Raw genomic sequence first — 57,671 nt, 5'->3', positions numbered from 1 at the left:
CTCAAAACCCGGCTCGGGAATTTGGTGTAAATCTCTTCGTATTTGGACAAAAGAACGATAGTCGACCGTACTCATTACCGCTACTCCTCCTCTTTATAGCTCATCAGCTCTTATCTGGCAAAAGAACAAAAGGACAAAAGCCCGGCGCAGCCGCCGAGCCTTGTCCGTTGTGCTTCGTCCCTAAGTTAGGCTGTCAGTGCATCATGCTTCTGACAAGGAATCGTTCACCTTTGGTACATAAAAAACTTTTGCCTTCTTACAGAACGCGCAGTTCTTTCAAAATCTCAGTTTTAGATTTGGTCTTATCGTCGACCTGTTTGATCACACGTGCAGGTGTACCCGCCACTACGGAGTATTCAGGCACATCTTCAGTTACGACAGCTCCAGCTGCAACAACTGCACCTTTACCAATTCGCACGCCTTCCAATACGACCGAATTCGCACCGATCAATACATCGTCTTCTACTACAACTGGCTGTGCAGATGGTGGTTCAATGACACCCGCCAGGACAACGCCTGCACCGATGTGACACATGTTACCTACTTTAACACGACCGCCCAGCACAGCATTCATATCAATCATCGTGCCTTCACCAATGGTGACACCGATGTTAATCACTGCACCCATCATGATGACTGCGTTGTTACCGATGCCAACCATATCACGAATATATGCGCCTGGCTCAATGCGGGCATTGATGCCTTTCAGATCGAGCATAGGAACAGCAGAGTTACGGCGGTCATTTTCCACCACATAGTCTTCTTCTTTCGCGTTTGCGCTATCCAGTACAGGCTTGATATCAGCCCAATCCCCAAATACAACACCACTGTCTCCAGAAATAAAAGCTTGAACATTCTCTCCAAAAGATGCGGAAGCCAAAGCTCCTTTTACATATACTTTAACAGGCGTCTTTTTCTTGCTGTTTTTAATCACGTTGATGACTTCTTGTGTATTCATTTCGATGGACATAGTAAATCTAACAACTCCTTCATCGCTTCATACGACTTCGCAAGCCGGAATGATCTTATTCTCTCATCCTTTATAGCATAAAAGTGCAGGTCTCGCAATTATAGATTAGACCCTTATAGCTCTAACCTAGCCCTTAAAATAACTATTTTCAGCGGCATGACTGCCTTAAATTCATAATTGTAAGCCGCCGACCACCCCACACCAAAGTAGGGTTATTTATTAGCTTGCAGGCTCTCCAGCGATGTATAAATGAAGGATTCGAATCCTTCAGCAGGTTCACCTTGTGGAATGTTCACTTTCACGATGAAACCGCCTGTTTTATTTTCTACAACAATATATTGTTGTGTGATCTTCGAACCGCTCACTTGCAAGAACAGACGGCTGCTGGTCAGCTCTTGAGGGACGGACGCTTTGTCCAGCTTTTGCACCTTGCCGATGGAAGCTAGATCCTTTTCGCCTTCTTTTTGAAGCTCATCCAGATTAAAATCGGAAGGCAGCTTCGTAATTTCAGCATAATAGTTATCATCTACAGCCAAGGCAACACGGTTTTGATCGGGAAACAGGGACATCGGATCAAACACATACAGTGAATATCCCTCTCCTTTTGCCAATGTTGCTGTCTGCTTTTCCTTTTTTCCTTCAAGGGTAAGCTCAAAAGCTTGAGTTTTCGAGCGTTCCCCGCCTACTGCTTGACTGGAACTTCCGTTTTGACTGCTATCTGTTGCAGTCTCTGTTTTTTGTATTTTCGTTAAAGTCAGTTGCTTCGCCGTCGCGTCGCCCTCTACTGCTTTTTCGTTGTATTCAAACGCTACTGTATCGCCTTCTTTAAGTCCAGCTATTACCGTGTCCAGTCCCTCCCCCAATTGGAAGGATTGGGCTTCGCCATTGGTTTCAATTTCAACCGTATGGGGGTCAGCAGCTCCATTGTATACACCTGTGCCTTTTTTAACCTCCGGCTCAGCGATTGGCTCCGGTTTAACTTGCGGCTGCTGTTGCGTTTGCGGTTGGTCTGACCCTTGAGGTGCGGTGTTATTGGTTTGCGGTTTCGTTCCACAGGCTGACAGAGCCAGCACTGCCACTACAGTCAGTAGTATGATTGAAAATGTGTTTTGTTTTTTCATAAAATCCACCTCCACTATGATAGACGAGCTTGTGCAGCAAAAGTTCTACGCAGCATCTCACTTAAAATCCTACCTCCTGCTCCCGTTTATAATATTCTCAGGATTTTGCAAAATCCTAATACCACGGGAATGTCAGGTACGGTATAATGGGCTGTATTAAACCTATTTTTCGAGATACCGCTTGGAAGGAACATAGACGTATTTACTTTCTTCCATACGGATGGAGCTGCCACATGAATCAAGCACACAAACCGTCGTTTTCCTTTGAATTATTGTACATCGTAGGTATTATCGCTATTTCGTTCTCCTCGATCTTCGTAAGATGGTCTGAAGCCGAGGTGTCCGTCATCGCTATGTACCGTTTGTACCTAACCAATCTGATCATGCTGCCTTTGGTCTGGAAATACCGCACTGAGGTGTTTAGCCTGACCCGCAAGCAGTGGATGCTGATCCTCTGGTCCGGCATTGCGCTAGGGCTGCATTTCTTGCTCTGGATGGGCTCACTGCGACTAACCACCGTTGCAAGCTCTACCGTTATTATGACATTGGAGCCGATCCTTGTCATGCTCGGTTCTTTTTTGTTTTTCCGGACGGGCACGAATCGTGCTATGCTCATCGGAATGGGTATGGCTTTTATCGGCTCACTGGCCATCGGAGCTGGAGACTTCCATGTCTCGGGACAAGCCCTGCTCGGGGACGCACTGTCCTTCTTGGGTATGGTAGCCGTGTCCATCCATATGCTGATGGGCAAGCATCTGCGCGAGCATTTGAGCGCGTTTGTGTATAATTTTTGGGTTTTCGCCATCGCAGCCACCTCACTTGCGCTGTATAATGTGGTCAATGCCATTCCTTTTACCGGATACGCTCCACGGGAATGGGGACTGTTCCTGCTGCTTGCCATTGTGCCTACGCTGTTCGGACATTACCTGTTTAACTGGCTGCTCAAATACATTAATGCCACTGCGGTGTCGATGGCGGTACTCGGCGAGCCCGTTATTTCTTCCTTGCTAGCTTGGGTGCTGCTCGGGGAAAGGCTGTCTACTTTACAATTTGGTGCAGGCTTTTTCATCCTGTTCGGGGTATGGATTTTTATCCGATACGGAGCGGATTTTAAAAAGAAAGTCATCCACCAAAGTGAGTTGCCCGACACTGAGCATCCCCTGAAGGTCAGCTCATAACTTATTTACCCCATTTTTATAAGCTATACTCAATGGATTAAATTTACTGTTAAATAAAGGAAGGCGGAATCCTCTATGAAATCCATCGTATCCAAACGCTGGCTGCTGGCCCGATTGTATGAGCCGGACATGATCATTGCTGACTGCCGTTCCCTGCTCGGACAAGCTGGGGCTGGACGGACTCAATTTAATGAAGACCATATTCCAGGGGCGGTTCACTTCGATTTGGAAGAAGACCTTACTGCTCCTCTTGGTGAGCATGGTGGTCGCCATCCATTACCTGATGCGGATACACTTGCCGCACGTCTGAGTCGTGCCGGAATCAACGCATCTTCACGCATCGTCGCTTATGATGACCAAGGGGGTATGATGGCCTCCCGCTTCTGGTGGCTTCTGCGCTATCTCGGGCATGAGCAGGTATATGTGCTGGAAGAGGGCTACAGCGCTTGGAAAGAAGCGAAGTTCCCCGTTACGTCAGACCAGCCAATTCGCATTCCAAGTACATTCACACCGAATGTACAGCCGCAAATGCTCACAAGTATGAAAGAAGTACAACATATATCCGAAGATTCTGCTCCTGTTGGCTCCTATATCGGTTTTTCACCTATACTGATCGACTCCAGAGAGCGGCCGCGCTACCTGGGACTGGAAGAGCCCATAGATCAAGCTGCGGGGCATATCCCCGGTGCGGTGAATTACTTTTGGAAAGAAGTATTGGACGAAAAAGGCAGCTTTAAAAATGCGGAACAATTGCAGCAGCACTTTGCCGACCTTGATCCAAACGCAGAAATTATCGTGTATTGCGGTTCCGGCGTATCCGCCTGTCCCAATGTACTCGCCTTGAATGAAGCTGGATTTAGTAAGGTCCGTTTATATCCGGGAAGCTGGAGCGACTGGATCAGTTATGAGGAGAATCCGGTGGCGACCGGAGAGGAATAAAAAGTTTTCAACGGATATACAGGTTCTAAAGACAAATACACTGTCCTAAGCGATTAGGCTTACGGCAGTGTATTTGTCTTTGTTTAAAAAAACAACTTGAGCTGAGTGAAGCAATAAAACGATATACTTGAAGCTACTTGCTTTTTTGAATAGCTATCCAATCTTTTGAACAAATATATATCTTAATTCATATTTTTTCTGTTTTTTTTCTGCATATATCAGAGTTTCTCTTATGGAACCCGTTTCTAGTATAATCAAATCATTAAAATGTTCTATTAAATCTTCTTCAGTAAAGAAGTGAGCATATTTACCTTTCTTGTATTCATATGTTCCTTCCTCAATTTCCCTACCCACACCATTATTAAAATCACAATCAGAAAAACATGTGAAATACATTACTCCCAATTCCTTCAAATGCTTTACGCAATTCTGTATCAGTTTTTTTCGGTCCTCTAACAAAAATAAATGCAATAAATCATAACAATATATTCCATCATACCTTTGGCTTGTACTAAACTCTAATACCGATTCTTGAATAAAATTCGTTTTTAAGTCCCATTCTTTTGCTAGATTTATAGCTGAACTAGATATCTCAATTCCATCAACCTGAAAATAAGAAGAGAACGCCTTTGTATTTCTTCCATATCCAGCACCAGGAACCAAAATATCATGTACATTATTCTTTTTGAACAAATCTATAGCTTGGGTTACAGTTTGACTTGGTTCACATCCCCAAATCATCCCTTCTTCAGTAAATCTTTTGTTCCAATAATCCCCCATATGATTCCCCCGCCTATATACTCACATAGCTCTTCTTTTAAGTTCATCAATCTGTCTTATGTGATGTTGATCATGCCAGATAAAATCTCTTAAATATGATATTACAGTAAACTTCCCGTCAGCATATTCTTTAGTAAACTTGTCGTCTTCAAAACTTTCTATACTCTCCAATATCATGTTACGGTACTGAATAGTCAATTTAATTAATTCTTCTTTCGTTTTTGTTTTTCCATATTCAATAGCATCCTGATTAAATTTATCAAAATCAATACGTGTTAATGTCAGAGGTTTATTGTTTAATATGGGACTTATTGCTGCTTCAAAAAAGTATTTATCCCACAGCAGTATATGACTTACGACATCCTGAACTGACCATTTACCTTCAGCAATCGTTATTTGCCAATCCATTTCACGAATCTCAGAAACAAAACGGATCCATTCTTTGAACTCCTCTAGTAACCGTGACTTCTCATTCATGGTATCACGCTCCTTTTTTCAAATTATTCATTGTTCCTTTGCCATTCATCTGCTAAAATCGCATATTGATATGCATTATGCCAAATGGGTTGTCCTTCTTCCGTTTTATTAAAAAATGCTTTCTTCATATGGTGACCTTCTTTTCGCATCAACAAGCGCTCCAATAATCTCCATGATGAAGCGTTTTCTGGATTACACATCGCAATAATCCGATGAGCCTTTAACTCTTCAAATCCATATTGCAATACTCTTCTACTTGCCTCAGTAGCATATCCATTTCCATAGTATCTTGGGTTGAATATGTATCCTATTTCCCATGTTAAAAACTCAAACGGTACGGTTTGATTAAAATAAATGTGTCCTATCATTTTATTGTTTTCTCTTAATACAACTGCCATAAAAATATTGCTTTGCGATCGTTCCAATGTCATCTGCTTACAATCTTCCTCATTACAAACTTCCCCAGGTTCATACTTCAATACTTCTTCTATTGATAAGTAATCATGTAGGTCATTCCAATCATCAGATCGAAAATTTCTTATAAGTAATCTTTCTGACTCTAAATCTATCATAATTATCGCCTCTGATACGTTTATTTAGCCTTTGCCTGAATTACTTTTAACGATCATTTAATCCCTCTCCATTGAGAATTTTTCTACATACATTTTTCAACCCTTGACTCCCGAGTTTTAGATTGTTTGGGTGCACTCAGAATCCGTAAGGAGCCGCTGCTTGAATATGATGTTAGGCGATACCCTTGATCTCTTTTGAGTTCCTTAAAATAATCCCTATTACTACTGTATTTTAACTTCTCAAATCGACAACCATCGTGATTGATGAATCAACTTTCCCAACTTCTTTAAATCCGAATCTCTCGTAGAGTTTCATTGCCGCTGCATTGCTCGGATCAACACTGAGGGATAATTTTTTTATATTCCTCTTCCTAGCTTCTTTAAATAATTCATCCATTAAGGCCATTCCGATTTTTCTTCCCCTGTATTCTTTTAACAAAGCCATTCCTAGTTCGGGTACATCATTATCAATAAATCCAAATCCCTTATTATCCTCGTTAAAATATCGAACTGTTATTGATCCGACGGGTTCACCCTCATGGTTCATTGCTATAAATCCAAAATCCCCATCTCTTCCCCAACCTTCAATATACTTTGATATATAAGGGTCTTTTATTATCGCTTTATCGAATGGCTCTTGACCTTCTGGGACAAATAATGATTCATATAACATCTCCCATAAAAAAAACACATCATCTTCTATTATTGGTCGGATTCTGTATTGCATCATTGAAGTTACCTCATTTCTAGATTCTCAAAGGTTTCACCTAACGTTTCTGTATTCATGACCCCCAAAGGGGTTGTCTGCTGAAATCCCTCTTCGAAATTCAACTCCCAGACCTAGGCTCCATTGTGGACGCAGCTTGAATATTATGTTGTCAGATGTCACTTCCTTCATTGATTTACTCAACGTTAATTTTTGTTCAACTCCTTTGTCAGTATTATTTCCAGAGGTTCGTTCTCAAGCATTAAACATCCAGCATCTCTATAACCAAGCTTTCTATAAAAATGTTGAGCTCCTTCATTCGACTGTGTTGAGGTCATGACCATTTCAAATCCTTTTTGTTTCATTAACTCTTCCCAATACTGGACAACTTTTTTACCAATACCTGTTCCTCTATACTCCTCATCTATCCATATCATATTCATAAATGGTGTGTTGTCCCAAAAAAATCCGTATCTCATCCAACCTATTTCTTGATTGGATTCTCTAATTATTAGAATTTCATTTTCTTTTATTTTTGGTCTTATCAGTGTCTTATGTATGTGCTTGTCTCTTAACGAGATATACTCATAATCTGATTCAATTGCAAAATCAATCTTCATTGTAAATCCTCCCTTTCACTCTTTTCATTAAATATCTTCTTGGTAACACTTAGCACTGATGTCTCATAACGTTTGTACATTACATAAGTTTATAAAGTCTTTTTAAAAATGTATAAGTCACCTTCTTCTCTAACTTTAGTAAACCCACACTTTGAATAGAAGTGATGATTCTTCACACTCCAGCTAGGAGTATCCAGCCATCATTCAGTGCTGTCTGGAAATTTACTTTCAATTTCCTCCATCACCTTCGTTCCGATTCCTTGATTTTTAAAATTTGGATCAATAACGATTTTTCCTAGATATGCACTTGATTACATTCTACAAATATCATAGCTCCCCCGATTATTTCTCCATTAAAGAGTACCTTGAAATATTCGCAATTTTGCATCTTCTCTTCTTGCCAACTTATGGAGTCATATCCTATGGGCCCAACGGTTTCGTTATTCTTAAAATGCTTTGATTCATCCTCAAAACTGGCCTTTTGTATTTCAGCAAGTTTTTGTGCATCATTTTTTCTAGCTTTTTCTAATGTCAGCACCAAACATACCTCCATTGTCTTTTTATTTTTTCCGGGGTTGTCTGCTGAAATGCCTCTCCGAAATCCATCTCGTAGACCAAGGCTCCGAAGGAGCCGTGCTTGATTATTATGTTATAGGATGTCAGTGCCTTCCCGAATTAGCTCACCATATTTCAAAAATCTATCTTATGAATTTTATAATGGTTATATACTTCATCATCTATTTCTATCTCTCCGACAAACTTAAAATTACTTTTTTGAATAACTCTATTCGATGCACCATTCTCTAGTAATGCAATTGCATTTAATTCTTTGATCTCCGTGTTATCAAATAAATACTGAATTATTCCCTGAACTGCTTGAGTCGTATATCCTTTACTTCTATGGTCTTTTGAAATACCATACATGATTTCTCTGTTTGATGCTGGAAGATCGTCTTTTATTCCTGAACAACACCAGCCAATAAATTTTCCCGTTTCTTTAAGTACGATCCCTAGCCTCAGTCTAAGATCACCAACTTTCAGTCCTTCTTCTACACGTTTAAGAAATTGATTGTTTTCTGGTATTTCATAATTCTTCAACCAGTCTAGTCTGACTTCTTTTTCAACATTCCAACCTGGTAAGAACTCATAAATCTCCGGTTGCCATGTAAGTTCATGTAATTCATTTAAATCTTCTAATTGATATTCGCGAAGGATAATGTCTTTACATTCTAGTGTCAGGCTGTACGGGTTCTTTTCAGAGTGCATATAAATCCTCCTTTGTTTGTATTGATATTACGATGATTCGCACTGATTTCCGATAACGTTTCTGTATTCATGAACCCCATAGGGGTTGTCTGCTGAAATTCATCTTCGAAATCCATCCCGCAGACCCAGGCTCCAAAGGAGCCGCTGCTTGAATATTATGTTATACGATGGAATCACTTCTTCGGTTAACCAACATTCATTCTTGATTCTAATCTGTCATTGTTCTGCTATATGTTCCAATAAATCTCCTGGCTGACAACCTAAAGCCGCACATAATTTATCAATCACTTCTAATGATACATATTCGTTCGTATTGAGTTTCGCCATTGTAGCAGACGAGATACCTGTCATTTTCAATAAATCTTGCTTCTTAATCTCCCTGTCGATCAATAATTTTTGAAATGGTTTATAACTAATCATCTGATATTCCTTTCACACATCAAGTGAATTTTTCTTTAATTATATGAAAGTATATTTTCTTTATCAAAAACATCTTCAACATGTATTGACTTAATTATTTGATATGATAAAATTATGTTTAATAAGTTGAACTTTTATTCATAAAATCAAATACATTGGATGGTGTTCAAAATGCATAATTCTTTAGAACTCTTACTTGATTCACTGATTCATACTCGAATTGAATCTTTATATTGCGAGCTTATCAAAAACAACTCCAGCTACAACCAGTTCTCATCCGAACGGAATCTCTACTTCAAGCAGTTACATGAAGGAGTACCGGAGAATATACAGAAGACCCTATTCCTTTACGACGATGCTGAGCTTTCTGTCCAAGCTATTTTAGAACGTGAAATTTATTTGCAAGGTTTTAAGGACGCTCTTCACTTGCATAACGAATTACATATATCTTTAGACTGAGAGCCTTCTGGCTCTTTTTCATTTTGATTCTGTCGTATAACGTTGTCGTATTCACGACGTCCAACACAGTTGGATGTGTCTGGCGACTGCCGGACCCAGGGCGTATGCCCGCAGCGTGAATATTATGTTAGGCGAAGTTCGTTCTACACTAAGTAATTTCACAGTATATATTCAAAATTTCAATTTTTTCATTTATTTCCCCTTAATATATAACCGTCTTTCAACTGATTTTATAAATAAAACCCCTATAAGTTTTCTTGAATCGGATATATTCTTTCATACCCTTTTTTCCCTTCTGAAACAGCAGTAATGCAGTCGAAATCATCAGATGCACAGCGTGCTACTATATATTCTATCCATACTTCATCTATATTTTTGCTTTTAACGTTATCACGTATCTCACAAATCAACTCGTTATAACCATCGTCAATTTCCGAACCCAATAGTCTATAAAAATCGTTATTAAAAAAAAGAATCTTCTTATCAACGCCATCACATTTTTGAAATTTTTCTTCTGCTTCCTCAATCATTCGTTTAAGATGTACGGTAGGAGTGGAGAATGTAGAGTTTAATACACTAGAGGCAATTTCAATCTCATCACTGGAATCTATAAGCTGGATAGCAATAGTTATTTTTTTCTCACTTGTTTGAATATATTCTTCCGTTTTGTAAGAGTGTTTTAAGAATTCATTTTCACTCAAATAAGTATCTTCCCAATTATCCAGGCTAGGCCTATTATAGAGAGTTCTTTTCACTTTCTTCTGATCTTTGTATCTTAATCTCTTATATTTAGAAATATCTAAGATTATACTTCCATACTCCTCATTTCTTTTTCTCATATTTTTAGTTTTGTTGTAAGCAACAGTTAAAATTCTATGAGTCAGATCTTCTTGCTCAGCTTTATTATTTTTATCACATAAAAGGGGTGCTAAGCTTAGTATTGTCTCGTCTAGAGTCAATCTAACCCCCTTTATCTCAGACTTTTTTTTACTTATCGATTTATTTGTCGTCCTATTTTTACCTCTATTTTTTTCTATTAACTCAGCTATCTTTTCAGTAAATGATACTACTGTATTTATCTCTGAATTAACTAAGGTCTTAGCTTCTATTACAGTTTTTTTCCCTTCAAGAATGAAAGATATCTCAGGTTTTGCTCCTTCTTCTCCCGAAATATCCAAGCATTCAAAACCAATATCTTGTAAACCAGTCTTATAAACTTTATTAATAAAATCATTTAAAAATAAGTTCACTTCACATTTTCTCTTTTGGCACATTCCATTTGTGAAATTTTCGCATATTTGATTCATAGATTGTTCTCCTCTTTACATTTAACATATAAATTTTGATTTTGTTTCAAGGAATTCCGCCTAACGTTCCCGTACTCACGACCCAGCGTATGCTGGGTGTCCGGCGAACGCCGGACCGAAGACGAATGACCGACGCGTGAATATTATGTTATCTGATGGCCCTAGATTCTTAAATTTCTTACTGAATAATTTTTGTATCACTCTTATTGAATTTCAAATAAAAATACTGTTCTTTATAATCAGAAGAATCATCGAAAGTGGGGCTCATTTTAAAAATTACATCATAATATTCCGTATGTTCTTGGCCATGAATGTCAGTATATGAAATTTTTAATATTGAAATTTCTCGTTCGCTAACTAAAGCATTATTATTTGCATTTTTTTCTTTATGATTTTTAAGAGACTTTTTATACAAATACTTAATAAATAATATAACTTCATTCGGAACAAAAACTTTGACCCTATTATCAGTATTTGTATTCAGCATTATATCTGCCTCAGCTATAGCTATATGATCTAGTGAAAAGTTATTTAACATTTGTTTGTACTCATCTTCACTAAAACCTAATTCGTTACATAATTTTTTGTGGTGATTTCTGGTGAAATCCCATGCAATTCGAATATCAATAGCATTTCCTGCACCAACATTGTAAAGCCAAAAAAATACAAATGATCGACGTTTTGCTTCGTTCATAGCTTCATAAACAATCTTACGACGGAAGTTTTCATGAATTTTGTTCGCGAGTTTTTCTCCAACTCCATCATTATATTTTTCTGGTAACTTATTCAAAATATCGGAGAAAGCCTTTTCATAAGTTTTTGATTTACAAATTCTTTTTACTTCTTCAAATAAATTATCAGCATCCACTTGCGCAAAAACGTCTCCCCATTCTCTATCTTGATATTCTTCTACTAACTCATTGATTATAATCATAAAATCAAACTTATCCATTTCAGAGAAATAAACTTTTTCCTTCTCTGCGAATTCTTTAACAAGAACTGACCTTGATTTTTCAGTGACAAAAATCCCTTGATTATCGTATAAGAAAAAGTCTGTTCTAACAGGCCTAATTACAGGTTTGACGTTTAACAACGTATTTTTTATCGTATATTCGATACCCCAAAGTGTGACTATACCAGCTATTCCTGCCCCAATAATACTTCCAAAGAAACCTAACCATGCATTCACATTTGCAAGACTTGGAACAGGAATGTATAAAAAAACATTCGCTAGAAAACCTATTACTACAGTAGCGCCAACAAGGATTCCATACCTTGCCCAAATATTTATAGTGGAATTCTTTCTTTTTTTCATTATCCTCACATCCATAATTTTATTTTAAAAATTTTCCTTCATTCATTTATGATTTTGGGGCTTTCAGATAACGTTCTCGTATTCACGAACCCCTAAGGGGTTGTCTGCTGATATGCCTCTCCGAGATCCATCTTGCAGACCCTGGCTCCGTAGGAGCCGTAGCTTGAATGTTATGTTATACGACGGTGCCTTCAATCACCCACAAGTCTTTTATTACTTCTTTAACATTGACTCAATTATTTTTCTTGTATCCCCGTCATCAGATATAGCATTATCCCACCCGTGACCGTACCATCGATCTGTATTCCTTATCAAAAAATCAAGTTCAATCCATCGCTCTTCAATAATTAATTTAAAAATGTACGCTATTCTATTCACCATGAATTTATTTAAAGTCTCCATATCAGTTTCAGAGAGTTGATTATTTGGATTTGCATGCATATCTTCAACAGGACCATTTCTAAAAGCAAAATGTGTAAGTGCTTTGGCAATCATTGTTAAGTTTTCTTCAACTAAAAGTTCAGCTTTTACTCTATCATTCATTTCTTTTGCATGTTCGGTTTTAACAAGTAAATAATCATCAAGTATCGAGTTCCTAATAGTAATTCCATATTTTCTTCGTCTATATGTAATTTTCGATTCTTTTACATCAAATAGCTGAGATATCATATAATCTGGTATCTGCTCATCTATAAACATCGTTTTGAGATCTTCTTGCGTAAGATCGTCTAAAGATAATTCTTCTCCTGCAGCCTTCTTCGCCTCAAATTCTTTAAAGATTCCCATCATTATGACCTCCTGTTTTATTAATTTCTCCGTACTGTCGTATAACGTTTCTGTATTCATGAACCCTGGAGGGGTTGTCTGCTGAAATGCCTCTTCGAAATCCACCTTGCAGACCAAGGCTCCAGCGGAGCCGCTGCTTGAATATTATGTTAGCAGAAGTTTATAACTTCATTGAATGTTCGTACAAATCACTATAATTATTCCAATACTTATCTATCAATTCAAGTATTTTATATCTATCAATAAAAAAAATTGATCCTTTTAATTCTTTTGGAATTTTATATATTATCTTTTCTTTTGCATTTTCTGTAAACAAACCACTTATAATCACATAAAAATTACTAATGTACTTATTACCTTCGGATCCTAATTCTCTATACGGTAAAGAAAATGCATCTTCTAATTGACCAATTATTTCATCAATCTGAGATTTTACTCCACCATTAATATTTCCAGCTTTAACTTGTATAGCATTATTAATAACAACATTAAATTTTGTGATCTCAGAAAATACAAAGTCTTTTCCATATTCTTTACTCCCGTGATTATATCTTACGGAAAGGAACCCCATTCTTCTTAACAGTGGAAAAACGACCTCAATACTAAAGAGCTTTTCATTAATTTCATATTCTTTCTTCCACACTAGATTGCCTAGTGCAATCTCAGACTGACTCGCAGCTGAGTTAACTTCTTTTAATGCTAATAGCAATTGATCCTCAATCGTTTCTGAAGCCTTTAGATTTCTATTGTAAATGATATATGGGTCTTCATTATATTTTGGTTGTGCATCATAATCTTCTAATAATAAATTCGTGTACACTGCCTGCTCAGCCATATTTCCAACTAATAATGAACCATTCCACTTACTGCTCCAATTTACATTGGGATACATACACAACAACCGGGTATACTTTTCATTTTTTTCTCGCCTAACATACAATATGCTACAAATTGTATTCAACTCTGTTAAATCCATTGAAATACTTATTTCAATATTAGATGGAAAATCCGAGTTGGCTTGGTTAATAAACTCGGGCCAATCGTTACAATTAACTTCTATTACATCATCACTGACAGGAACGTAATTAACTTTCAAACCATTGAATGTTACATCTATTGGATAATTCAAATTCTTATCTATTATTATATTCCACATATATTATCTCCCAATCTCATCATCAATTTCAGCTAACGTATTATTTACGAACTTCCGAAAGATTGCTCTCTTCGTCATATTCACGAACTTCGTGAATCCTGCACTTTTCTCCTTATTCCGGCACTTTCTGCGTTTCAATCCTCCAGCCCGCTCATCCGATCCAACGGACTTTGAATCCGCCCAATGTCCCGTCTGCTCACATGTGTATACCGCTCCGTCGTTCGCACACTCTGATGCCCTAGCAGTTCCTGAATATAGCGAAGATCAATCCCATTCTCCAGTAAGTGGGTCGCAAAGGAATGCCTTAGCGAATGGATACTCACCTGTGTGCGAATGCCCGCTTCAGCCAGCGCTTTTTCAAACACTTTCTGCGCTGAACGTTCCGTCAGGTGGCGGCCTTCCCTCTGCCCTGGAAACAGCCAGTCTGCTGGCTGCTCCCCCCCTATATACTGCTCGACCACCGCAAAAGCCGCTTCGGATAGCAGCGTTTGCCGATCCTTCCTGCCCTTTCCCTGACGAACTTTCAGTACTTTCCGTTCACGGTCGCAGTCTTCAAGACGCAACCTCACCACTTCGCTTACCCGCAGCCCGGATGTATACGTCAGGTACAGAATAGCCTTATGCTTTGGATTTTTCACTGCTTTCAACAGACGCATAACCTCATTCAGGGACAGCACATCTGGCAGTTTACTCTCCTTTTTCGGACGAACATAGGCGGCGGATTTGGGCTGCTTTAGCACATGGCGAAAGTAAAATTTCAGCGCGCTGATCGCTTGGTTAACATAAGCGTGCGAAAGGCCTTTTTCGAGCAGCGCCAACGCATATTTTTGCACCGTCGCATCATTTATGCTTGCTTCGGTCCCTTGCAATCTTGCAAAAAAGCGTTCCGTTTGCGATATGTATGCTTTAATCGTCTTGCTGCTGTAGCCCCTTGCCACCAATGCATCGCGCATTTCTTGCCGCTGATCCGGGTTCCATTCACCTCGTTCCGAAGAAGAGGGAACCGCATTAGCCTGCGTGTCCCGCCGATCCAGCCATTCCCGGATGAACGGCAGCTCGTTATTCAAGCGCTCGTCGCACTCGAACTTGCAGCTCCGATACGCTTCCAACATGCTTTCTACAGCTGAGATACTGTAAGGAATGGTCCATATTTTTTCGTCTGGAACCCATTTCCTGCTCGGTATGGATCGAATCCCTTCTCGCTCCTTGACTCCGTATCGCTCCAACCGTACGCCGATCGTTTTTTCATCCCGATAAAGTAGGTTTATCTTCATCTCACTTGCCTCCTTAGTATATCAGCCGTTCAAAAAATTGGAAATCTATTTTTGCACAAAAAAAGGGACTTAAGATGTAAATTCACCTTAATTCCCTGATTCTTTCGGATCAAATTATTGGTCCTTTAAGTTCAATTTTCATTATCATAATTACTTAAAATGAGACTACGAAAACAGTGGAATAGTGTAACGTTAATCTCTTGCATAAGGATACGCGGCTAAAAAGCGCATTTTATCGCCATTTTTTTCAGATAAACCGCTTGTATTACAATCATATATAAAGAACAACGAATTATATTTACCATCTATTTTACTCAAATCATGTAATAGTGGAGATAAAAAAGAATCAACATAGGAAACATCTTTTATACCATCATCTGCCCCATCCATCAGAAAGACTCCTTCAGCAAAATCTTCGTCAAAATCATCTACTGCATGGTCATTCAAAAAACCGCTAAAAACATCCTCATTCTCATCTTCCGGTTATTTGATCTCAACATATTCAAACAACTCATCTTCAGAGGCAAAGTGACCGTACCAGACGGACACCATATTTTTCTCAAAGCAATTCATATCTTCACCCCGCTAATATTTCATTTTATACGTATGGTCTATCTCTATCCCGCACTAACTACCATGCCCTCTACCCCTCAACAGCTGTTGAAGCTAAAAAGCCCGCGCTGATCGCGGGCTTTGCTGTATATTTAGTCAAAATCATGCCTAGGTTTGTTACTCAACCTTAAACTGTTTTAATTCGTCTTGAAGCTTATTGGACAATTGATTTAATTGTTTGGATAGTTCAGCAACCTGTTCGAAGTTCTCCAATTGTTCCTGCGTACTGGCGCTAACCTCTTCGGTTGAAGCGGAATTCTCTTCGGTGGTAGAAGAGATGATCTCCAGCGCCTGCAAAATCTCATCTTTGTGCTTGTGGACTTTGGAGGTGTTCGTGCTGATCTGGATCATTCGCAATTTCAAATCTTCCAAATCCTTGTTAATGCTAAAGAATACTTGCTTCGTATCCTCCACCGATCTCGCATTTTCTTCTGCAATTTTCAGACCGTGAACCGTATGCTCAACTGATACGCTGGTTTTTTCTTCAATCACACGTACCTTCTTGTAGATTTCCTGTGTCGCCAGCGCCGTCTGCTCAGCCAGCTTGCGAACCTCCCCGGCAACCACAGCAAACCCTTTGCCCTGTTCTCCTGCACGTGCAGCTTCAATGGAAGCATTGAGCGCCAGCAGGTTGGTCTGCGTTGCAATTTGGTTGACCGTATCGACGATGCTGGAAATCTCATGACGGCTCAGATCAATATCCTGAATAATAGACGACATCGCTTGTGTGGAATTGTGATTTTCTTCCGCCCATCTGGATAACTGATCTACTACAGCAAGCCCCTGTCCGCTTTGTTCAGCAGAGATTTGCACCATTGTTTCGATGGCTTTGGCATCATTGGCAATTTCGTCAATTTGGCCGGATAATGCTCCGGTTTTTTGTAAAATGTTATCCGTTTCGATGGATTGGTAGTTCGTTGCATTGGCAATTTCATTAATCGCTGTCGCAGTATCGTTCATCGTGATCGCGGTTCTGGAAGAAATGGATTGCAAATCATGAGAAGACTGATTCAAGACTTGAGCTGAGCCACCCACCATTTGGAGCATGCCTTGAATTTTTTGAACCATATTGTAAATCCCTTGAGAAATTTGCCCGATTTCATTGTTGGATTGCGTATCAAACTGAACGGTCAAATCTCCATTTTCAATCAGCTTGATTTTTGCAAGCAATTTCGGGATTGATCTCAACAGATAACGGAGCGTTATATAACAAATCACAACGAGCAGGATGGTGGCTGCCGCAAAACCGCCAATGGTAATCCAGGTAAACGCTTTTAATTCTGAGAGCACCTCATCTTCAGAAATGGTTAAGCCTACAGACCACCCCGTATCTTTACTGGTTGCATACCCAATATAACGAGGTTCCCCATTATCATTAATTAGCTGTACTCCGGACTCACCAGCAATCATTTTCTTTCCAATCTCCCCAAGATCACCTGTGCTTTCGTTAATCTTTTCTTTCAGCACTTTATTTTGATCGGGGTGATACAAAATATCACCTGTTTTGGACGCAAGAATCGAATAACCTGTGCTTCCAAGCGAATAGCTTTGCATAACGGCAGGGATGTCTTTGAAAGCAATATCAACTGCAGCAAATCCGATTAATTGATTACTGCTATCTTTAATCGGATAGAAAATGCCCATGAGCACATTACCCGAATTGACGTCCTTATAGGGTTCTGAGTAGTATAAACCGTCTGCTTCAACAGCTGGCTTGAAGTATGGGCGTGTATGGATATCAAAATCCGGTTTAGAAGCAACACCATCATTCTGAAGAAAGAAGCCTTTACCAGATATTCCTGCAATCCAGGCGTCGGCAAAAGATGGCTCTGCCTTTACAATGGCTGCCAGAGTCGCTACTGTTTCCGCAGCATAAGGAGAAGTTTTCACCATTTCTGCCGATGGGGTGGTTTCTAAATATTGCTTAAAAAGATTGTTCGTTGACATTTGTTTGACAAGCGATCCCTTTTCCTTAAACAACGCATCGAATTGAGTGACAACGGCCTGCGTCTTGGTCTGGAGCATGGCCTCTTGCTGCTTGACAAGTATGCTTTGCGTGCTTGCAAACATGAACGTCCCCAAGGTTGCAAAGACGACAACGATAATGACTAACAAGACCATGGCCAATGTGTTGGCGATGCTGGATGATCTAACTACGCGCTTCTTAATATTTTGTGACATGCTGCCATCTCCCCGAGGAATATTGAGCGAAAAGCTCTTAGATAATATGTCGGAAGTTTGCAGTTGTTTTAATAGGTTTTTAGTATACACAATTTAAAGTTTCGCTATCTGATTCCTCATAGATTCCCTCCCAACCTGTTCGGTAACTCCAGCAAAAGATTAGGACAGCACAAAGAGCCTCCGTCAGACGTAGGCTCTTTACTAAAAGCTGTATATGAGAACGCAGAGTTTTGCGGATTTAGAGCGTTTCAGCGATCCGTAAGCTCAACCCTCATCCTCCGTCGTTAACCCAACTGCATCGTTGTGATACACGTATCGTTTTTCTCATATGTAGAGAATTCAGTTTCAGCCGTTTTACCTTCATGATTCACGCTAATGCGGTATGTTTTATCCCTCGGTAGCCATAGATCAATAAAACCATTGGATTGTGATTTCATGGCGGCATTCTCCATGATGACTTTCCCTTCGGAGTCGTGAACGGTCACATTGAACGCTCCGTTTTTTATTTCGCCTTGGCAGCCCGTTAGACTATGAGTTGCACAAGGGTGGGTCTGTTCCACATATGGTGCAATCGAAACAAAAAACTCGTTGTCAGGCAAATCATAATTCATGGTCTGAGTATCGTCCCCTGTGACAATCAACTGACTGGAATTAATGGAAGCAGACTGGGCTGCTGCCTTGCCTGCACTTATATCATGCACCAATTTCTTGATATCTGTCGTCTCATGGTTTTCCGCCCCTTCTCTCTGAATATTCCCTGCAATTAGGTACGTCCCCAATGCGGCAACAACCAACCCTGAAGCGACCAAGATTCCTTTTTTCATCTGGAGTTCATCTCCTCGTCTATTTTGTATTATTATAAGGGAGAATGCACCATAATGGGCAAAATGGGGTGCTGAAGTCACCAGATATTCACATTCAACGTAAAAATACCCCATCACTCTTGTGGAGCAATGGGTTACACTCGTTTTTTAACGGTCCCTGTTCACGACATAATGTATTAAGTGCTTCAGAAAAGCAATATTGCGTGGGATCTCTTCCAATGCTTCCATCGCGAGGCAATAGTGTTCCCACATCTCTTTACTGGCACCTTCAAGACCAAGGATGGACACGAAATTCGAATTGTTATTATCAGAATCTTGGCCAACAGGTTTTCCGAGTAAGAGCATATCTCCTTCCACATCAAGCAAATCATCTTTAATCTGAAAAGCAATCCCCATATGATAGGCAAATTTCTTCAAAGCAGCAATTTCCGACTCCTTGACCTGTGCAAGCATGGCTGGCATAACCAGACAAGCCTCAAACGCCACTCCTGTTTTGTAAAAGCACACCATATTCAGCTGCTCCAAGGTCAGTGCCTTTCCTTTGGAATCCAGATCCATCGCCTGCCCCATACACATATCTTCTGCTTTCTGGGCCGAGTATTGTATCAAAGCAAGCACCGTTTCAGCATTGAACTGGTCAAGTGACGATTGTTCCCCAATCGCCTTCTGGATCAGATACAGACCGGTTAGTTCCGCGGTGGCGCTATTGTGCACCTGATGCAAGGTCTGACGCCCTCTACGGGTAGACGCATTATCCTGGGAAGGAAGATCATCAAAGATCAGGGATGCGGTATGCATATACTCCAGTGATCTCAGAAGAGGCACGATTGCCGATGCATCTAATCCATATTCGTTCACACCCATGACCCAAGTCAATATAGGCCGTATCCGCTTCCCGTCCCCTTCGAGACTGTAATTTGCAGCCTCAATAAGCTGTTCTTTCATGGCCGGAATCCCTTGAGGCTTGGTAATTTTCAATTGGTTGTTAATCTGCTCACGGACCATTTTGACCGTATTGAAAAAGTCTTCCTTTTCCCTCGCATCGTTTTTCAGATGGGTAATCATCTGATCCCGAAGCAGCTTATCTAAGAAATCTACATCATCCGCTTTTTGTACCATCTTCTGAATGAGATTATTAAATTCCGGATTTCCGGATGCAAAGATCTCCATCGTTTCATCATACTTTTCAATACCTACACGTTCTTTATAACGTTTGAGTCCATTCATTGCACGATCCAGTATCACCTCACGAGCCATGGTATCGGAGTCATATACGTTATGGATCAAATAGGAAATAACCGCCCAGTATAATTCAAAGGGATTGATAAGATCCGATCTCTGATGATGATATTTTAAATAGTAGGTATAGGGTGTTACCGCACCGTCTCTCATATCGTCAACCATATCCGCAAAATCATCAGCAAGCTGGTTATAGATGCCATAAAAGAATGTTCGTTGCTCAAAACCCTCATCCGCAGGAGCACTAATCACGGAACGGACAATCAATCGGGACGAAGAGGACTTCAAAATAACGGGTATATAAAGCTCTTCATTGGTATAAGTAACTCGCGTTAGGTCCTTAACACGGTCAATATCTTGAGCATGAAAAAAGACATAGGACTGCTCGAAAAATGTTTGCTGTGTGTCTGGCCGCTGATGTTCCTTAATATACTCAAATGCATCCGAGAGCTCCGAATGTATGTATTGAATCAACTCCATATGATTTCCGGTCCAATCGCCCAACTCAGGCACAGATCCACTAAGAAGCGCGGCACGTATCATACGGGAATATTGTTCTTTTTCTTCAACCGTCAAAACCTGGGAATCGAGAAGATCATCAATGAAAGGATAGGTCAGACCATAGGAGTACCCAAGCCTGATGGCTTCATCAAGTCTGCGAGCACGTTCCACAGGCAACACTGTATCGTCCATTTCTTCCATCACATGCAGAATAACCCCGATAATGATCTTAATCAGTTTGCGCTGGGCTTGCTCGGCATCCATCTCTTTGGGAATATGGGAGGATACGGACCTAAGTTTGTTGATCACCCAAATTATCGCGGTTTCTATACCTTCCCTCTGGGCCCACCGATACACCCCGGCCAAATTCATAAATTCCGGTTGGTCTCCCCCGTTTGCACTGGTGGATTGGATCAAGTGTTTTTTTACGTCTGCAATGACACGCTGAATCCGGGTATGTGTGTCAGGAGAATTCAGAGCTTTGCCTAGGTCCCTCATATAAATATAGGAGACACTTCGGTCCAGATAATCATCCAATTTGCCTGTATAATTCAGCCATTGAATGTATCTATTATAGTCCCGAGTATCAGGTTTTCTCTTTCTCCGTGAAAAAAAGGATAACCATGAGGAATGATGAATATGATTTTTTTTCCACTTTTGAATGTCTTCTGTCAGGGTGGTCACATAAGATTTGTCTAAGACCTGATCATACAGTAATGCAAAATACTGAATCGCCTTCCGCTCAGCCAGCTGATATCCTGTATTGGCTTGTAATTTTTCATTCATATAATGCATTACCTCAACTTCTCATTTTGTTAAACATGGTTGCATTTCTCCCTGAGGGAACGAACTTGGATCATGTTTTTATCTTTATACGGAAAAAAAACTGTAAGGTTACGAAATTATCATGCTGCTTATCGATACCCCCTCTTTGGCAATATCCATGAATTTAAACCAAAAATATAGGCTCAAAATTACTTTCAATCAACAAAAAAAACCACGTCTGCCGTGGTTTTTTATGCTAACTCTTCAACAGCCACCTGATATAGCAGAGAACCTTCACGGAGCAGCAGGCGGTTTTTTCTGAAATCCTGTTCGTGCGGCTGAAGAAACTCTTGATCGTCATTTAAAAAACGGATGTTTTGCCCTTTGCTCAAACTACCTGGCTTCACATTCTTTTTCAGGACATATTGTCCACTCTTTCCATACCCGCCATCGAATAAAAAGTGATATCCATCTGTAGCCACCCCAGAGCAGCCAGAAATCCTCGGATTCATAAACGTAATATTCGTGTGGTCACTACCGGAAATACGTCCTAATGAAAAGTCTGAATAGTAATAAAACCAGATTTCCTGTTCGCTGACTACGTTTAATGCATAGCAATCATCAATGGCTGCTGCTTGGTTCTCATATATTTTATCTCCCTTTTCATTCCAGGCGACAAGACCGGAGGACCCAACAGGCTCAACCCAACCATAATTGCCAAATATACCTTCGTCAAAATAACTGGTCCAGATCGTACCTTCTTCTGTTACCTGAACACTCTGGATGCCGTCTCCAAGCAACATCTCATTGACGGTATGACCTTCATAATCAAGGATTTTACCATTTAGATCGTATTGACCAGGTCCGTAATAATGGCACCGTGCTCCGACGAGTAACAAATGATTTTTTAGAGGCTGTACATAATGATAGTTGAACTGCTGCCCCTCCACACACACTTCTTGAATGTGATCGTCTAGGATGAGTACCTTGTAAGTATGTCTGTCTTTAAGAGAGGCAGGCGTGAACATCCCCCGCACTCGTTCTGGGGCTTTATCAATCAGCAAAATATACACGCGCCCATCAGGGCCAAATTGAGTCGAAACGATCTCAAATCCTTTTATGTCGTTGGAAATATCAGCAAATGAATGAAGCCGTTTAAATAGATGTGACAAGGTAATTCCTCCTCTGAAAGGTCAATAAAGTGAAGTGTTATTTGTATTGAACTCATTTTGTCATAACGGCATGTTGCTGAGTAGGGCGGAAGTATGGCGATATAGCAAACAAAAAAACAAGCTGGGCTCTGCTTCATAAGAAAAGCAGCCCAGCTTGATCTTTATAGATGTTCCCCTTGGAGCGTTTGGTCCTTCTCAACCTTCTGCCATAAAGCCTCAGTCAGTTCATCTATCGTCTCCTTCATCGCCAGCTTCTCGCGCCAACGACTCGGGATACCGCTTATTCCGTAATAAGCTCCTGCAATTTGCCCGTACACCGCCCCAGTCGTATCAGCATCATCCCCCAGATTCACTGCCAACAGTGCTCCCTCTTCAAATGAAGTCGAATGGTGGAATGCCCACAACGCAGCCTCAAGGGAACGAATGACATACCCGGTTCCTTGTATTTCAGGCGGCTCTTTATGCCGGTAAGATCCCCGAATTATTTCTTCAATGGCTACCGAATAAGCGGGCTCGTCCTGCCGCCACTTATAACAGACGTCCGCCGATAACATGGATTCTTTGTCCGCTCCTCGCAGACCTGCCACAAGGATTGAAGCAAGCACAGCACAGGCCTCCACACTTTCGACTGCTCCATGGGTGGTTCGTGAGCTCATCTCAGCATACATCACCGCCTCTTCCGGACGGTTCGCATAGGCCATAGCTACAGGTGCAAGCCTCATAATAGAGCCATTGCCGGCAGTCATGGGGTCAACGGACCCACTGTACGGATCTCCGGTAGCTTCGAAGCGATGCAGTGCTGCTCTCGTTGCACCACCGATATCAAAGCACGTTCCCGTGCTGCTCATATATCCCAAGTGGTACCAATTGGTGTATCGGCGCATTTGATCTGCCGGATCAAAGCCATCTTTTCGCACCATACTCTCGGCCAAGCAGAGCGCCATCGACGTATCGTCCGTCCACTGGCCCGGCTTTAACCCAAAGACACCGCCGCCCACGATATCCGTTACAGGTTCAAATGTACCTGGACTGCTGAATTCCACAGTGGTTCCCAAAGCATCGCCCACGGCCAGCCCAACCAGGCATCCCAAAAAACGATCCTTGATAAGTGCCATTTTTGTTTTACGCCCCTTTTCAAATGTAATAACTAACGCATATTTTCCCATCTCGCCAGGAAGGAAGCCCGACACTGCCATTTATTCGTAGCTTAAGGCTTTACAGCGGCTATCCGGTTTCAATTCAATGAAAATTCCTGCCTCTTGATGGTAAACGAGTGGAAACCGCTCCGTATCTACATATTCCCGCACACCGCTTGAAAGCCGCCATACCTGAAGCGAGACTCCTTTTCCCCATAAGAATAATCGGTCATCACAAATGGCCATATCCGCTTGGGGAAAAGGAAAAGTCCCGTCTTCAACAGGCTCACAATTTAGAGATGGAATCGCTGGAAGCACACGTCGGTACCCTGGCTGGGTCATATCGAATAGGACAACAGCCGGTTCAACTCCTTCCTCTCCCCAATCTTCCTCCTCCAGTAAATCAGCATCCATCTGTCCCCAAACCGCCAATGTATCGGGTCCTGTCCAGCACACTGGCCCATCCCAATCTATGGTTTGCCAAAGATCGCGAACCGACTGCCCCTTCTCCGATTCCCATGGATTCAGCAGCCAATCCGATAACGACCAAGTTCGGACCACTCCAATCGGAGCCCACACCCATCCCGTATCCGCAATCCACTTTCCCCCTGGTGAAATCAGCAGCCTCCCATGAAAATAATCTAGATAATGTTCATTTTTGCTGTCGCTGTTATAAACAGGGGTAGGCCTTGCTGTCAAAAGCATGCCTGTTTCTATATCCGTCAGGTCAAGCCGGTTCCATTCCGTCCCATGAACAAGAATGCATGCACCATCTTGGTGTACAAATGCCAGGGGAAACATACTTTTATCGTAGTGATATTCGTCCCGTGATAATTGCATTTTTCCTTGAGCATGGACTAAATCATACACTGCCGCATGCCGTCCAAAACGATTGGAGATAGCTACATAGCTGCCATCAGAACTGGTAACCATTTGGATAGGTTGCATGGGATTAAAATCAGGAATACAAATACGTGTGCACAATTCTGCGCTGCCAGAGCGAAGTTCTAGTCTCCACAGTTCTGCTTGTGTGTTTAGTGCCAGCAGGGTTATGCTTTCCTGAGAGTCACCCTTTAATGGATGAATGGCTGTAAGGCATCCGATAGACGGTGGTAAATCAGGTAAAGAAACGTGATGGAATGGCATCATTAAACCCCTTTTATTCTTGATAAATAATAATCTATACCCGTATTTGTGAAGCTGGATTTATCGATAAAAAATCTGATTTCAAGCAATGCAGACAATACTTTCATAAAAACTCCCGCTTTTTTCTTGCAAAACAACTTAAGATATGTAATTTCGCTAGGATCTCTTTTGAGAACAAAATAGGAGTAATTCATCAAGATCAAATAGGAGATGAACTGCTCTGTTGGAGATTGATGCTCATTGATACAGTCTATCAGCACCTCTAATACCCTATTTTTATTAGATTTGTAGGCTTGCATAAACATCGTTGCTTCTACAAATGGTTTGTTGAAATCATCGAATGGAAAATCATATACATCATGACTACCCAGCATGAAGTTAACCCATTGGCCTTGTAAAAATTTTATTTTTTCCAGCGCTGCTTGTGTATCCATATCCATCTTACTTTTGTTAATATGTTCATGCAAAATGTTAATAAGAATGTGCAGATCATAATATTGTGCGTCTTCCATTCTGTACATGATCCTATTATTTTCAATCGTTAGACGATCATAAATGTCGTCACCTAAACCCAGTTCAAATAAGAGATGGTGAAGGAAAAATAGTCTGTCCTGAGTAAGCGAGAATTCATTCCCTCTCTCTCTTAGATGTGAAACTTGATATTGATAATAAAAACAAAATAAGTTTTTTCTCCTATAAGCAACATCTTTATGTATATCAAAAACATTAAAAATGAACGAAAGCAATCGAACCAGGCGTTCAGCATCCAGTTCGCTTCGAATGACATGATCCATTTTTGTTAATAGCGACCTGTCAAACAGATCATGCCATCGCACTAGAGAAACATAATCCAGCTCGTTTATATTCAGGGTTAATATTCTTAAATTTTGCTCTTGATCGGGATAAGAATAAAATAGATATTCATGACTTAAATCAGAAATTCGCTCATTAAAATAAGCTCTTAATTTGTAATCGTATATTTTAGAAAATGACATACTTATCCTCCTTACAAGTAAGCCTGAGCATATTAAACTAAGCACAAAACATTTTCGAACTCCTATATTGTAAAATTAATCTGGATAGACTGGCAAGGCGGCACAATTACAGAAACATATGTTCTCCAAATCTATATTATGATATCTTTAGGCTAGAAATGAAACGTTATTGTCGGAGGTCATAGCCTACAATTAGAAAGGAATGAACACCTATGAAACAGTTAAGCGAAGCTCTGGCCTGTTTTGTACAACAACAAAACTTATATAATGAAGCCTATGGGCTGTTCCAAAACCACGACATCCAGCCCCGGATGGAGAAAATATCAGATTGCTGGGACAACCAGATTCCTGTATCCCCTGAACTTGAGTATCTGTATAGCCATTATGAAATGATCGATGCTAAGGCAGTGGGAACACACAAATTAAAAAATGCAGCAGTTGAAATCGGGGATGCCGCGGTTCTCTTTTTTGCCGCACCAGAACATCTGTATCGCCAACAGCTGGGCTATCGCTGGATTACATCTGGTGAGCTTGTCCAAGAATCTTCTTCGTGGCCGCCCCATCATGTCGTGATTGCCACTTTTAATGACGATCCAGTCATTGTCGATACTAGCGCACTCGGTTCCCCTGTATATGCTGCATTCGAAGGCGGTGTCCCGCAGCAGATTGCTGACTCTTTAGCTAACTTCTTTACGGCTCTCTCCATCCTGATTGAAGGTGCCTGTACCTTTAAGGGAGAATTGAAAGATGAGGAGACCTACGAAACCAAAGCAGAATATATCGAGCACGTAAAACCGCTGCTGCATCCGCTGTTGAGCGAAAATCAAACCACGTATTTAATGGAATACCTATCCCTTTGTTAGAAATCCTTTTTTTTGAAGAGAGGTGGGACTTTTTATGATCTATATCGCATTACTGCGGGGCATCAATGTTGGCGGCAACAACAAGATCGAGATGAAGAGGCTCAAGCAAACGTTTGAAAATGCAGGTATGGGGCATGTGACGACTTACATTAATTCTGGAAACATTATTTTTTCTAGTCAGACCCAGTCTAACCAGGAGCTTTCACTCATATTGGAACAGACGATTCTGGAGGATTTTAGCTTACCCATCCGCGTCATCGTCCGTAACATGAAAGAGATTCAGAGCATTATGGAAGCACTGCCGAATGAATGGTCTAATGATACACAGATGAAAAGTGATGTATTGTTCCTGTGGGATGAAATTAACGATATTTCCGTTCTGGACAAGCTTCCTTTAAAAACAGGAATAGGCCATGTAATATATACGACCGGGGCCGTTCTGTACTCTGTCAGCAAAGAACAAGTCACAAAAAGCGGGTTAACGAAATTAGTCGGAACCAAGCTGTATCAGCAAATGACGGTGCGGAATGTGAACACAACTCGTCAGATTAATAAGCTGATGCAAATGGCTGAACAGGAAGAGTTGCAGGATACGAGTTCTTGACTGTAATCCAAAAGCAACGTTGGAAGGGTAAACTTAAAAAGGAGCCTTTTTAGGGCTCCCCAACTGTTTTTCTTCGATGTAAAGTTCTCCCTAGTCTTTATATATTGTCTCGTTAAATTTTAAAGCCTTCGACCAGTTCATTCAGTCGGGCAGCGCTTCCCTTCACCTGATCAGACTGGTGTGCCACTTCAAGAGATTTCTCCGTCGATGAAACCATATTCTCTGCAATGTGCTGAGTGGATATAGCGGACTGTTCGCTGGCTGTTGCAATCTCATGAATTGCTCTCACCATGGTTTGGATGGTTGCATTCACCTGCTTAGAGGTAGCGTTCAAATCATTGACCGTGTTCGTATGCTCCACGGCATCATTGTAATATTGTCCTGCTGTATCCTCAAGCAGCTGATAATCCTTGCCTACCTGGGCTTGCAGGAAGTGCAGTAATTCTTCGGCATTAGTAGTTAAATTCTCTACAGATTGCACAACTTCTTGAGTAACACTCTGAATTTGGTCTACCGCGTGTTTGGAGCCGTCTGCCAACTTGCGAATCTCGTTAGCCACAACCGCAAACCCTCGACCTGACTCACCCGCACGAGCCGCTTCAATGGATGCATTTAGAGCCAGCAAATTGGTTTGTGCCGTAATTTCTAAGATGGACTGAGAAAGTAAACGAATTTGGTCTACGGCCTTGGCTCGTTCTAGCGCTTCCTTCATCTTTTCATTGGCCTTCCGGTAAATTTCCTTGGCCGCTTTATTGGATTCACTTGCCGCATGCTTCAATGTTTCGGCTTTTACACTTGTATCATGGGCAGACTGAGCTCTTTCTTGAGTTTTGACCGAAATGTACTCTGCTGCCCGCTGCATTTCTTCCGCCGAATGGTTCATATTTTCGGTGTATGCCGAAGTCTCTTCCATAGCTGCTGACAGCTGTTCGACCGTGGCAGATACATCTCTAATCCGCTCATTGAGATCTGTCATATTATGATTCGTCTGATCACTCAGTTGGTTAATTTGGCGTGACTCTTTGATAACCCCCGTAATGACCATTGAGGTTGAATCTGTCATTTGTTGAATGGCACGCGCAATCACAGCGATCTCATTATTTCCTTTAAGCAAGGCAGGATCAAGTGCTGCCGTTAAATTTCCTTGGGTAATCTCCTCACAGTATTTCGTAATTGTACTCATCCGGAAACGGATATTTCGAATGGCCGCAAAGGAGATGGTGATAAGAATAGCCAGCACGAGGGCCAGAACTGTGATCAAAACAATTGTACGCATTTTAATCTCATTTTGCGTATTTTGATATAAGTTGGCGGATTGCTCATTGTTATAATCTGAAATCGTAGTCAGCATCGTAACAATTGCCGTACTGGATTTATTAATCCGGCCTCTCTCTTCCGTGTCATACGTTCCGCTATTTTTTTTGACTGCCATGATTTGCTCAATATCCTGATAATATGTGTCTATACTCCCCCGTAGTTCCTCGTACATTTTCTGTTCCTTAGCATCCAAATTCCTTTGTGAGAATTCATTTAGTCCGGTTGTAACGCTATCTTTTCCTTTCTGCACCTGCTTATACTGTTTATCTGTGTACTCCTTATTGTCGAGTATTTTTGTATAATTAGCCCGCATATTATAGAAATCACTTTTGACTTCAAGAATATTCGTTTGGTGTTGAAAGCGATCCACATACAAAATACCTTGACCCTCTTTAGCTTGATACATACCGATAACCCCTACCAACGATACAATGAGTAAACCCACTAAGCTGATTACAATCATGGAGATCATCGTTGTCGTAACCTTTAAATCTCTAAAACCCTTCCCTTTTTTAGTCCTGTCTGATAGCTTGTTACTCATCCAAACCCCTCCAGATCGTCTATGGATAATAGTTCACGCTGCTCTCAACTTTCACGAGTTTCCGCTCGGTCTCCTTGACATTGCCCTCCAAACAACACAATGAAGCAGATCACAGAACGTGATGATATCTATATTTATATATATCGGTAGAAAGCGCTTAAATTTATAAGTAAGATAACAGTGATGCAAAAATAAAGAATATTATAATAGGCAACTTCATAGTTGGACTTGCTATGTAACTCAAAAATTTTGATGCTCATGGGCTTAAAGAATTTGCTAAACCTATCTACTATTTACTTTTAGCCATATGATAACAAGCCCCGATGATAAGTTATTCCATCGGGGTATATTATCCTATTGCTATGGCCTTCTTCTCTTTATTATTAAGTCTTCAATTTAAAACCTAGTGTGATAATTTCATGCGGCTTTACAGACTGAAGTAACTCATCAGAAGAATCCATTACGATGTCTTCTCCTTGTTCTTCGAGGATATTACTTTTATAAAAATCGTACTGTTGCGTCCTGGGCTTGATAATTAATTCGGCCATACTATGACTCATATTGTACCAGCGTAACAGCACATCCCCCGACAGCTCATTCATTTTCATAGAGGAAAAGGCAAGCTCCGTGCTTTTCCAATCAAACGGCGCATAATCTGGAGCAACTGTACCCTCATGAATCCCCGTTTGTTTTACAATCCAAGGAATTTGGTATTGATAGGCTTCTCTATACGCGCCGGACTGAATACCGTCGCCATCATGTGGAATGATTTCCAGACGGGCGGTATGCTCACTTGGACATTGCGCTTCCGGCGTCGGGAACCATCCCCAATCACCCAGCTCGCCAACTGAGCGAAGCAGCGTTACTGCAATCGTGTTACGTCCATCACGCAGCACTTCATATTCATTCAACCCGAGATTGGCCACGGTCAGACCGGTTTGTTCCCCGCTTACATCCACAAACGCCTGCTGATGCTGTGTGTTGCTTGGGTTTTCCCACTCAGGTGAGGGTTCATTGTCCCGGATTGCAATTTCAAACATGGAGTCCACCCGATGCTGACCAGAGTGTATTTCTGTCGGAAACAGCGCGCGTAGTCGGTGATCCTTGGCTTGGTTGTTGAAGGTGGTTTCCATGGAAACACCCCTGCTGTTCCGAGATAAAGAAATGACAGTCCGTATCGTCAGCGGAACAGTCTGTCGGGAGCGCTGAGCCTGACGATACGGATAATAAACTAGCTCTCGCTGCTCCTGCCCCAGCGTTTCATCCGCAGAGGCCGGTATTTCCCAATGATGGATAATCTCCAAGGATGCGAGAAAAGGTGTATCTTCAAGCACACGGATGTCAGCGATCAAATCTTCGGTGGTCCGCGCCTGCTCTCCCTCGGGATGTCTGAACATATACTCGTTGCCGATATCACCAACATTTTCATATACGCCAAGGTCTTTGTAGCTGCAGCCTGTACGCTTATCCGTCAGGGTAAAAGAGCCGTTATCCGCAATTTCGACGTGAAGCAGATCATTTTCCATACTTCGACTGCCTTGAAAAAGTGAAGAGGAGTCAGTCTCGACATTGCTTCTCAGCCAAGCATAGGTTTTTAAGCCTAAAAGGGGCACACGTTCTACCTCAAAGGTAAGGCGAACCCGACGAGACATGTAAGGCTGGCGGAATCGATCATCCGGCAAATCATAACCGAACTGTAGCCCGAGGTCCTCCACCTTGCATGCCACCGGACACCCTTCACTGTCCACCAGTACGCGCCCGGAAAGATCCACTTTCTTCGCTCGATGAGAGGCCTCCTCAAGCGTGTATCCTTCACGGAAGTACAGACGCACCACTTCCAGTTCTGCCGACACTATACCACTGCGTTCCCAGCCTGACGTATTAAAAATCACGAGTGGCAACGCATCTTCTCCAAAGCGACTGAAGCCCGTCGTATCCACTGCTTGCGCAATGACCTCAATGCTTTCATCCACAATGCTCTCGGCTACATGACGGCTCTTATCAAACCGGGTCACCATCTCACGGTGCACCTCGTCCACACTACAGCCGCAAATACTGTCATGCGGATGGTTCTGCATCAGTGTTTTCCAGGCATAGGTGAACAAATGGTGAGGGTAAGCCTGCCCCAACAGATGCGCGAAGGTTGCAAGCGGCTCAGCCACTTTTTCCAGCATCACTTGTCCCAACTGGTTCATCTGTTTCAAATACACCCGGGCAGAAGCCGTATTCACCAGCGTTCCCCAGCCGTCCGTGCGCTGACTGCGAAACTCTCCCTTCACTGACGAGAGTTGCCTTTGGGAAGCCCGTTTCAGAGAGGTCAGATAATCGTTGAAATTAGAATGAATAAACTCGATATCCGGATAAAGCTTCTGTGCGGTACGGATTGCTTCCGGTAAATCAAGCTGTAAAGGCTGGTGATCGCATCCGTTCATGAACAGCAGCTCGCCAGTTGAAGCATATTTTTGCGCATCATCCAGTTTACGCTTCCAATAAACCTTGGCTTCCGCCTCATCTACCGGAACCTCATTGCCGTTGGAATACCAGTTAGCGAATAAAATACCGAGTACCTCCGATCCGTCTGGCCCCGTCCATAACAGTTCCGAAAAGGAGGACTCGTAGCCTCTATCCGACACTGTATTGTTAAACCCTGTGGGCTTTACGCCCCTTCCGAAGAAAACATTCGTAATCCCCGACTGTAGCATTAACTGCGGAGTCTGCCCAACCAGACCAAACGTATCGGGGAAGTATCCGATCTTGGACGGATTGCCGTAACGTTCAGCATCGCGGTGCCCGATCTGCATATTACGTACATTGGCTTCGCCGCTGGTCAGAAAAGCATCCTGCAAAATGTACCAGGGTCCGATAAAAATACGACCATTGCGAATATGCTGCTCCAGCCGTTCCTTATGCTCGGGGCGAACCTGTAGATAATCCTCCAGAATGATCGTCTGCCCGTCCAGATAAAAGCTTTTATAATCCGGGTCCTGCTCCAGCTTATCCAGTAGAGAATCCATCAGGCTAATCAGGCGCATATGGTGCTTCTCATAAGGCAAATACCACTCCCGATCCCAGTGGGTATGCGAAATAATATGTGCTGTCGTCTTGCTACCCGTATATGTGTCTACTTCCCTGCTTATCGCTTGATTGCTGATTGATTCATCCCTTTGCTCGCTCATCGCATATCTCCTCACCGTATGTCTTGACCTGCCATTGTTCACTGTATCACTTCAATCGTCACGTCCTCGGGACGATATACTGCTAGCAACTGACCTTCTCGATCCACAGCAAACAAGGCAGAGCGGCTCCTTGGCAACAGAAAAGCGTAGGATAATCCAGTCGCCTTATCTCGAACACGCACTTGCGTATCCCGTGAAAACTCCGATACGAAAATATACAAGCCCCCATTCTCGAAATTCAGCTTACGTCCATATAGTCCCGGCTGATCGCCACCGTCTATCCACTCCAGTTCTCGCTCCACCCCGGCGGCAGTGAGGGCATAGCGATATAGCTCACCAATCGGCTCATCCCTGCTATTCAACTCCAGTGGAAGCGGGCTCCAGATCAAGCGCCCCTTGCCAAGCGGCAGGTTCACGACTTCATCCCCCATCGCTCCATCCGCTTCCGGTGACAGTTGTTCCTCCTTAGCCACCTCAGCAATTCGCCGCTGACCGAATGAGACAGGGAAGGTTTGACCCTCCAGACTCATCACTTCCTCCCGTTGGACGTTCCCCAGCGTACGCTGCCCAATAATATCATCGACTCGGTCGCTCACTTTCCAGTAAGGATCAAGGCCCAACGGTCCGGTGACTAGTAAAGTCACACCGAAGGAACGTACCATTTCCAGAAGATGTTCCAGCGATGTACTGTCGAAATTGTGCGCGCTAGGGATCATAATCAGTTTCGGTAACTGCCGCTTGAGCGAGTCCAGATGATACTCGGAGACGGCACGGAATGGCTGCTTGAGATCATAGGACATCACCCGGGTAAGCCGTGTCGTGGCATCAAAGGCAAGCGATCGGTTGGAGAAATCATTCGAGTACGGGAATACAACAGCCGTTTCCTCCAGCTTTCGGTCTGTAAACAGATCGCGAATATCATTCATAAAACGCCCAAAATCGTAAGATACCTCTGCTTCCGGCTTCTCGGTCCCATCCGCACGTAACGCACCGATGTGAGATTCATTGGCATTATCCATATAAAAGTTCGTATTCCATATCCAATGAATCGCACCCGCTCCACCAGTCGAAAAGGCATACGCATACTTGCGCTCCAGCATGTCGCGCAGCTCCGCCTCTGAACGCTTGGCTCGACCATCCGGCGTCTCAACATACATTATTCCGGTTTCCTGCACGAGATTCGGTTTGTCTGGTGTTTTGGCAAAAATACCGTCCCACACCAAATGGTCATTCAGCCACCATGAATGCACCGTCGTATAATCCACCACAGCCTCATAAAAAAACGGAGACGGCCGCTGCGCGCCCATTGCCTCGTCCTGTCCTACAGTTACCAAATGCCCGGGACAAAGCTCTCGAATCGTAGTCGCCAATTGCTCGGCCCACAGATTGTGCATATCCATTGAAAACAGACAGTAATCCAGCCACTTGGCTCCCTTTTTGGCCTGATGCATATCCTGAACGTCGAAGTTTATCTCCTCCGGTTCGGGAATTGTGGCAGAAGCAAAACAGGGAAGCTGCTGTGGCGTCATATTCCATGCTTCCTGCAAACCCTCAATGCTGCCGTGCCGTTGCCCCAGCCATGTGCTGAATGCCTCCTGTTCCCATGAGTTCCTCGCAGAACGCGGACCATCCGCGAAAATGCGCGACGGATCAAACATGGAAGGCTCGTTAATCAGATCCCAGTCTACATGGGTTGTAGTCGTGTGACGGCTGACAATACTGCGAATGAACCGCTTTTGTGCTTCCACGCTTTGCGGATCGAGATAAGGGTTAACCCCTTCCCATGTTTCCGGTGTAAAAGAAAAGAACGTGAACGTCACCTGCAATCCATGCCTTTTGGCTGTCAGCAAAAAAGCATCAATTGCTCGAAGCGCCTCTTCCGAGGCGTGCCCGTCTATCTGCATCATGTTGCGATAAGCCGTCCATACCCCTGTACGAATCCAGTTGATGCCCGCTTTGGCCATCTGGGCCATATCCCGGTCCCAAATTGCTGCATTGGGCAAAAACAGAAACTTCCGTGCTACATCTGAGGTCATATAGGTCATGCCGACAACAGGCAACGGGCGCCCATCCTTTATAAAATAGTCCCGACTGCGCATGATGATCTGTCCTTCAGCCAGCAGTTCGGCATCCTGCCCCCAAAAGCCCTGTCGCAATATACGCACTTCACCATCCGATGACTCGGCTCGGCAAATGACCCGATATAAACCGCTTAGGATGGAAAAGGAAAGGGGAATACGTACAAAGTCCTGTTCTCTGCTAACTTCAATTTGCAAGCGCTTGCTCCATACCTGCTGACTGTGATCATCCAATATTTGCTCCACCGTCAGGTCAAAGCTCCATATCTCGTGATATCTGGGCGTGGCTCCTCCTCGCTGCAATCTTTGGGTTTGAAGTGTCAGTACGGCTCGTTCCCCAGGCTCATAAGCAGCATAGTTTGGCTTGATAGATAGCTCCGTCATCCCCTTGGCGCAAAAACGTGCCCATTGGGCAAGCAACTGCTCCCCATCCTGTTCCCAAAAGGAAGCTATCAACGGCAATTGGACAAACATCCAGCGTGCGCCGGCAAACAGACCTCGGGCATGCTCCCATAGCACCACCGGGGCGGCAATGTCCCGTCCGTCCTTACTTACTCCCTTGAGCAAAGGATAAATTCGCGTATTCATCGGCCCGGCAGAGCCCATTTGGTGCGGCAGATCGCTGCTTTTGGTCGTATGTGGAACGAGATTCCACGTATCCGCCACCTGGAACAGAGACTCCTGACCACACAGCACAGGAATATCCTCTGATGCGACCAGGGAAGTCACCTTCGACGCGTCTACTCTCAGCACCTCATGAATATGCAATTCCTGATGATATGCAGTCTGCTCAGTCTCAATTACCCAGTCTCCATGCTCATCAGCAGGATCGCGGACCGGATTCTTAAAGGGTGCTCCCCCGACGTTAAGCAGCCCCCCTCCCCTGTGGAGAAATGCCACGATTTCGGTCCAGGCGGACTTGGGGAAGTACGGTGCATGCAGATTGACAAAGCAGCCGTTGTCCATATGCTTTAGCGTTTCAGCCAGTTCATCGGCTCGTACGACCACCACGTCTGCAACTCCCTGAAATGCCTCGTCTGGCAACAGGCTCCCTATAGCGGGAAAGCCTTGCTCACTGAAAACAACGATGGATGGGTTTACTATGGATTCATTCATAACAAGCCATCCTTCATGGCCTTATACACAAGCTGGGCAAACAGACTGTTGGACCAGGCGAACCATTTTCTCGTATAAACCGTGGGATCATCTGCATGAAAGCCTTCATGCATATATCCGGTGTCGCCATCGGTCGCTTCCAGCATCCGGATCATCTCCAGCTTTTCTTCTGTTGTCTGGGCCGTTAACCCTTGCATAGACAGGGACATATGCCAGATGTAACCCGGCAGAGTGTGCGGACTTCCGATGCCTTTAGCCGCCTTGCCTTCATAGTAAAACGGATTCTCCTGACTTAAAGCGAAGAGTCTCGTATTTTGATAGATCGGATCGTCCGCCGTCGTATAGCCCAAATACGGAATGGACATCAATCCCGGCGTACCTGCGTCATCCATCAGGCAGTAGTTGCCAAATCCGTCCGTTTCGTAAGCATATATAGGCCCGAATACCGGGTGGCGGTAAATGCCGTACAAGCGGATACCGTGCTCCACCTCAGCCTCCAGCTCCTTCAGCTCGTTCAGAAAGTCCATATCACGAAATACCCACTCCGCAAACTCCTGCATCTGCCGTAAAGCAACTACCGCAAACATATTACCGGGTATATTGTAGTGGAAATCGCAAGCATCATCACTGGAACGGAAGCCCGACCAAATCATCCCTGTATAGTTTACAGGCATACCGAGTCCCTGATTGCGCAAGGAATCGGTGAAAATGCCGTTATTACGCGTAAACCGATACGCAGATTGCTCTTGGTGACGTTGCTCCGTTTTGAACACATCCACCATTTTACGCAGAGCCATCTTGAATTTTGAATCAAAAATATCGGTAAGCTCCGTTTCCTTCCAGTACATATAAGCCAGCCGAATGACAAAGCAAAGCGAGTCGATTTCAAATTTTCGTTCCCACACCCATGGCGACATTTCCGTCTCATCGGCCGCGTTCCAGTGCCAGTCATTCGCCGTCTCATTGAACGCATTCGCATACGGGTCTATGAGGACATAATGAATATGGCGCTTGATCAGACCACCAATGATACGCTGTAAATCAGCATCCTCCCTGGCTAACGGCACATAATGAATGACCTGCTCTACGGAATCCCGCAACCAAAGAGCCGGAATATCACCTGTAATGAGAAACGTTGTCCCATCATCCATTAGTTTGGTCGTCGTCTCCAGCGAATTCGGAAAACAGTTTTTAAACAGCTTCAGCAGCTTCGGCCTGTGAGCCAGTGCTTGCTCCGCTTCCTTAAGTACGTCCTGAACAGCCTGCGGCAAGTCAAGGTCGGGCATCGGTATTTTGGGAAGTCTGAATTGTTCCAATAGCTTTTTCGCTCCTTTATCAATATCTATTGCAAGCGTATCGTTTTAATTTCATAAGGTGTAAAAGACAATGTGAGACAGCTATCTTCCAGCTCAAGCGGCTGAAGGGGTTCCTCCAGCGCATTCGACACGTAGGCTGCGTTGAACGTGTAAGGCCAGATCAACTTGATCGTTTCCCGTCCCCCAGAAGATTCGTACAAACGAAGAATCGTCCCCAGTCCATCTTCGGCCGGCTTGATCGTATCCAGCACAACGTGACGGCTATCAAAGTTAATGAACGATCCGCTGCTCGGCAGCACTCCAGTGCTGCGCTTTTGCTGTTGCACAACAGGCATATCTTGGTTCAGCTCAGCCGCATGACGCAAGGTATGGGCGCTGCGCCAGTCTCCCACATGCGGATATAGCGAATACGTAAAATCGTGCTCGCCCAGATCGGCATCTTTATCCGGCCATTTGGGTGCACGCAGCAGAGACAGACGGATGGTGCTGTCTTGAATGTCGTAGCCATATTTGCAATCATTGAGCAGACTCACGCCATACCCGTGCTCGGAAACATCCGCAAATCGGTGTCCACACACTTCATACTGCGCCTGCTCCCAGCTCGTATTCCGATGGGTCGGCCGCTCCAAAGCACCAAAAGGAATTTCATATGTCGCCTTGTCCGTAACCACATCTATAGGAAAGCCTACCTTTAGCAACTTGTGCGCTTCATTCCAGCTCACATGCGTCCTGAAATCAATTCGCCGCTCATGATGATAAAAAATCACATCCTGTGTCATTTCAGATTGATGGATTCGCCATCGGAAGCGCAGCACATCCTTCGTTTTCCCCTGGAGCACTACTTGTTTTTCCAGCAACTCGGCTTCTCCTGCTACCTGTTCCTCATAGCGGTCATCCAAGTCCCATGCATCCCACAAGGTCGGACGGTCATGGAAAAAATGAAAACGGTTTGCCCGTGCCCCGTGCTTCAAGATTTCACGGTTTGCCGCTTTATCCAGCAGACGAATCATTTCGCCCCGCTCATTAAATTGCACCTTATAAAATCCCGTCTCCCAGATATCCCCCAGCGATCCAGATATCACATCTAGCTCGGGCTTCTCACCTGTTTGAGCCTGTTCTCGCTCCAACCAAATCGTTTTGTAGCCCAGTGCAGGAACATCCGGAATACGGACCGAAATGCCGCCTTCCTCCATATCGATGTCCAGCCGCTCGGCTTCATCATTAGCGTAGTGGTAGGCATACAATCCCTTTGCCGATTCCGTAGCAATATGGATCACGGCACTACGGCTCCAGCCCAGGCTGTTAAACACAAGATACGGCATTCCTGTTCTCGAGCCTTCCGTGTTCACTTGAGCCGCCAGCGTCGTAATCCCCTGTTGAAGCCCGACATGTCCCCATTCGAAAATTTGCTGATACTCCTTATCCGAAGTGCCGTAAACCTCGGTAATCGCAGAGCCGGGGATAATATCGTGGAACTGATTCAACAAAATCAGCTTCCAGCCCTCATGCAATGCCGAACAGATGTCCTGCACCTGCTTCGGCTCCAGCTTTGGTAATGCCAGCGTGCTCCATAGCTCTGCCTCGCGGTAGACTCCCTCCGCTTTCCGGTTATTACGTTTGTTGCGAGCATGGGTCGTGTAGGTTCCCCGGTGCAACTCAAGGTACAAGTCACCATGCCATTGGGGAAGCTTCGGATGCGCCTGATCTATGCCTGCGAAAAACTGCCCCGCCGTGCTGAACCGACTCGCAGGCAGTCCCACCATTAGCGGAGAACGCTCTATATATTCCAGCATTTCACGCGTAACTCCACCGCCGCCGTCTCCATGTCCATAGAGCAACATGTGCTCAGGATGAGCCGATTTTTCACGATAGGACTGCCAATGGTCATGAATGTCCTGTGGCCGTGTATTTTCATTCACGCCATGATTGAGGTAGGACAACATCGAAGTACCATCGATGCCCACCCAGTGGAACAAATCGTAAGGAAACACATTCGTATCATTCCAGCCGAGCTTGGTCGTCATAAAATAGTCTATCTTCCCATGCTTTAAAATCTGCGGCAGGGACGCACAGTAGCCGAACGTATCCGGTAGCCATTCGATATGAGAGGTTTTGCCGAATTCCTGTTGGTAAAAACGCTGACCATACAGCATTTGGCGGATGAGTGATTCGCCACTGGGCAGGTTCAAATCAGGCTCTACCCACATCCCCCCAACCAGCTCCCACCGTCCTTCGGCGACTCTCGCTTTGACCCGTTCATACAGCTCTGGATCATTTTCCTTTACAAAAGAGAACAGCAGCGGCTGGCTCTGTGCATATTGATATGCCGGGTATTCATCCATCAGCGCATCCACCGTTGAGAAGGTTCGGCTTGTTTTCCGTACGGTCTCGCGCATCGGCCACAGCCAGGCAATGTCAATGTGCGACTGTCCTACCATGTGCTCCAAACCTTGCGCATTCCCACCGATCTTCTGAACTTGCTGAATGAGCTCCTTTTCTGTCGCTGAGATCGCTCCCCCTTCTCGAATGGCGTCTTCCTCCAAATTCGCAAAGCAATCCATCACCCCATACAGAGCTTTCAGCAGGCGTATTCTGCGGATATCGCCCTCAGGCAGCAGTAGAGCGGCTTCGCTAATAACGGTAACGGTATACATCAGACTCTGCACGGGCTTGTTTAGCCGTACAAGATAGCTTGTAATAGAAGAAATCGGAGGTTGAATGACAGCCTGCCGATTAAGTGGATCAACGGGTTCGGGTACAGGATCAAACAGTTCTATATCCAATACCGGTGAAGGCCCGATGACCTGCGGATTAAGCGTGACATAGGTATGATTGCGATCAAGCCCGTGATAGGAAGCACCATTGACCCGCAGCAATCCTTCTCCCCCGGACTCAAACACCAATCCAAAAGGTTTTCTCAACCACGCTGTCGGTACATCCAACTGCGTTTGAAAAAAATAAGTCGTCCCCTGACTGCTGGGGAATCGCTTGAGGTCCAGTCCTTCCGATAAAGGTGCGGCGTCTTCGTATTGACCTGGTGTTTGGTAAGTGGAGCGTGTAATGTTCCAGCTTCGCAAATCCAGCTTCTCCAGCCATTGGCATTCCGACAATTCCCGAATCAGGCGTTTGATACGCTCCATTATTCATCCTCCCGTACGATCAACTCGGCACACAGGGTATCTTTGGAGTGCCTGCCTACTTGAATAGAAAATCGCCCTGCCTCAACGACCGGCTGTAGATCACGCCCTATATATTGCAGCTTGTCGGAGCCTACAACAAACTCAACCGTCCGTGTTTCTCCCGGCTTTAATACAACTTTGCAGAAGCCCTTGAGCTCCCTGATTGGGCGGGTCACCAAACTCACCGTGTCCGAGATATAAAGCTGTACCACCTCAGCCCCTTCCCGTTCTCCCGTGTTGGTTACATCGACTGTAACCGTAACGGATTCGTCCGCTCGGATCGAGTTGGTGCTTAATGTAAGCCTTTCATAGCTAAATGTCGTGTAGCTGAGACCGTAGCCAAACGGATAGCACGGCTCGGAATCGTCCTCCAGATACCGCTTGCCCCGGGAACGCTTGCCATTGTAATATACCGGCAACTGGCCGACATGCTTAGGGATGGAGAGGGTCAAACGTCCCGAAGGATTTACATCCCCAAATAAAATATCCGCGATTGCATGTCCCCCCTCCTGACCGGGATACCATGCTTCCACAATGGCGTGCGCATGCTGCTCCACCCACGGCTCAGCAATCGGTCGCCCGTTCATATAAATGACGACCAGTTCCTTTCCCAGCCTGTAGACTTCCTGCATGAGTTGGAGCTGTACCCCCGCAAGCCCCAACGTCATCCGGTCGATGCCTTCGCCGCATTCCATGTCGTTCCAATCGTGATCCGATACCTTCGACGCGCCGGTTTTAAGATCAATCGTCCCTTCCCCGAAATCGCGGGCGCTGGACCCTCCAACCACCATCACCACTGTATCGGCCTCAGCCGCACATGCCAGTGCATTTTCAAAGCCTTCCCGGGATTCTCCCTTGATCCGGCAGCCAGGTGCGTACAGAACGCTAACCTGATCCTTGCCCAGCTTGCCACGGATACCATCAAGTACAGTTATCACGCGGGATCTCGGCTGCGGTGATGTATAATCTCCCAACTGATTGTAGACCTGATCCGCATTCGGGCCGATGACCGCAATACGCTTGGAGGTTTTCGGCAGGGGGAGCGTTCCATCGACGTTTTTGAGCAGCACAATCCCTTCGGTCGCAAGCTGACGAGCCAACCGAATATGCTCCGCCTGACCAATCACCTGCTCTGCTCGTTCCGCATCCACATACGGTTTGTCAAACAGACCCAGCCTGAATTTTAGCGTGAGCACCCTGCGAACCGCCCGATCCAGCACACTCGTCTCCAGCTTGCCAACGCGAACCGCCTCGGCCAGATGACTTCCGAACATTTCGCCGGACATTTCCATATCAATCCCTGTGCGAATCGCCTGCACAGCGGCATCCGATCCATCCTCGGCCACATCGTGCCCGCTCGCCAACATTTCAATCGCGCCACAGTCCGTAATGATCACACCGTCAAATCCCCACGCCTGACGAAGAATATCGTCCAATAGCTCAGCATTCACTGTACACGGGACCCCATCGATTTCGTTATAGGCTGGCATAACAGATTGCGCCCCTGCTTCCACCGCTTTTTGAAATGGATACAGATCCACCTCCAAAAACTCGCGCCAGCCCATATGCACAGGTCCGGCGTTACGTCCGCCTTCCGAGCTGCCATAGCCTGCAAAATGCTTTAATGTAGCAGCTACGCTATGTTCGCTGAGTAAGCTTTCCCCCTGAAGCCCCTCCACTGCGGCAACAGCAAATTCACCGATGAGATAAGGATCTTCGCCGAAGCATTCCTCTGTGCGTCCCCAGCGCGGATCACGCACAACATCAAGCACGGGCGAGTACGTGACTGCCCCACCCTGAGCGCGGGTTTCACTCGCAACCGCACGGCACATATCGCGGTACAGATCGACATTCCATGTGCTGCCGATGGACAGCGGAACCGGAAACACAGTGCCGTCAATCGCCATATGCCCATGAGAGCATTCCTCACCGATCAGTATCGGGATGCCAAGCCGGGAATGCTCTACTGCATAGCGTTGGATCAAGTTCACAGCCTTCGCCCCTTGCTTGGCAGATAAGCCATTCTCCAAGGTCACCCCGGTCCACGGATCAGCGCGAAGTACCCCGTATAAGGAACCGACTCCCCCATTTTGCACCTGCTGCTTGAAATCATGATGTAGGGACAATCCCCCATCTGTGTGCTCATACACTTGCCAGCCAAAGGGCTGCACAAGCTGTCCCACCTTTTCCTCTATTGTCATCAAACCGATTAAGTGCTCCACCCGTTCTTCGATCGGTTTGCTTTTATCTTTATAAATCAACATGGTCATGCCCTCTCCTCCCCTGTTATTCCTTCACAGCCCCAACCGTAAGCCCCTGCACAAAATAACGCTGGAAAAATGGATAAGCGAATATAATAGGTAGCGTCGCCAGTACTACCATCGCCATTCGTGAAGTATCCTGCGGAATGGATTGAAGCGCAGCCAGGCTCATAGAGCTATTCTGCGAATTTTGCTGGATGAACTGAATGCTGGATTCAATCCGCATCAGCATGGACTGAAGTGGCACCAGATTGGGATTGTCAATATACAACAGGGCATTAAACCAGTCGTTCCAGTAACCAAGCGTACTGAATAAACCAATGGTCGCAAGTCCAGGCAGAGAGAGCGGAAGCACCATTTTTAAAAAGGTGTAAAACTCGCCTGCCCCATCTATTTTGGCTGATTCGACGATGGCATCTGGCACGCTGGTGCTATAGAATGTGCGCAGGATCATAATATAAAAGGCATTCATAGCCAGCGGTAAAATCAAAGCCCAAATCGTATCCTTAAGCCCGAGCAATTGGGAAACGACCATATAGGTCGGGATCATTCCGCCATTAAAGAGCATGGTTAAAATTGCAAAAACCGAAAAAAATCTTCTATAACGGAAGCTCTTTCGTGAAATAGCATACGCATATAATGAAATAAGAATGAGACTGATCACCGTACCGATGACCGTTACAGCAATCGTCACCCCATAGGAGCGCAGTAGCGTATCACTGGTACGAAATATGAAACGATAAGCCTCCAGACTCCATTGGGCCGGGACTAACCGATATCCGTCCCGCGCCAGCGTTTTCTCATCGGTTAGGGAAATAATGACGACGAATAAAAAGGGAAATACACACAAGAACGCGAACACCCCTGCTACCACATTCAGAACAACATTCCAGCCCCGTGAAATATGATGGAAATCTCGTTTTTTTCTTTCTTTTCCAGAAGCCACAGTCCACACCCCTCTCCTCTTTTTTAGAACAAAGCGCTGTCTTTATCTATTTTTCGCACAACATGATTGGATAGGATGACGAGAACGAAGCCAACCACCGACTGATACAAACCTGCGGCTGTGCTCATCCCAATTTCCCCTGTCGTTTTCAACCCGCGATATACATAGGTGTCGATGACGTTCGTTACCGAATACAAGGTGCCCGAATCTCTTGGAACCTGATAGAACAAACCAAAATCCGCATAAAAAATCCGACCAACCGCAAGCAGTGTCATTATGATAATGATCGGCGAGAGCAAAGGGAGCGTCACATTACGAATTTGCTGCCATTTGCTGGCTCCATCTATCATGGCTGCTTCATACAAGGATTTGTCGATCCCCAAAATCGAAGCCAGATAAACGACACTGTTATATCCGATCGCCTTCCATAGACTGACTAGAATCAAGATATACGGCCAATAAGCAGCCTCCGAATACCACTGAACCGGCTCGATGTCAAACCCTGCGAGAATTTGATTCAGCATCCCCCGATCCATGCTCAGAAAGCTGAAGGCAAAGTAGCCCACAATGACCCATGACAGGAAATACGGGAGAAACATGCCTGTCTGGTACAGCTTCGCCAATCGTTTATTAATCAGTTCGGAAAGCAGAATAGCCATAGCTACCGAAAACACAAGTCCGAGAATAATAAAGACCAGGTTATACAAAAGGGTATTTCGCGTGATGACATAGGCATCGTTGTTATTGAACAGAAACTTGAAGTTATCCCAACCCACCCACTTGCTCGTATAAATACTGGCCCAGAATCCTTCCCTGTTAAAACGATATTGCTTGAAAGCAGCCACTGTCCCGACCAGCGGCAGATATGAAAAGAAGAAGAACCAGATAGCGCCGGGCAGCACCATGAACAGCATAACTTTGTTTCTCATCACATTTTTGAAAAATGCGGCCATAGGTATCCCCCCAATCTGTTATGAGAAAAGCAGCTAAAATAGCTATTGGAAAAAGACCGGGCGTAACTTACACCCGCCCGATCTCTCCTATATTTCACGACCTAAAATATTATTTGCTGTTTTTTTCCTTCCAGGCATCAAGCTGGGATTGCGCTTCCACCATCACCTTATCCAGACCAGCCTGCTTGAATTTCTCAATCACTTTCGGGAGATTCGTTTCCGGGTCCAGTGTGCCTGTCATCAGCGAAGCCCAGAATTGCTCTTTGACGTTCTGAACCGCTGCCATCTCCGTAGATACTTTACTGCTGTCAAAGTTGAAGCTCAGGATTGGAGAGTTTTTTCCTTCCGAATTGAACTTCTTGAATTGCTCCCATTTATCAGCCGGATCATTCGGATTCAGATACAACAGCATATTGTTGCCGAGTGAATACGAAGGCATATCATAGTTTTTGGAATTAGCCAGATTTTCGATATACTGGCCATCTGTTTTTTTGTAATGCACCCCTTCAATACCGGAGTCAACCATATTGCGTAATACCGGATCTGTATTCAGCAGGTTCAGGAACTGCATCGCCTTTTCAGGGTTTGCCGAGTTTGCCGAGATCGCCATAATGGAGCCCTGTACAGACGTATTGGTCACAATTGGATCGCTGGCAGGTGTCGATATCACCGGATAGCCGTAGCTTGCAGACCACAGGTTATCGGCCAGCGGTTGAGTTTGCGCACGATCCAGAAACCAGTTCCCGGACGTAGTTAAATCATTGGTCGAGCCTGTGGTTGCAGCTTCCGGTGATACGTATCCGGCCTTGTAATACTTATGCATCGTCTTCAGCGCCTGCTTCATTTCAGGCGTTTCCAAGATGTTTACGATCTTATAATCCGTGGTATCCAGTTTGACAGCCATCGGCAGGTTTTGAATGATATAGTCATATGGAACATATGGAACATAGTTTTTGTCCATGCCGAATGCAGTTACGCCAGGCTCGTTTTCTTTAATCGTTTTGAGCAGAGGCTCCAGGCTATCCAATGAGCGGACATTTGAAAGGTCCAGCTTGTATTGGGTCAGCAATTTGTTATTGAACCGCCATACCTCTTGCTGCGGAAGCTCCTTATTGGCAGGAATGCCATAATGATGTCCATCCACCTTAGAGCCTTCCAGAAACGCAGGGTCAATCGTCTTTTTAAGATCCTGGCCGTACTTGTCAAGCAAGTCGTCCAGTTCCATGAATGCGCCCTTTCTGGCATTTTGCACATAATCAAAGCCACCGGAAGCCGTAAATACAATATCCATGGGCTCTCCCGAAGCCACGTTCACCTGCATTTTTTGCGGGTAGTCGCCCCAATCGACCATTTTCATTCTAATCGTGGCGTTTATTTTCTTTTGGGTATACTTGCTAACCTCTTCCATCACCCGATCTACATCTTTTTGAGGCGTACCAATGGTGTACCAGATCAGTTCTACCGGTTTTTCCGCTCCTCCATTCGTCGTTTCCCCGCCACCGCTGCTTCCTCCACAAGCACTGAGAACGAGCGTCAACACCATACACATCACGAGAACAAGCGAGTAGCTTCTTTTGCTTTTACCCATGTATGATCCTCCCTTATGAATTGGAATTTGACCCTATCTTGTTCATTGGAAGTCGCTTATGGGATTTTTGCAAAATCCTCATTTATGAAGCAACTACGTTAACCTTAACTAATGTAAGCACTTTCATAAAGAAGATAAACTTAATAAACCAAGGTACAAATTAAAGAAATCCATGTACACCTGGTATTTATCCCAATCCTTTATAGTCTGTCGGGGAAATGCCCACATATTTTCTGAACTGCTTATAAAAATATCCCGTCTCCCAATACCCCACGTTCCGCGCAATTTCGTGTACCTTGAGATTGGTGTTTTTAAGCTGTTCCTTGGCTTTTTTAATCCGGTACTGATTGATATATTCAGCAAAGGTTTCGCCTGTTTCCTTATGAAACAACTGACCGAGATAAACGGGATGAAGGTGGTACTGGTATCCTAATATTTTTAATGATAGCTCCTTGGCATAATGAACATGGATATAGGACAGCACCTGACTTACGATAGGGTTTTTCATATCTTGCAGCAGTGAATTCACCGTCTCTGTCGCCACATGCTGAAGCGCACTCACCAGCTCTGCCAATGTCGTACAGCATTTTATCTGGTGAAGCCCCTGCTGAAACCGTTCCGACTCATTGGAATGCTTGATGTTCTCCAGCTCCATCTTGAACCGGATCACCAACTCCAGCGCCATATTCCGCAGTTCATCCGGGGTAACACTTTCGAGATGCTGAAGCTGCTCAAAATCACTCTGAATTCGTGCGGTAAGCGCATCTAGGTCTCTTGCTATAATCAGCTTCACATAATCCTTCCAGTCGATGGAACAAGTCTCGCCAGCGTTGCCCTCGCTCTCCTCCAGCATTGTATAGTCAATGATCCGGCGGTCATTATATATCATAAAATATTCCAAAGATTTTTTAGCTTCATTATAGCTGCGTGGAGCTGCAGCAAGCGAACCGGCGCTGCCTATCCCGATATACACCGTTTCTTCCCCGTCCGTCGACCACTGAACAGAAAAATCCTCCAAGAGCGTTAACAAGTCCTGTCTGCCCTCATCATAATTCGGTAGTGCGGCAATGATTACACTAACCGCATCAACATCGCGAAACAATGTTAAATCGGGCTGGTGTTGAATGTACTGCCTTAACTGTTGATGCATTCCTGCCGAATCCCCTTCCGTCCGTAACACAGCTACCTCCATGAAGGGGATATTTAACGAAAAACCTATCAATTCAGCACGTTCCTGGAATTCTGTAGGCGCAATCTGTCCTGTCAGCCAACGGTACAACGTATTTTCCTTGAGAACTTGCACCCCAAACGTCTCATATTGTTGATCCAACCGGGACCTGTCCAACTTCTCCGTTGTATTGCATAAAGTGGATTCCAGTTCCTCCACATTAATCGGCTTCAAAAGGTAATTTTCGATGCCCAGCTTCATGCCTTCCTTCAAGTAATCAAATTCATTAAATCCACTCAACACAATCGCCTTCAAGTCAGCATGCAGCTTTCTCGCCTCATGAATCAGCCTGAGACCATCCATCGTCGGCATAGAAATGTCCGTAATCAGTACGTCCACGGGTCTGGAGGCCAGCGCTTCCAGCGCCAAAGATCCATTTTCCGCATGTCCGACAATTTCTAGCCCAAAAGAGGTCCAATCCACAATATCGTATAATCCCTCAATGATAAAAGGCTCATCGTCTACAATAAATACTTTATACATATATGGCATCCATCCCTTCCCTGTTAGGGCATCGTACCCGAATCGTCGTTCCCTCGCCGCTGCGGCTCTCCAGTTCAATCCCGGAATCGGCTCCGTGTAAAAACCGAAGTCGGGTGTGCACACTGCGTAGTCCAAACATTTGTCCGTCTTCCTCCTGGCGTTCCAGTTCCTCCAGAATCTGTTTCAAACGCTCCCCTTCAATGCCCTTCCCATTGTCACGGATCTCAACCAGCAGAACCTCCCCCGTTTCACTCACTTCAATGGTCAGCACATTATCATTCCGGTCGCTTTGTATACCGTGAACAATATAATTCTCAATAATGGGTTGAAGCATCAGCTTCATGACAGAACGAGTATACAACTCGGGGTCGACCGTAATCGTGTAATTGAACCTTTCCTTGTAGCGTATTCTGAACAACTCAAGATATAATCTGCAAGCCTCCAATTCATCTTTAAGCGTGTATATTTTTTTCTGCTGAACCAGGCTTTTGAACAATACCGATAGGCTATAAATCATTTCTCCTACATCCTTGGCTCCCTGGGAAATCGCCCTCATACGTATCACTTCAAGCGTGTTATACAAAAAATGTGGATGAATACGTGCCTGCAAGGCAACAAGCTCCGTTTGCTTTTGCTTGATCTCTGCTTTATACACCCGTTCAATATATAGATTAAGATCGTCCAGCATATCGTTGAAGCTTCGAGAGATTTGTCCCAGCTCATCCTCTTGGGGGTCTTGGATACGAGCTGTAAGATCGCCATTTTTCACCTGACGAGTGAATTTAATAATCCGATTCGTTCGTTTAGCAAAGTTAATGACGAAAAAGGCAGGGAACAGCACAGCAAACAGAATACAAACGACACTGATTGTCAAAATCGTATTACGGATACCCCGGTACGATTGAGCCATTTCCTCATTGGGGACTGCCCCAATCACGACATATCCTTCGTCCGGAGAAATCAGCTTGTTGATGTACATATTTTGCTTCGCCTGAATGATCCCGGCATCGGAATCCACATCGTCATATAATGATCGGGTCACTTCGACATAAGGATACGTTTTCCCGTAATAGTTACTCCTTGAATCGAACAGAACCGTTCCATGGGTGGACAGAACGATAATTTCGCCCTTTAGGTTGTTCCCGTAGCTGGAAAGTGCATTGGAGATACTTTTGGAATTTAGAAACACCAGAAGCTGACCGGTATTTTTGAGTGTTTGCTTATTGTTAATGGGGACTTGTAACGAATATAGCGAGGGGCTCCACTGATCGACCGCCTTCCGAATCCAGTAATTCGGAGCAGAGACGCTTTTGCTTTCGGCAGCCATCACATCCGGTACAAAGGAACGCGCCGCATGCACCGGGAATTGCTTGAATTGCTTGCTCTCATTGAAGGTGGACAAATATTGCTGGTCGGCACTGTACAATATCAAATTGCTAATATCGCTATTTTCATCCAGCCAATTTTTAAAATAAGTGAGCACATCTGTTGAATAATCATGACTCTCCATGTACGTCTCGTCCATGCGGTGCTGTACATATTCGGAATACGCGTGGTCCATAAAAAAAGAAACGTTCATCGAGAGCGCCTCATTCCGGTACATATCCCGCACCATGTTCTGAACGGATTCATGCCGGAGATGGATATAGCGGTCAACACTCTCCATCGCTGCTTTCTGGGTATCCAGTTCCCGTCGAATCATGGATTGCGATATGGATATATACGTGACATATGCAATCGTAATAATTGACAAAATGGCAATACAGGAGAACAACAATAGTATCCTCAGGAACATGTTGTTTTTAAAATAAGCTGTGTATCTATTGCCCCTTTTCATCGTATAAGCCCTCCAGGATCGTTCATGCGTAAATAAAGTATACCATGTCCTTCGCTGGATATAAGTAAGCGCATTCATGAAAATGAGGATTTTCTTTAATTTAAACGCCATATCTTTAATTTAGCCTCTATTTAAAAACCGTTTTATTGATTATCTTTAGGGGGATAAATACACGTTAGGGGGATGAGCTATGAAACGTAACAAGGTTCACAAGTTCGCTTTAAAATGGACTGCGCTGGTTTTGACTTCTGTCCTGTTAAGTCAAACCCTCTCTCCATCCGTTTATGCAGGCGATACCCTCCCATATGAAGGAGAAAGCGCCAAAGGGCCGAATCAGCCTTATCAGCACGGATACGCCAGCTCACATATTTTGGACTGGACTCCTACCAAAGATGTCTATGGAGATATGCTTCGCGCTCGCGTCCCTCTGCAACAACGTAACAGCTCCTTCGCCGCTACACAGGCCCAACCTGCTTTAAGCCCTGACACGCAAATGTTTACACTTAGCGGCGATTATGGAAACGCTTTTTTTGATAGCTATTCCTATACCAATAAATTCAGTCAATACTTGTTTAACTATTGGCAGTATACCGACTATTACGGCTACTGGCATGGCATGCCTACCGCCCATGTACCCGAAGAGCTATACGATCCCCAAAAGGATTGGACGGAAAAATGGTTCGAGTTCGGCATTCTGAACATTCCAAATCCGGGTTATACGAATGCGGCGCACAAAAACGGCGTTCTCTCCATCGCCTGTATTTTTTTCTCGGATAATGACCGTGGACCGCAAACGTATAAGCAAATGCTCGTGCAGGATGCTCAGGGTGGATTTCCGGTAGCTAAAAAATTGATCGAAATGGCGAAATATTATGGCTATGACGGCTACTTCATCAACCAGGAGGAAGCTTCTAAAGGCGTAGCTACAGAGGATATCCCCCGTTACAAGCAGTTTATGAAATACTTGCGAGATCAGGGCATGTATGTGCAATGGTACGACTCCACCGTAAACGAAACCGGTAAAATTGCTTATCAAAATGAGTTTAATGCCGTGAACAGCCCGTTTGTCAAAGACAAGCAATACGGACAGGTGTCCGATTCTATTTTTCTCAATTATTGGTGGGACAAAGCGAAGCTGAAAAGCTCCGGCGACCATGCCAAGCAATTGGGTCTGGACCCTCTTAAAACCGTTTTTGCTGGGATTGAGGGCGGGAACGGTGACTTTGGCAGATGGAAGCAAAAATACGATCTTCGTCTGAATATCGGTGAGAACGGGCAGCCAATGAACAGTATCGCGACGTTGGGAGCAGATTTCACACATAATGCGCTGGATGAAGAGTTTGGCGGACAGGACACCAATCGCAGAGCTGACAATGCGTATCAATGGATGACCTTTATCCGCGACCGTGTCTGGTGGTCCGGTCCGAATCAGAATCCCGTCCGTGCACAAAGAAACCCAAGTGTAGATTTGTCCGATGTAAAAGCTTCGGGCGCAAACTGGGACGGTATCGCGGCATATATCGCCGAACGTTCTGTCATCCGTGGCTCCCATTTTAATACCAGCTTCAATACCGGACATGGCTTGCAGTATGTCGTGAATGGAGTCATCTCCAATCCCAAGGAATGGTCCAACATCAATATTCAGGATATCCCGGTAACTTGGCAATGGTGGCTCGATACCAAAGGTAAACCGCTCTCGGTTGACTATGACTATGGTCCGAATTATACCAAAGGCACTCGGTTTACCTATCAGCCTGTGGGCGCTTATCAGGGTGGCAGCTCCCTCGTCGTTAACGGAGAGCTGAATTCAGATAACTTTTTACGCCTGTATAAAACGGATCTGTCGGTAAATAAGAATTCAAACTTGTCCATCACGTACAATAAGCCTTCCTCCGATGACAGCTCGGTGCTGAGTATCGGACTTATTTTCAAAGATAACCCCGGCCAAGTCGTAAAAGTCAGCATCCCTAACTCTGGTAAACAAACCACGGGCTGGGTAAGCCACAATCTGGACTTGAGTGCCTATAAAGGAGAAACAATTGTAGCTTTGGGTTTATCTTTTGATAACGCAAATAAAACAATCAAAAACTATCAGATGAATATCGGCCAAATCAAGATAACAGACCATTCTGTCCTGAAACCAGCCGCGCCGACGGGATTCAAAATCACCAAGGCACTGACCGATACGAACGAAATGCTTGTAGCCTGGGACCTAGAGGATTACTCCAAAGTTAAACAATACAATCTGTATGAGAACGGCTCCTATATCGGCGGAATTTATGACTCATCCTATTATATGAAATCCCTAAACCATAAATCCGGTGAATTAATGCTTACTGCAGTTGGGGCTGATGGAACGGAAAGCGAACCGGCTCGATTAAGCTACGATCTGAATGCTGCCGTCAGTCATATTAAGGTGGAGACTCAAGAAAACGGTGAAGCTACAGTAACATGGAAAAATCCCTCTGAAGCGGACGGAACGGTTAAATTGAACTTGATCACCGACTATACGGACACCGTATTCCATAAAACCATTACGGCGGACAATGGCGCTGAAACGGCTACGTTTACCGATCTGCCCACAAACGGTGATAGCTACACACTACGTATCGCTATCGGCAATCATGAAACTGTAGCATACACTGGGTATCTCGCAGACACGACGATAGAGCCTTATGTAAAAGAGAATGTGACGGTCACTGGGTCAACGTATACGCTTGCTCTACCAACCTTGAAGGACTGGCATCGTTTATATGTATACGAAAACGATGTGCCCAAGCAATTTGGCGTAACTTATGTATCGAAAAAGTTTCCTTACATTGTCCGGGGAAGAACAAAATTAAGTGAACTGACTTTTACCCCTACTTCTCGTACCAGCTCGCTAAAGATCGTGCTTGAAGATTATGCCGGCAATCAGGCCACAACATATGTAAGATAGCTTTGTGCAAGAATCCCATGGTCCTGATTGTGTATCGCCATATCCGCTACAAACAGTCCCAATGAAGAGTTCCTTCAAGGGGACTGTTTGTAGACTTCTCACTATTGGCTATATATTGGGCAGAATCATGCAGGTATCAATACAATGCCCATTTTTCCGTACACAGCTCTATAAATGAATGGGCAACCTGTTCACATTCGTCATATCCCAGACTACCAGAATGAGCAAAAAGAACGGGATACTCATTGTTTCTTTTTTCCTCTCTCATATCAAACATATAGTGGTTTCCGCACCCATCCATCGCAAACGACACAGCACCCGGCATATATTCCGGCAACTCGTAGGCGAGGTTCATTTCTCTCAAATCTTCGGTATTGAAAAACTGAAAATAACGTTCTCCATTTTGAAACTCCCCACCATTAGAATATTTCAAAAACTCCATATAGCTGTCAGGAAATTGTCCTTGGGGCAGATGCCAGCCAACAGGATCTAAAGGTTTATATTGATCATAGAAAGGAGACGACTTTGGAAAAGGGTTCACTTGTCTTTGCTTGATTTCGTGAATCTCTTGCTCGGATAGCTTTATGTTCCATGTTTTCAAAAAATTCGCGATTTGTTCATCAGTTGCTTCCTGACTTATTACAAACGGTTGTTCAAATTGAATACTCCACATATGTGCCAACCTCCATGCCTTGATGCCTCTAAGAGTTGTTGTTTCTACCACAAAAGCTATTCCTTATCCAATGCCACCTGCCATGCATTTGTAATGTCTATAGGCGACTTGCTGCTGGTCTCCCCTCCACCTTCTTGGGTCCATAGCGGCGGATAATATGCAAATACCTCTCCCGGCTGAAGTTGCTCCATATCCTTCTGCCAACCGTTCCAGCGGAATGTCTGGTAGAACAAGCCCAAATCTCCCTCAGCCAACCAGCTCAAGAAACCGGAATAGGCCAGCTCAGTGGATTCCCATTCCAATGCATCTGGTGCAAAATAGTAGATATGACCGCTACGTCCGAATTTCCCTATATCCAATCCAAAAAATCCACCTGCTGCATCATAGGCAACAATCAGCATCCCCTCAAGCGCAGGAACACTTTTCGGCTCTTGAAGCCCGTTCCATGAGGTCAAGCTACCGAAAATTCCAGAGCCACCCGCACCCAGCAAGGTGATCCAACCGTAATCAAACACGATTCCTCCTGTCTCATAGGCAACTGTTCCCAAATATGATTTCGTACTCACCTGCAAACGGTACAGCGTGTCCCCTGGAGCGGATTCCGATTCGGTCGATACAATGTGATGTGAATTCCGGCCTTCTTTCAGAATATTTCTGACCTCTTCCCATGCATGGTTATCCTTATCCACCAGTTCATCAACCGTTAAAGTATGCATGTTCATTCCCCTTCCCGCATATCCCAAAATTCACTTTCAACCTACAAACTGATTTTTGAAAACCTGCGTTTGATCTAAAATCACCCACTGATTCACTTCGTCGTATCCTTTTACAATGGCCGTGACCTCATGCTTCGGATACATCCACTCGGATGGTGTCTTTTCCTCATATGTACGAGTGTCTGACAATCCGACCGCATGATGCTGGAAAATATGAATAAGCGTACCTTGTGGAAAAAACACTTCAATATAACCCTTTACCTTAGTTCCAACGGGCAGTGCATTTTTGATTTGATGCCATTCCTGGTTCAAGGTGTGAAGATAATTGGACCATACTTCTTCAAACTCTTTTTTTGTAATTTTCGTATAATAGGGCTCCGTGTCATCAATCGCTTTCTCAGCTAATAAGAAATGATACTGCTCGTGCTTGCGATTAGAGGCGATATACGTGCCGTCATCCTGGATAACAATTTGTCGATAAGCTATTCCATCCGAATCTATTTCAAAATACCAGGTTCCCATGCCTGGTTCCGGGCAATCCTTAAGATATTTCATGGGCCCCTCCTATTAAAAAATTCAATTCGTTTGTATCACTTTTTCCCGCCATAGGTTCTTGCCAAATATGCGAGATATTCCGAACGCGTCAGTCCTCCCGTTTGACGGTTGAACTCATCATACGAAATGTCTTCCGGGAATCCGAATTCGGCCAGTGCTTTTCGACGTTCATCCTGATGTAACGGATTATCCAGCGTTTTGTGCCACTCCCGCTCTTCCCAGGAGCCAAAACAGTCGGCAACGATACCTGAATAAGCACCGTTATTTGAAAATTTTCGCGAGGACTTGAACACGGTCTCCCCTTCCGGTTTGGAAACCGTGCCCGTTCCCCAGGACAGACTATATGTTTTTTCTTTTCTACTATCCGTACTACAGCCATAGCCGATGGGGAACACAATATCCTCTTCCACTAACAGCTTATGCCCTACTCGCTCATAGGCACCCCGCATAAAGGAATCATCCATAACAATCCAGGTCGTTTCGGATAATGGGGCGGATGTGATAGATTCCAAAGCTGTTGAACGGTCACGACTCGTAAACAAATATGGACGTACGAATAAAGGCATGGTCATGACACTGTTCCAAATGCTCTCCTCTGCAAACAACTGATCCTTTTGCATTTGGCGCAAATCTCCAACGACCAGCACATATCCATCTGTGAAAAGGTCTATTTCCACGCGGAAGATGTCTCCTGGGACCGTTTTATAACGCTGGTTTTTCATATGCTTCAACCGGTGCAACCTGCGATCGTAATCCTTGGGCACAAGTGACGGATATTGCTGAAGCCAATCGATGATCTCTTCTTTACTATGTAAATGCTCACATCCCGTAATAGGGAGTTTCACACCCGTTTTGCTATTCACAGCAGTAACATAACTAAGAGGACGATCCCTTCGAATGCCTGCTGAAAAGGTCACGCCTTCTGCCTTGATGCTCGAAACACTTGTGTAATTCAGCTTTTTCTCTTTGCCACGAGCCGTTTTAGGCAAAACAAATGCCCGGTCACGCGTAAAAATCTCTACATCGGTTTCTCCATAAGTATCCTCAGTGGAAGAAATTCGCTTGCGAATAACGTCTCCATCCACACAAATAAAGTATCCTTCTTTAATTTCTACCACATCCCAATGCTCTTCCAGCGCCTCCAGCCCGAAGTACGGCCGTAATGCGTTCGTTAGCCAACTATTCATCTGTTCCTCCAGTTTCGAGTACATTTCAATGCACCCAGGCTCAATTTTCCCAAAGATTATAACATAACGCGGCATTTAGCTCGTTTATTCATACACTGTTCCAGCTTGGACCAACTCTTCCTGAATCCAGCTACTGCTGGTGGAAAGCTGGCGCAAGTCGGCAGAGATCTGTTTGACCTGCTCTTGCAATACGTGTGACTGATCCGTTCCTTCCAGAAAGCGACTCAAAAAATGAAGAAATACGTCTACCTTCCTAAGCAGCATCAATATAGGCACAGCATCAATCTCGGTGTGGCTTAAATGAACCTGGCGGCTGAAGCCCCGGCAAAAATCCCGAACTGCTGTCGTCTCCTCTGGTTGTCCCAAAAATCCTGATAAGATGACCGCCGGCTCCATGACCCGAACGTCTAGCGTACAAAATTCGAAATCAAGCAGTGCGGTTACTAGACTATGATCAGAATCCTTTACTAACAAATTGGAAGCGTTCAAGTCTCCATGTACAAGCTGATGCGGCAACTCTTCCAATGCATGAAGCGAATCTGTAATCTCTTCATAAGCTTCCCCTATTAATCGCAGTTCTTCATGCAAATCCTTTAGAGGCTCAGGCGGATGTAAACAAAAGCCCTGAACCGTTTCCCGGTTACACAACGGATAGGATTGCTGCAAAGCATAATACGGTCGATAGACTGGAGTCATATCAAGATTAACTGTCGCAAGCACAGCCGATAATTCCCCCGTAGTCTCGCCCAAAGTATAGGCAAAGCTTGAATCCTGCTCCAGGGGTGATATGCCTTCTATGTATTCGAACAGACACACATATTTACCGCTTTCCGTCTCCAGTTGAGCAAGCGTCTCTCCCGTGACCGTCGGAATAGGCGTGGGTGTCCTGAACGATAGTGAATGCTTACTCAGCTCCTGCAAAACTGCATGCTCAAATTCAATTTTGTCCCGATCCTTGTGTGTATCGTAGACGCGCAGCACTCCGTTTCGCCCACCACTCTTAACAAAATACGTCGTATTATTCCAACCCCCGGTTTGTTTCTGCAGCGTTCCGTTCCACTCTGGCCAGTGACGTCTTAGTATTGCCTCCAAGGATGTACCCTCCCTTATAAACACCAGCTTATGAATTTGCAGATATTATAACAAATATAGACGCCCATTAGAATTGGACGTCCTTGTATATCCTTCATTTCCTCAACTGTTTGTTTCGGATATTTTGCGGGGTGGCACCATATGCTGTTTTAAACTTTTTATAGAAAAAACTCATGCTGTTATATCCCACCTGTTTAAATATCATTTCGAACGGCAGATTGGTATTCACTACCAAAGAATAGGCTGCATTGAGTTTAATGTTGGCAATAAGCTGAGTGTAAGTAAGACCGGTTACTTTTTTTAACTTATTACTTAAATACGTGCTATTGTAATTAAAATGGTTAGATAATTGCTGTAGGCTTAAATGCTGATAGTGCTCTTCCATGTAATTCAGAATAGAGGTAATATTATTTTCCTGCTGGTTTAAGTGAATATTATGCTCGCTTTCCAATACACGGACCAATTCTCCAAATACAATTTGCAAATAAGCCTTCACCAATTCCATCGAATCCTCTTGCCTGGAATAATATTCGATTAAGATTCTACGCAATATATATTGAAGGTTCTCATTATGCTGCGACTCAAAAATAATAAAGTGATTATGGTGCTGATGCTGGAGGACAGAGTTGGCTAGAAATTCGCCAATCAGGCTTTTTTTCTTAGATAGCCGCTGCAGAAATAGGGATGAAATTGTTTCTCTTTGTAGCAAGATATTAATCAGTATATCGTCTTCTCCCAAAGGAGCGATGCTGTGCGGCACATCCTTATCCAGGACACATACTTGGCCTTCACAAAGCTGAATTTCTTTGCCTGCTATGATTTGATTGCACTTACCTGAGTAAACATAGTTTAATTCGATAAATTCATGCATGTGCTCCAGCATCGGAGCAAATCTATTGTGCTTGCTAATATAAATATCATGTTCTCCAAAGAAAAATAAAGCGGGCATACGGTATATATTCTGATTTATATCAAAAAAACGCTCATTCTCCGATTCTTTGGAGAGATCATTAATCACCTGATTGTTTTGCTGTTGTAAAAGTTCAATTTCCGTTTTGTTTCTCAGCAACTGATCCAACTCATGAAGGTTCATAAACACTGACTCCT

Annotated in this window: 45 protein-coding genes and 2 pseudogenes (1 of these 47 running past the window's edge); 6 read left to right on the top strand and 41 right to left on the bottom strand. The window is 44.2% G+C overall.

Features of this window, described 5'->3' with window-relative positions; translation table 11 throughout:
* The 3 genes from NSS66_RS14850 to NSS66_RS14840 form a co-directional block, all read right to left on the bottom strand.
* Nucleotides 1–75, bottom strand: the 5' portion of a protein-coding gene (locus NSS66_RS14850; RefSeq protein WP_028542543.1) for an N-acetyldiaminopimelate deacetylase. The gene continues 1,062 nt to the left of window position 1, outside the view; only the first 75 of its 1,137 coding nucleotides appear in the window; the start codon lies at nt 73–75; its stop codon lies beyond the left edge, outside the window.
* A 181-nt stretch (nt 76–256) separates the two neighbouring features.
* A complete protein-coding gene (gene dapD / locus NSS66_RS14845; protein WP_013311259.1) occupies nt 257–970 on the bottom strand; it encodes a 2,3,4,5-tetrahydropyridine-2,6-dicarboxylate N-acetyltransferase in 714 nt (237 codons plus the stop codon).
* Nucleotides 971–1,182: 212 nt separating this feature from the next.
* Nucleotides 1,183–2,091, bottom strand: coding sequence for a hypothetical protein (locus NSS66_RS14840; protein ID WP_340959271.1), 909 nt, complete (start codon nt 2,089–2,091; stop codon nt 1,183–1,185).
* A gap of 233 nt (nt 2,092–2,324) precedes the next feature.
* Between NSS66_RS14840 and NSS66_RS14835 the strand changes: the two genes are divergently transcribed.
* Together NSS66_RS14835 and NSS66_RS14830 are read left to right on the top strand one after the other, a co-directional pair.
* Nucleotides 2,325–3,269, top strand: coding sequence for a DMT family transporter (locus NSS66_RS14835; protein ID WP_340959270.1), 945 nt, complete (start codon nt 2,325–2,327; stop codon nt 3,267–3,269).
* Between the two features lie 75 nt (nt 3,270–3,344).
* The gene (locus tag NSS66_RS14830; RefSeq protein ID WP_028542546.1) at nt 3,345–4,208 is read left to right on the top strand and encodes a sulfurtransferase; all 864 of its coding nucleotides are present in this window, start codon (nt 3,345–3,347) and stop codon (nt 4,206–4,208) included.
* Between the two features lie 153 nt (nt 4,209–4,361).
* On the opposite strand, the gene NSS66_RS14825 is transcribed toward NSS66_RS14830, so the two are convergent.
* The 8 genes and pseudogenes from NSS66_RS14825 to NSS66_RS14790 form a co-directional block, all read right to left on the bottom strand.
* Nucleotides 4,362–4,988, bottom strand: coding sequence for a class I SAM-dependent methyltransferase (locus tag NSS66_RS14825; RefSeq protein WP_069080345.1), 627 nt, complete (start codon nt 4,986–4,988; stop codon nt 4,362–4,364).
* Between the two features lie 21 nt (nt 4,989–5,009).
* Nucleotides 5,010–5,465, bottom strand: a complete 456-nt coding sequence (locus NSS66_RS14820) for a DinB family protein (protein WP_340959269.1) — start codon at nt 5,463–5,465, stop codon at nt 5,010–5,012.
* A 23-nt stretch (nt 5,466–5,488) separates the two neighbouring features.
* Nucleotides 5,489–6,037, bottom strand: a complete 549-nt coding sequence (locus NSS66_RS14815) for a GNAT family N-acetyltransferase (RefSeq protein WP_060628786.1) — start codon at nt 6,035–6,037, stop codon at nt 5,489–5,491.
* 232 nt (nt 6,038–6,269) lie between these two features.
* A complete protein-coding gene (locus NSS66_RS14810) occupies nt 6,270–6,767 on the bottom strand; it encodes a GNAT family N-acetyltransferase (protein WP_023989595.1) in 498 nt (165 codons plus the stop codon).
* A gap of 182 nt (nt 6,768–6,949) precedes the next feature.
* Entirely contained in the window at nt 6,950–7,363 is a 414-nt protein-coding gene (locus tag NSS66_RS14805; protein ID WP_076157288.1) for a GNAT family N-acetyltransferase, read from the bottom strand.
* Between the two features lie 89 nt (nt 7,364–7,452).
* Nucleotides 7,453–7,901, bottom strand: a pseudogene (locus NSS66_RS14800) (GNAT family N-acetyltransferase).
* Between the two features lie 152 nt (nt 7,902–8,053).
* The gene (locus tag NSS66_RS14795) at nt 8,054–8,629 is read right to left on the bottom strand and encodes a GNAT family N-acetyltransferase (RefSeq protein ID WP_340959268.1); all 576 of its coding nucleotides are present in this window, start codon (nt 8,627–8,629) and stop codon (nt 8,054–8,056) included.
* A gap of 216 nt (nt 8,630–8,845) precedes the next feature.
* A complete protein-coding gene (locus tag NSS66_RS14790) occupies nt 8,846–9,049 on the bottom strand; it encodes a helix-turn-helix domain-containing protein (RefSeq protein WP_010345194.1) in 204 nt (67 codons plus the stop codon).
* A 171-nt stretch (nt 9,050–9,220) separates the two neighbouring features.
* On the opposite strand from NSS66_RS14790, the gene NSS66_RS14785 reads away from it, so the two are divergent.
* Nucleotides 9,221–9,508, top strand: a complete 288-nt coding sequence (locus NSS66_RS14785; protein ID WP_340959267.1) for a hypothetical protein — start codon at nt 9,221–9,223, stop codon at nt 9,506–9,508.
* 245 nt (nt 9,509–9,753) lie between these two features.
* Here NSS66_RS14785 and NSS66_RS14780 read toward each other — a convergent pair whose 3' ends face one another.
* The 13 genes and pseudogenes from NSS66_RS14780 to NSS66_RS14720 all read right to left on the bottom strand — a co-directional run bounded on the left by NSS66_RS14780 (nt 9,754) and on the right by NSS66_RS14720 (nt 25,917).
* Entirely contained in the window at nt 9,754–10,815 is a 1,062-nt protein-coding gene (locus NSS66_RS14780) for a hypothetical protein (RefSeq protein WP_340959266.1), read from the bottom strand.
* A 178-nt stretch (nt 10,816–10,993) separates the two neighbouring features.
* Nucleotides 10,994–12,130 (bottom strand): hypothetical protein, encoded by a 1,137-nt coding sequence (locus NSS66_RS14775; protein ID WP_340959264.1) that lies wholly within the window; start codon nt 12,128–12,130, stop codon nt 10,994–10,996.
* A gap of 213 nt (nt 12,131–12,343) precedes the next feature.
* Nucleotides 12,344–13,021: a hypothetical protein gene (locus tag NSS66_RS14770; protein ID WP_340959263.1), complete on the bottom strand. Its 678-nt coding sequence runs from the start codon at nt 13,019–13,021 to the stop codon at nt 12,344–12,346.
* A gap of 55 nt (nt 13,022–13,076) precedes the next feature.
* Nucleotides 13,077–14,072 carry a hypothetical protein gene (locus NSS66_RS14765; RefSeq protein ID WP_340959262.1) on the bottom strand — a complete coding sequence of 332 codons (996 nt, stop codon included), beginning with the start codon at nt 14,070–14,072 and terminating at the stop codon, nt 13,077–13,079.
* 134 nt (nt 14,073–14,206) lie between these two features.
* Nucleotides 14,207–15,346: a site-specific tyrosine recombinase/integron integrase gene (gene xerA / locus NSS66_RS14760; RefSeq protein WP_340959261.1), complete on the bottom strand. Its 1,140-nt coding sequence runs from the start codon at nt 15,344–15,346 to the stop codon at nt 14,207–14,209.
* A 192-nt stretch (nt 15,347–15,538) separates the two neighbouring features.
* Nucleotides 15,539–15,811, bottom strand: a pseudogene (locus NSS66_RS14755) (immunity 22 family protein); the annotation flags it as partial.
* A 264-nt stretch (nt 15,812–16,075) separates the two neighbouring features.
* Nucleotides 16,076–18,139, bottom strand: a complete 2,064-nt coding sequence (locus tag NSS66_RS14750; protein WP_340959260.1) for a methyl-accepting chemotaxis protein — start codon at nt 18,137–18,139, stop codon at nt 16,076–16,078.
* A 284-nt stretch (nt 18,140–18,423) separates the two neighbouring features.
* Complete coding sequence (locus NSS66_RS14745) at nt 18,424–18,963, bottom strand: CueP family metal-binding protein (protein ID WP_340959259.1); 540 nt, start codon at nt 18,961–18,963, stop codon at nt 18,424–18,426.
* A gap of 147 nt (nt 18,964–19,110) precedes the next feature.
* Entirely contained in the window at nt 19,111–21,498 is a 2,388-nt protein-coding gene (locus NSS66_RS14740) for a polyprenyl synthetase family protein (protein WP_340959257.1), read from the bottom strand.
* Nucleotides 21,499–21,719: 221 nt separating this feature from the next.
* Nucleotides 21,720–22,640, bottom strand: a complete 921-nt coding sequence (locus NSS66_RS14735; protein WP_340959256.1) for a hypothetical protein — start codon at nt 22,638–22,640, stop codon at nt 21,720–21,722.
* 161 nt (nt 22,641–22,801) lie between these two features.
* The gene (locus NSS66_RS14730; protein WP_053326591.1) at nt 22,802–23,755 is read right to left on the bottom strand and encodes an ADP-ribosylglycohydrolase family protein; all 954 of its coding nucleotides are present in this window, start codon (nt 23,753–23,755) and stop codon (nt 22,802–22,804) included.
* A gap of 81 nt (nt 23,756–23,836) precedes the next feature.
* A complete protein-coding gene (locus tag NSS66_RS14725; RefSeq protein ID WP_340959254.1) occupies nt 23,837–24,925 on the bottom strand; it encodes a hypothetical protein in 1,089 nt (362 codons plus the stop codon).
* Nucleotides 24,925–25,917 (bottom strand): hypothetical protein, encoded by a 993-nt coding sequence (locus NSS66_RS14720; protein ID WP_340959252.1) that lies wholly within the window; start codon nt 25,915–25,917, stop codon nt 24,925–24,927. Before NSS66_RS14720 ends, NSS66_RS14725 begins: the two co-directional genes overlap by 1 nt.
* A gap of 212 nt (nt 25,918–26,129) precedes the next feature.
* On the opposite strand from NSS66_RS14720, the gene NSS66_RS14715 reads away from it, so the two are divergent.
* A complete protein-coding gene (locus NSS66_RS14715) occupies nt 26,130–26,780 on the top strand; it encodes a hypothetical protein (RefSeq protein ID WP_069081134.1) in 651 nt (216 codons plus the stop codon).
* A 34-nt stretch (nt 26,781–26,814) separates the two neighbouring features.
* Nucleotides 26,815–27,384, top strand: a complete 570-nt coding sequence (locus NSS66_RS14710; protein WP_338532685.1) for a DUF1697 domain-containing protein — start codon at nt 26,815–26,817, stop codon at nt 27,382–27,384.
* Nucleotides 27,385–27,496: 112 nt separating this feature from the next.
* On the opposite strand, the gene NSS66_RS14705 is transcribed toward NSS66_RS14710, so the two are convergent.
* The 11 genes from NSS66_RS14705 to NSS66_RS14655 form a co-directional block, all read right to left on the bottom strand.
* Nucleotides 27,497–29,242 (bottom strand): methyl-accepting chemotaxis protein, encoded by a 1,746-nt coding sequence (locus tag NSS66_RS14705; protein ID WP_053325855.1) that lies wholly within the window; start codon nt 29,240–29,242, stop codon nt 27,497–27,499.
* Between the two features lie 383 nt (nt 29,243–29,625).
* On the bottom strand, nt 29,626–32,418 hold the full coding sequence (locus tag NSS66_RS14700) for an alpha-mannosidase (RefSeq protein WP_340959249.1): 2,793 nt from the start codon (nt 32,416–32,418) through the stop codon (nt 29,626–29,628).
* Between the two features lie 38 nt (nt 32,419–32,456).
* Nucleotides 32,457–35,612, bottom strand: a complete 3,156-nt coding sequence (locus tag NSS66_RS14695) for a beta-galactosidase (protein WP_340959246.1) — start codon at nt 35,610–35,612, stop codon at nt 32,457–32,459.
* The gene (locus NSS66_RS14690; protein ID WP_028542307.1) at nt 35,609–36,928 is read right to left on the bottom strand and encodes a glycoside hydrolase family 125 protein; all 1,320 of its coding nucleotides are present in this window, start codon (nt 36,926–36,928) and stop codon (nt 35,609–35,611) included. Before NSS66_RS14690 ends, NSS66_RS14695 begins: the two co-directional genes overlap by 4 nt.
* A 26-nt stretch (nt 36,929–36,954) precedes the next feature.
* On the bottom strand, nt 36,955–40,068 hold the full coding sequence (locus NSS66_RS14685) for an alpha-mannosidase (RefSeq protein ID WP_340959244.1): 3,114 nt from the start codon (nt 40,066–40,068) through the stop codon (nt 36,955–36,957).
* Nucleotides 40,068–42,371, bottom strand: coding sequence for a glycoside hydrolase family 3 N-terminal domain-containing protein (locus NSS66_RS14680; protein ID WP_076295537.1), 2,304 nt, complete (start codon nt 42,369–42,371; stop codon nt 40,068–40,070). Before NSS66_RS14680 ends, NSS66_RS14685 begins: the two co-directional genes overlap by 1 nt.
* Nucleotides 42,372–42,393: 22 nt before the next feature.
* Nucleotides 42,394–43,314 carry a carbohydrate ABC transporter permease gene (locus NSS66_RS14675; RefSeq protein ID WP_068942194.1) on the bottom strand — a complete coding sequence of 307 codons (921 nt, stop codon included), beginning with the start codon at nt 43,312–43,314 and terminating at the stop codon, nt 42,394–42,396.
* A 23-nt stretch (nt 43,315–43,337) separates the two neighbouring features.
* Complete coding sequence (locus tag NSS66_RS14670) at nt 43,338–44,267, bottom strand: ABC transporter permease (protein ID WP_053325860.1); 930 nt, start codon at nt 44,265–44,267, stop codon at nt 43,338–43,340.
* Nucleotides 44,268–44,376: 109 nt separating this feature from the next.
* Entirely contained in the window at nt 44,377–45,855 is a 1,479-nt protein-coding gene (locus NSS66_RS14665; RefSeq protein ID WP_068942192.1) for an ABC transporter substrate-binding protein, read from the bottom strand.
* A gap of 187 nt (nt 45,856–46,042) precedes the next feature.
* On the bottom strand, nt 46,043–47,566 hold the full coding sequence (locus tag NSS66_RS14660) for a response regulator transcription factor (protein ID WP_316244027.1): 1,524 nt from the start codon (nt 47,564–47,566) through the stop codon (nt 46,043–46,045).
* Nucleotides 47,559–49,403 (bottom strand): sensor histidine kinase, encoded by a 1,845-nt coding sequence (locus NSS66_RS14655; RefSeq protein WP_340959237.1) that lies wholly within the window; start codon nt 49,401–49,403, stop codon nt 47,559–47,561. Before NSS66_RS14655 ends, NSS66_RS14660 begins: the two co-directional genes overlap by 8 nt.
* A gap of 190 nt (nt 49,404–49,593) precedes the next feature.
* On the opposite strand from NSS66_RS14655, the gene NSS66_RS14650 reads away from it, so the two are divergent.
* Nucleotides 49,594–52,341 (top strand): endo-beta-N-acetylglucosaminidase, encoded by a 2,748-nt coding sequence (locus NSS66_RS14650; RefSeq protein WP_340959235.1) that lies wholly within the window; start codon nt 49,594–49,596, stop codon nt 52,339–52,341.
* Nucleotides 52,342–52,477: 136 nt separating this feature from the next.
* On the opposite strand, the gene NSS66_RS14645 is transcribed toward NSS66_RS14650, so the two are convergent.
* From NSS66_RS14645 to NSS66_RS14620, 6 genes are all read right to left on the bottom strand, one after another.
* The gene (locus NSS66_RS14645; RefSeq protein ID WP_023989666.1) at nt 52,478–53,014 is read right to left on the bottom strand and encodes an SMI1/KNR4 family protein; all 537 of its coding nucleotides are present in this window, start codon (nt 53,012–53,014) and stop codon (nt 52,478–52,480) included.
* A 56-nt stretch (nt 53,015–53,070) separates the two neighbouring features.
* Nucleotides 53,071–53,730 (bottom strand): DUF2625 domain-containing protein, encoded by a 660-nt coding sequence (locus tag NSS66_RS14640; RefSeq protein ID WP_034095070.1) that lies wholly within the window; start codon nt 53,728–53,730, stop codon nt 53,071–53,073.
* A gap of 36 nt (nt 53,731–53,766) precedes the next feature.
* On the bottom strand, nt 53,767–54,285 hold the full coding sequence (locus NSS66_RS14635) for a hypothetical protein (protein WP_023989668.1): 519 nt from the start codon (nt 54,283–54,285) through the stop codon (nt 53,767–53,769).
* Between the two features lie 35 nt (nt 54,286–54,320).
* On the bottom strand, nt 54,321–55,472 hold the full coding sequence (locus NSS66_RS14630; RefSeq protein WP_053325867.1) for an immunity 26/phosphotriesterase HocA family protein: 1,152 nt from the start codon (nt 55,470–55,472) through the stop codon (nt 54,321–54,323).
* A gap of 84 nt (nt 55,473–55,556) precedes the next feature.
* On the bottom strand, nt 55,557–56,564 hold the full coding sequence (locus NSS66_RS14625) for a phosphotransferase enzyme family protein (protein WP_053325868.1): 1,008 nt from the start codon (nt 56,562–56,564) through the stop codon (nt 55,557–55,559).
* Nucleotides 56,565–56,658: 94 nt separating this feature from the next.
* A complete protein-coding gene (locus tag NSS66_RS14620; RefSeq protein ID WP_034095071.1) occupies nt 56,659–57,657 on the bottom strand; it encodes an AraC family transcriptional regulator in 999 nt (332 codons plus the stop codon).
* Nucleotides 57,658–57,671: the final 14 nt, after the last annotated feature.

The sequence above is a fragment of the Paenibacillus sp. FSL R10-2748 genome (assembly GCF_038005565.1).
GTDB lineage: Bacteria > Bacillota > Bacilli > Paenibacillales > Paenibacillaceae > Paenibacillus > Paenibacillus polymyxa_B.
The sequence above is the reverse complement of the archived record's forward strand: the minus strand, read 5'-3'. Positions and strand labels throughout refer to the sequence as shown.

What these genes read in the sequence shown, in the direction of transcription:
- NSS66_RS14715 (WP_069081134.1), top strand. Translation starts at nt 26,130, where the DNA reads ATGAAACAGTTAAGCGAAGCTCTGGCCTGTTTTGTACAACAACAAAAC.
- NSS66_RS14745 (WP_340959259.1), bottom strand. Translation starts at nt 18,963, where the DNA reads ATGAAAAAAGGAATCTTGGTCGCTTCAGGGTTGGTTGTTGCCGCATTG.
- NSS66_RS14650 (WP_340959235.1), top strand. Translation starts at nt 49,594, where the DNA reads ATGAAACGTAACAAGGTTCACAAGTTCGCTTTAAAATGGACTGCGCTG.
- NSS66_RS14640 (WP_034095070.1), bottom strand. Translation starts at nt 53,730, where the DNA reads ATGCATACTTTAACGGTTGATGAACTGGTGGATAAGGATAACCATGCA.
- NSS66_RS14785 (WP_340959267.1), top strand. Translation starts at nt 9,221, where the DNA reads ATGCATAATTCTTTAGAACTCTTACTTGATTCACTGATTCATACTCGA.
- NSS66_RS14795 (WP_340959268.1), bottom strand. Translation starts at nt 8,629, where the DNA reads ATGCACTCTGAAAAGAACCCGTACAGCCTGACACTAGAATGTAAAGAC.
- NSS66_RS14630 (WP_053325867.1), bottom strand. Translation starts at nt 55,472, where the DNA reads ATGAATAGTTGGCTAACGAACGCATTACGGCCGTACTTCGGGCTGGAG.
- NSS66_RS14835 (WP_340959270.1), top strand. Translation starts at nt 2,325, where the DNA reads ATGAATCAAGCACACAAACCGTCGTTTTCCTTTGAATTATTGTACATC.
- NSS66_RS14655 (WP_340959237.1), bottom strand. Translation starts at nt 49,403, where the DNA reads ATGAAAAGGGGCAATAGATACACAGCTTATTTTAAAAACAACATGTTC.
- NSS66_RS14790 (WP_010345194.1), bottom strand. Translation starts at nt 9,049, where the DNA reads ATGATTAGTTATAAACCATTTCAAAAATTATTGATCGACAGGGAGATT.
- NSS66_RS14680 (WP_076295537.1), bottom strand. Translation starts at nt 42,371, where the DNA reads ATGTTGATTTATAAAGATAAAAGCAAACCGATCGAAGAACGGGTGGAG.
- NSS66_RS14780 (WP_340959266.1), bottom strand. Translation starts at nt 10,815, where the DNA reads ATGAATCAAATATGCGAAAATTTCACAAATGGAATGTGCCAAAAGAGA.
- NSS66_RS14840 (WP_340959271.1), bottom strand. Translation starts at nt 2,091, where the DNA reads ATGAAAAAACAAAACACATTTTCAATCATACTACTGACTGTAGTGGCA.
- xerA (WP_340959261.1), bottom strand. Translation starts at nt 15,346, where the DNA reads ATGAAGATAAACCTACTTTATCGGGATGAAAAAACGATCGGCGTACGG.
- NSS66_RS14685 (WP_340959244.1), bottom strand. Translation starts at nt 40,068, where the DNA reads ATGGAGCGTATCAAACGCCTGATTCGGGAATTGTCGGAATGCCAATGG.
- NSS66_RS14730 (WP_053326591.1), bottom strand. Translation starts at nt 23,755, where the DNA reads ATGGCACTTATCAAGGATCGTTTTTTGGGATGCCTGGTTGGGCTGGCC.
- NSS66_RS14725 (WP_340959254.1), bottom strand. Translation starts at nt 24,925, where the DNA reads ATGATGCCATTCCATCACGTTTCTTTACCTGATTTACCACCGTCTATC.
- NSS66_RS14820 (WP_340959269.1), bottom strand. Translation starts at nt 5,465, where the DNA reads ATGAATGAGAAGTCACGGTTACTAGAGGAGTTCAAAGAATGGATCCGT.
- NSS66_RS14815 (WP_060628786.1), bottom strand. Translation starts at nt 6,037, where the DNA reads ATGATAGATTTAGAGTCAGAAAGATTACTTATAAGAAATTTTCGATCT.
- NSS66_RS14750 (WP_340959260.1), bottom strand. Translation starts at nt 18,139, where the DNA reads ATGTCACAAAATATTAAGAAGCGCGTAGTTAGATCATCCAGCATCGCC.
- NSS66_RS14810 (WP_023989595.1), bottom strand. Translation starts at nt 6,767, where the DNA reads ATGATGCAATACAGAATCCGACCAATAATAGAAGATGATGTGTTTTTT.
- NSS66_RS14830 (WP_028542546.1), top strand. Translation starts at nt 3,345, where the DNA reads ATGAAATCCATCGTATCCAAACGCTGGCTGCTGGCCCGATTGTATGAG.
- NSS66_RS14765 (WP_340959262.1), bottom strand. Translation starts at nt 14,072, where the DNA reads ATGTGGAATATAATAATAGATAAGAATTTGAATTATCCAATAGATGTA.
- NSS66_RS14635 (WP_023989668.1), bottom strand. Translation starts at nt 54,285, where the DNA reads ATGAAATATCTTAAGGATTGCCCGGAACCAGGCATGGGAACCTGGTAT.
- NSS66_RS14620 (WP_034095071.1), bottom strand. Translation starts at nt 57,657, where the DNA reads ATGAACCTTCATGAGTTGGATCAGTTGCTGAGAAACAAAACGGAAATT.
- NSS66_RS14665 (WP_068942192.1), bottom strand. Translation starts at nt 45,855, where the DNA reads ATGGGTAAAAGCAAAAGAAGCTACTCGCTTGTTCTCGTGATGTGTATG.
- NSS66_RS14805 (WP_076157288.1), bottom strand. Translation starts at nt 7,363, where the DNA reads ATGAAGATTGATTTTGCAATTGAATCAGATTATGAGTATATCTCGTTA.
- NSS66_RS14740 (WP_340959257.1), bottom strand. Translation starts at nt 21,498, where the DNA reads ATGCATTATATGAATGAAAAATTACAAGCCAATACAGGATATCAGCTG.
- NSS66_RS14695 (WP_340959246.1), bottom strand. Translation starts at nt 35,612, where the DNA reads ATGAATGAATCCATAGTAAACCCATCCATCGTTGTTTTCAGTGAGCAA.
- NSS66_RS14670 (WP_053325860.1), bottom strand. Translation starts at nt 44,267, where the DNA reads ATGGCCGCATTTTTCAAAAATGTGATGAGAAACAAAGTTATGCTGTTC.
- NSS66_RS14660 (WP_316244027.1), bottom strand. Translation starts at nt 47,566, where the DNA reads ATGTATAAAGTATTTATTGTAGACGATGAGCCTTTTATCATTGAGGGA.
- NSS66_RS14710 (WP_338532685.1), top strand. Translation starts at nt 26,815, where the DNA reads ATGATCTATATCGCATTACTGCGGGGCATCAATGTTGGCGGCAACAAC.
- NSS66_RS14700 (WP_340959249.1), bottom strand. Translation starts at nt 32,418, where the DNA reads ATGAGCGAGCAAAGGGATGAATCAATCAGCAATCAAGCGATAAGCAGG.
- NSS66_RS14645 (WP_023989666.1), bottom strand. Translation starts at nt 53,014, where the DNA reads ATGTGGAGTATTCAATTTGAACAACCGTTTGTAATAAGTCAGGAAGCA.
- dapD (WP_013311259.1), bottom strand. Translation starts at nt 970, where the DNA reads ATGTCCATCGAAATGAATACACAAGAAGTCATCAACGTGATTAAAAAC.
- NSS66_RS14775 (WP_340959264.1), bottom strand. Translation starts at nt 12,130, where the DNA reads ATGAAAAAAAGAAAGAATTCCACTATAAATATTTGGGCAAGGTATGGA.
- NSS66_RS14705 (WP_053325855.1), bottom strand. Translation starts at nt 29,242, where the DNA reads ATGAGTAACAAGCTATCAGACAGGACTAAAAAAGGGAAGGGTTTTAGA.
- NSS66_RS14825 (WP_069080345.1), bottom strand. Translation starts at nt 4,988, where the DNA reads ATGGGGGATTATTGGAACAAAAGATTTACTGAAGAAGGGATGATTTGG.
- NSS66_RS14720 (WP_340959252.1), bottom strand. Translation starts at nt 25,917, where the DNA reads ATGTCATTTTCTAAAATATACGATTACAAATTAAGAGCTTATTTTAAT.